Annotated in this window: 63 protein-coding genes and 2 pseudogenes; 27 read left to right on the top strand and 38 right to left on the bottom strand. The window is 58.1% G+C overall.

The features are described 5' to 3' along the window. Positions 1-138: 138 nt before the first annotated feature. Complete coding sequence (locus tag BMX75_RS16715) at positions 139-1,104, bottom strand: sugar-binding transcriptional regulator (RefSeq protein ID WP_092829867.1); 966 nt, start codon at positions 1,102-1,104, stop codon at positions 139-141. Between the two features lie 128 nt (positions 1,105-1,232). Here BMX75_RS16715 and BMX75_RS16710 point away from each other — a divergent pair, with 128 nt between their 5' ends. Then, on the top strand, positions 1,233-1,544 hold the full coding sequence (locus BMX75_RS16710) for a YqfO family protein (protein ID WP_066318688.1): 312 nt from the start codon (positions 1,233-1,235) through the stop codon (positions 1,542-1,544). Positions 1,545-1,550: 6 nt separating this feature from the next. On the opposite strand, the gene BMX75_RS16705 is transcribed toward BMX75_RS16710, so the two are convergent. Beyond that, the gene (locus BMX75_RS16705) at positions 1,551-2,108 is read right to left on the bottom strand and encodes an NUDIX hydrolase (RefSeq protein WP_066318689.1); all 558 of its coding nucleotides are present in this window, start codon (positions 2,106-2,108) and stop codon (positions 1,551-1,553) included. A 52-nt stretch (positions 2,109-2,160) separates the two neighbouring features. Here BMX75_RS16705 and BMX75_RS16700 point away from each other — a divergent pair, with 52 nt between their 5' ends. Continuing rightward, on the top strand, positions 2,161-2,829 hold the full coding sequence (locus BMX75_RS16700; RefSeq protein WP_092829865.1) for a CoA pyrophosphatase: 669 nt from the start codon (positions 2,161-2,163) through the stop codon (positions 2,827-2,829). After that, on the top strand, positions 2,826-3,494 hold the full coding sequence (locus BMX75_RS16695; protein WP_092829863.1) for a 2OG-Fe(II) oxygenase: 669 nt from the start codon (positions 2,826-2,828) through the stop codon (positions 3,492-3,494). The genes BMX75_RS16700 and BMX75_RS16695 overlap by 4 nt, the downstream gene beginning before the upstream one ends. Before the next feature lie 88 nt (positions 3,495-3,582). On the opposite strand, the gene BMX75_RS16690 is transcribed toward BMX75_RS16695, so the two are convergent. Beyond that, a complete protein-coding gene (locus tag BMX75_RS16690) occupies positions 3,583-4,005 on the bottom strand; it encodes an OsmC family protein (protein WP_092829861.1) in 423 nt (140 codons plus the stop codon). A 172-nt stretch (positions 4,006-4,177) separates the two neighbouring features. Here BMX75_RS16690 and BMX75_RS16685 point away from each other — a divergent pair, with 172 nt between their 5' ends. After that, entirely contained in the window at positions 4,178-5,083 is a 906-nt protein-coding gene (locus BMX75_RS16685; RefSeq protein ID WP_092829859.1) for a DMT family transporter, read from the top strand. Here the strand turns inward: BMX75_RS16685 and BMX75_RS16680 are convergent. The 6 genes from BMX75_RS16680 to BMX75_RS16655 form a co-directional block, all read right to left on the bottom strand. Then, positions 5,037-5,885: an MOSC domain-containing protein gene (locus tag BMX75_RS16680; protein WP_092829857.1), complete on the bottom strand. Its 849-nt coding sequence runs from the start codon at positions 5,883-5,885 to the stop codon at positions 5,037-5,039. The two genes, BMX75_RS16685 and BMX75_RS16680, sit on opposite strands and share 47 nt — an antisense overlap. A 67-nt stretch (positions 5,886-5,952) precedes the next feature. After that, positions 5,953-6,948 (bottom strand): gluconate operon transcriptional repressor GntR, encoded by a 996-nt coding sequence (gene gntR / locus BMX75_RS16675; protein ID WP_092829855.1) that lies wholly within the window; start codon positions 6,946-6,948, stop codon positions 5,953-5,955. Between the two features lie 70 nt (positions 6,949-7,018). Next, complete coding sequence (locus tag BMX75_RS16670) at positions 7,019-7,546, bottom strand: gluconokinase (RefSeq protein WP_092829853.1); 528 nt, start codon at positions 7,544-7,546, stop codon at positions 7,019-7,021. A 14-nt stretch (positions 7,547-7,560) separates the two neighbouring features. After that, the gene (locus tag BMX75_RS16665; RefSeq protein WP_092829851.1) at positions 7,561-8,841 is read right to left on the bottom strand and encodes a TRAP transporter large permease; all 1,281 of its coding nucleotides are present in this window, start codon (positions 8,839-8,841) and stop codon (positions 7,561-7,563) included. Between the two features lie 3 nt (positions 8,842-8,844). Continuing rightward, positions 8,845-9,438: a TRAP transporter small permease gene (locus BMX75_RS16660; protein WP_092829849.1), complete on the bottom strand. Its 594-nt coding sequence runs from the start codon at positions 9,436-9,438 to the stop codon at positions 8,845-8,847. Between the two features lie 69 nt (positions 9,439-9,507). Beyond that, complete coding sequence (locus BMX75_RS16655) at positions 9,508-10,581, bottom strand: TRAP transporter substrate-binding protein (RefSeq protein WP_092829847.1); 1,074 nt, start codon at positions 10,579-10,581, stop codon at positions 9,508-9,510. A 256-nt stretch (positions 10,582-10,837) separates the two neighbouring features. Between BMX75_RS16655 and BMX75_RS16650 the strand changes: the two genes are divergently transcribed. The 4 genes from BMX75_RS16650 to BMX75_RS16635 all read left to right on the top strand — a co-directional run bounded on the left by BMX75_RS16650 (position 10,838) and on the right by BMX75_RS16635 (position 13,104). Beyond that, positions 10,838-11,287 carry a MarR family winged helix-turn-helix transcriptional regulator gene (locus BMX75_RS16650; RefSeq protein WP_092829845.1) on the top strand — a complete coding sequence of 150 codons (450 nt, stop codon included), beginning with the start codon at positions 10,838-10,840 and terminating at the stop codon, positions 11,285-11,287. 141 nt (positions 11,288-11,428) lie between these two features. Then, positions 11,429-11,854, top strand: a complete 426-nt coding sequence (locus BMX75_RS16645; RefSeq protein WP_092829843.1) for an organic hydroperoxide resistance protein — start codon at positions 11,429-11,431, stop codon at positions 11,852-11,854. A 70-nt stretch (positions 11,855-11,924) separates the two neighbouring features. Continuing rightward, positions 11,925-12,785, top strand: a complete 861-nt coding sequence (gene yghU / locus BMX75_RS16640) for a glutathione-dependent disulfide-bond oxidoreductase (protein WP_092829841.1) — start codon at positions 11,925-11,927, stop codon at positions 12,783-12,785. An 85-nt stretch (positions 12,786-12,870) separates the two neighbouring features. Continuing rightward, positions 12,871-13,104, top strand: a complete 234-nt coding sequence (locus tag BMX75_RS16635) for a DUF2798 domain-containing protein (RefSeq protein ID WP_092829838.1) — start codon at positions 12,871-12,873, stop codon at positions 13,102-13,104. Positions 13,105-13,162: 58 nt separating this feature from the next. Here the strand turns inward: BMX75_RS16635 and BMX75_RS16630 are convergent, their stop codons facing one another. The 10 genes from BMX75_RS16630 to BMX75_RS16585 form a co-directional block, all read right to left on the bottom strand. Further along, positions 13,163-15,274, bottom strand: coding sequence for a TonB-dependent siderophore receptor (locus BMX75_RS16630; RefSeq protein ID WP_092829836.1), 2,112 nt, complete (start codon positions 15,272-15,274; stop codon positions 13,163-13,165). Positions 15,275-15,439: 165 nt separating this feature from the next. After that, on the bottom strand, positions 15,440-15,778 hold the full coding sequence (locus tag BMX75_RS16625) for a hypothetical protein (RefSeq protein ID WP_092829834.1): 339 nt from the start codon (positions 15,776-15,778) through the stop codon (positions 15,440-15,442). Between the two features lie 51 nt (positions 15,779-15,829). Then, positions 15,830-16,819, bottom strand: coding sequence for a lipid A deacylase LpxR family protein (locus tag BMX75_RS16620; RefSeq protein ID WP_092829832.1), 990 nt, complete (start codon positions 16,817-16,819; stop codon positions 15,830-15,832). Positions 16,820-16,946: 127 nt separating this feature from the next. Continuing rightward, positions 16,947-17,486 (bottom strand): YaeQ family protein, encoded by a 540-nt coding sequence (locus tag BMX75_RS16615; RefSeq protein WP_092829830.1) that lies wholly within the window; start codon positions 17,484-17,486, stop codon positions 16,947-16,949. 55 nt (positions 17,487-17,541) lie between these two features. Next, entirely contained in the window at positions 17,542-18,231 is a 690-nt protein-coding gene (locus BMX75_RS16610) for a glutathione S-transferase family protein (RefSeq protein WP_092829828.1), read from the bottom strand. Positions 18,232-18,362: 131 nt separating this feature from the next. Next, complete coding sequence (locus BMX75_RS16605; RefSeq protein ID WP_092829826.1) at positions 18,363-19,136, bottom strand: enoyl-CoA hydratase-related protein; 774 nt, start codon at positions 19,134-19,136, stop codon at positions 18,363-18,365. A 117-nt stretch (positions 19,137-19,253) separates the two neighbouring features. Then, positions 19,254-20,102 (bottom strand): 3-hydroxybutyryl-CoA dehydrogenase, encoded by an 849-nt coding sequence (locus BMX75_RS16600; RefSeq protein WP_092829824.1) that lies wholly within the window; start codon positions 20,100-20,102, stop codon positions 19,254-19,256. Between the two features lie 226 nt (positions 20,103-20,328). Continuing rightward, entirely contained in the window at positions 20,329-22,116 is a 1,788-nt protein-coding gene (locus BMX75_RS16595; protein WP_092829822.1) for an acyl-CoA dehydrogenase, read from the bottom strand. A 126-nt stretch (positions 22,117-22,242) separates the two neighbouring features. Continuing rightward, positions 22,243-23,616, bottom strand: coding sequence for an MFS transporter (locus BMX75_RS16590; RefSeq protein ID WP_092829820.1), 1,374 nt, complete (start codon positions 23,614-23,616; stop codon positions 22,243-22,245). Positions 23,617-23,783: 167 nt separating this feature from the next. Continuing rightward, a complete protein-coding gene (locus BMX75_RS16585) occupies positions 23,784-24,437 on the bottom strand; it encodes a class I SAM-dependent methyltransferase (RefSeq protein WP_245748618.1) in 654 nt (217 codons plus the stop codon). 31 nt (positions 24,438-24,468) lie between these two features. On the opposite strand from BMX75_RS16585, the gene BMX75_RS16580 reads away from it, so the two are divergent. From BMX75_RS16580 to BMX75_RS16570, 3 genes are all read left to right on the top strand, one after another. Then, entirely contained in the window at positions 24,469-24,852 is a 384-nt protein-coding gene (locus BMX75_RS16580) for a glyoxalase/bleomycin resistance/extradiol dioxygenase family protein (protein ID WP_066318751.1), read from the top strand. Between the two features lie 103 nt (positions 24,853-24,955). Beyond that, entirely contained in the window at positions 24,956-25,363 is a 408-nt protein-coding gene (locus tag BMX75_RS16575; RefSeq protein WP_092829816.1) for a DUF4870 family protein, read from the top strand. A gap of 2 nt (positions 25,364-25,365) precedes the next feature. Next, on the top strand, positions 25,366-26,301 hold the full coding sequence (locus BMX75_RS16570) for a lysophospholipid acyltransferase family protein (protein WP_092829814.1): 936 nt from the start codon (positions 25,366-25,368) through the stop codon (positions 26,299-26,301). Between the two features lie 35 nt (positions 26,302-26,336). Here the strand turns inward: BMX75_RS16570 and BMX75_RS16565 are convergent, their stop codons facing one another. Then, the gene (locus BMX75_RS16565) at positions 26,337-27,944 is read right to left on the bottom strand and encodes an alkaline phosphatase family protein (RefSeq protein WP_245748617.1); all 1,608 of its coding nucleotides are present in this window, start codon (positions 27,942-27,944) and stop codon (positions 26,337-26,339) included. Between the two features lie 188 nt (positions 27,945-28,132). On the opposite strand from BMX75_RS16565, the gene BMX75_RS16560 reads away from it, so the two are divergent. Genes BMX75_RS16560 through BMX75_RS16545 form a run of 4 tightly spaced genes read left to right on the top strand, consistent with a single transcriptional unit; the run spans position 28,133 to position 33,210 of the window. Then, positions 28,133-29,659, top strand: coding sequence for an OpgD/OpgG family glucan biosynthesis protein (locus tag BMX75_RS16560; protein WP_092829810.1), 1,527 nt, complete (start codon positions 28,133-28,135; stop codon positions 29,657-29,659). Continuing rightward, the gene (gene mdoH, locus BMX75_RS16555) at positions 29,652-31,637 is read left to right on the top strand and encodes a glucans biosynthesis glucosyltransferase MdoH (RefSeq protein ID WP_092829808.1); all 1,986 of its coding nucleotides are present in this window, start codon (positions 29,652-29,654) and stop codon (positions 31,635-31,637) included. Before BMX75_RS16560 ends, mdoH begins: the two co-directional genes overlap by 8 nt. Then, positions 31,637-32,419: an FkbM family methyltransferase gene (locus BMX75_RS16550; protein WP_092829806.1), complete on the top strand. Its 783-nt coding sequence runs from the start codon at positions 31,637-31,639 to the stop codon at positions 32,417-32,419. Before mdoH ends, BMX75_RS16550 begins: the two co-directional genes overlap by 1 nt. A 14-nt stretch (positions 32,420-32,433) precedes the next feature. Next, positions 32,434-33,210 carry a creatininase family protein gene (locus BMX75_RS16545; RefSeq protein ID WP_092829804.1) on the top strand — a complete coding sequence of 259 codons (777 nt, stop codon included), beginning with the start codon at positions 32,434-32,436 and terminating at the stop codon, positions 33,208-33,210. A gap of 65 nt (positions 33,211-33,275) precedes the next feature. Here the strand turns inward: BMX75_RS16545 and ribA are convergent, their stop codons facing one another. Further along, positions 33,276-34,376 (bottom strand): GTP cyclohydrolase II RibA, encoded by a 1,101-nt coding sequence (gene ribA / locus BMX75_RS16540; RefSeq protein WP_092829802.1) that lies wholly within the window; start codon positions 34,374-34,376, stop codon positions 33,276-33,278. 64 nt (positions 34,377-34,440) lie between these two features. Here ribA and BMX75_RS16535 point away from each other — a divergent pair, with 64 nt between their 5' ends. Next, a complete protein-coding gene (locus BMX75_RS16535; protein ID WP_340148053.1) occupies positions 34,441-35,289 on the top strand; it encodes a RibD family protein in 849 nt (282 codons plus the stop codon). A 51-nt stretch (positions 35,290-35,340) separates the two neighbouring features. Here the strand turns inward: BMX75_RS16535 and BMX75_RS18270 are convergent. From BMX75_RS18270 to BMX75_RS16515, 4 genes and pseudogenes are all read right to left on the bottom strand, one after another. Beyond that, positions 35,341-36,216 (bottom strand): annotated as a pseudogene (locus tag BMX75_RS18270) (lysylphosphatidylglycerol synthase transmembrane domain-containing protein); the annotation flags it as partial. 4 nt (positions 36,217-36,220) lie between these two features. Further along, a complete protein-coding gene (locus BMX75_RS16525) occupies positions 36,221-38,167 on the bottom strand; it encodes a glycosyltransferase (protein WP_092829800.1) in 1,947 nt (648 codons plus the stop codon). After that, positions 38,164-38,562: a 6-pyruvoyl trahydropterin synthase family protein gene (locus BMX75_RS16520; RefSeq protein ID WP_066318779.1), complete on the bottom strand. Its 399-nt coding sequence runs from the start codon at positions 38,560-38,562 to the stop codon at positions 38,164-38,166. The genes BMX75_RS16525 and BMX75_RS16520 overlap by 4 nt, the downstream gene beginning before the upstream one ends. Before the next feature lie 23 nt (positions 38,563-38,585). Beyond that, the gene (locus BMX75_RS16515) at positions 38,586-39,569 is read right to left on the bottom strand and encodes a zinc-dependent alcohol dehydrogenase (protein ID WP_092829798.1); all 984 of its coding nucleotides are present in this window, start codon (positions 39,567-39,569) and stop codon (positions 38,586-38,588) included. A gap of 243 nt (positions 39,570-39,812) precedes the next feature. On the opposite strand from BMX75_RS16515, the gene BMX75_RS16510 reads away from it, so the two are divergent. Both BMX75_RS16510 and BMX75_RS16505 read left to right on the top strand, forming a co-directional pair. Then, entirely contained in the window at positions 39,813-40,538 is a 726-nt protein-coding gene (locus BMX75_RS16510) for a CDP-alcohol phosphatidyltransferase family protein (RefSeq protein WP_092829796.1), read from the top strand. A 235-nt stretch (positions 40,539-40,773) separates the two neighbouring features. Then, positions 40,774-41,436, top strand: coding sequence for a phosphoribosyltransferase (locus tag BMX75_RS16505; protein WP_092829794.1), 663 nt, complete (start codon positions 40,774-40,776; stop codon positions 41,434-41,436). A gap of 1 nt (position 41,437) precedes the next feature. Here BMX75_RS16505 and BMX75_RS16500 read toward each other — a convergent pair whose 3' ends face one another. Continuing rightward, positions 41,438-42,400: a LysR family transcriptional regulator gene (locus BMX75_RS16500; protein WP_092829792.1), complete on the bottom strand. Its 963-nt coding sequence runs from the start codon at positions 42,398-42,400 to the stop codon at positions 41,438-41,440. Between the two features lie 119 nt (positions 42,401-42,519). Between BMX75_RS16500 and BMX75_RS16495 the strand changes: the two genes are divergently transcribed. Then, on the top strand, positions 42,520-43,464 hold the full coding sequence (locus BMX75_RS16495; RefSeq protein ID WP_092829790.1) for a sodium-dependent bicarbonate transport family permease: 945 nt from the start codon (positions 42,520-42,522) through the stop codon (positions 43,462-43,464). 44 nt (positions 43,465-43,508) lie between these two features. Here BMX75_RS16495 and BMX75_RS16490 read toward each other — a convergent pair whose 3' ends face one another. Beyond that, on the bottom strand, positions 43,509-44,183 hold the full coding sequence (locus tag BMX75_RS16490; RefSeq protein ID WP_092829788.1) for a VTT domain-containing protein: 675 nt from the start codon (positions 44,181-44,183) through the stop codon (positions 43,509-43,511). A gap of 55 nt (positions 44,184-44,238) precedes the next feature. Here BMX75_RS16490 and BMX75_RS16485 point away from each other — a divergent pair. Further along, positions 44,239-44,469: pseudogene (locus BMX75_RS16485) on the top strand (helix-turn-helix domain-containing protein); the annotation flags it as partial. Positions 44,470-44,538: 69 nt separating this feature from the next. On the opposite strand, the gene BMX75_RS16480 reads toward BMX75_RS16485, so the two are convergent. Beyond that, positions 44,539-44,961, bottom strand: coding sequence for an MAPEG family protein (locus BMX75_RS16480; RefSeq protein ID WP_092829786.1), 423 nt, complete (start codon positions 44,959-44,961; stop codon positions 44,539-44,541). Positions 44,962-45,058: 97 nt separating this feature from the next. Between BMX75_RS16480 and BMX75_RS16475 the strand changes: the two genes are divergently transcribed. The 4 genes from BMX75_RS16475 (at position 45,059) to BMX75_RS16460 (ending at position 47,898) form a co-directional block, all read left to right on the top strand. Then, on the top strand, positions 45,059-45,733 hold the full coding sequence (locus BMX75_RS16475) for an FAD-binding oxidoreductase (protein ID WP_092829784.1): 675 nt from the start codon (positions 45,059-45,061) through the stop codon (positions 45,731-45,733). A 139-nt stretch (positions 45,734-45,872) separates the two neighbouring features. Beyond that, positions 45,873-46,286 carry a hypothetical protein gene (locus BMX75_RS16470; RefSeq protein WP_092829782.1) on the top strand — a complete coding sequence of 138 codons (414 nt, stop codon included), beginning with the start codon at positions 45,873-45,875 and terminating at the stop codon, positions 46,284-46,286. Then, positions 46,283-47,230 carry an aldo/keto reductase gene (locus BMX75_RS16465; RefSeq protein ID WP_092829780.1) on the top strand — a complete coding sequence of 316 codons (948 nt, stop codon included), beginning with the start codon at positions 46,283-46,285 and terminating at the stop codon, positions 47,228-47,230. The genes BMX75_RS16470 and BMX75_RS16465 overlap by 4 nt, the downstream gene beginning before the upstream one ends. Further along, a complete protein-coding gene (locus BMX75_RS16460; protein WP_092829778.1) occupies positions 47,227-47,898 on the top strand; it encodes an MFS transporter permease in 672 nt (223 codons plus the stop codon). Before BMX75_RS16465 ends, BMX75_RS16460 begins: the two co-directional genes overlap by 4 nt. 90 nt (positions 47,899-47,988) lie before the next feature. On the opposite strand, the gene BMX75_RS17995 is transcribed toward BMX75_RS16460, so the two are convergent. The 5 genes from BMX75_RS17995 to BMX75_RS16440 form a co-directional block, all read right to left on the bottom strand. Next, positions 47,989-48,144 (bottom strand): YHYH domain-containing protein, encoded by a 156-nt coding sequence (locus tag BMX75_RS17995; RefSeq protein WP_245748615.1) that lies wholly within the window; start codon positions 48,142-48,144, stop codon positions 47,989-47,991. Between the two features lie 255 nt (positions 48,145-48,399). Further along, positions 48,400-48,738 carry a low molecular weight protein tyrosine phosphatase family protein gene (locus BMX75_RS16455; RefSeq protein ID WP_092829776.1) on the bottom strand — a complete coding sequence of 113 codons (339 nt, stop codon included), beginning with the start codon at positions 48,736-48,738 and terminating at the stop codon, positions 48,400-48,402. Positions 48,739-48,983: 245 nt separating this feature from the next. Then, entirely contained in the window at positions 48,984-49,181 is a 198-nt protein-coding gene (locus BMX75_RS16450; RefSeq protein ID WP_092829774.1) for a porin family protein, read from the bottom strand. A 190-nt stretch (positions 49,182-49,371) separates the two neighbouring features. Then, positions 49,372-50,139 (bottom strand): CPBP family intramembrane glutamic endopeptidase, encoded by a 768-nt coding sequence (locus BMX75_RS16445; protein ID WP_175474762.1) that lies wholly within the window; start codon positions 50,137-50,139, stop codon positions 49,372-49,374. Between the two features lie 43 nt (positions 50,140-50,182). Beyond that, positions 50,183-51,082 (bottom strand): LysR family transcriptional regulator, encoded by a 900-nt coding sequence (locus BMX75_RS16440; protein ID WP_092829772.1) that lies wholly within the window; start codon positions 51,080-51,082, stop codon positions 50,183-50,185. Positions 51,083-51,180: 98 nt separating this feature from the next. Between BMX75_RS16440 and BMX75_RS16435 the strand changes: the two genes are divergently transcribed. Beyond that, positions 51,181-52,002: an SDR family NAD(P)-dependent oxidoreductase gene (locus tag BMX75_RS16435; RefSeq protein ID WP_092829770.1), complete on the top strand. Its 822-nt coding sequence runs from the start codon at positions 51,181-51,183 to the stop codon at positions 52,000-52,002. Between the two features lie 131 nt (positions 52,003-52,133). Here the strand turns inward: BMX75_RS16435 and BMX75_RS16430 are convergent, their stop codons facing one another. The 4 genes from BMX75_RS16430 to BMX75_RS16415 form a co-directional block, all read right to left on the bottom strand. Then, positions 52,134-52,448, bottom strand: coding sequence for a HigA family addiction module antitoxin (locus BMX75_RS16430; protein WP_092829768.1), 315 nt, complete (start codon positions 52,446-52,448; stop codon positions 52,134-52,136). Positions 52,449-52,461: 13 nt separating this feature from the next. After that, positions 52,462-52,743, bottom strand: coding sequence for a type II toxin-antitoxin system RelE/ParE family toxin (locus BMX75_RS16425; protein WP_092829766.1), 282 nt, complete (start codon positions 52,741-52,743; stop codon positions 52,462-52,464). 133 nt (positions 52,744-52,876) lie between these two features. After that, a complete protein-coding gene (locus BMX75_RS16420; protein ID WP_092829764.1) occupies positions 52,877-53,140 on the bottom strand; it encodes a Txe/YoeB family addiction module toxin in 264 nt (87 codons plus the stop codon). Further along, positions 53,137-53,379 carry a type II toxin-antitoxin system Phd/YefM family antitoxin gene (locus tag BMX75_RS16415; RefSeq protein ID WP_092829762.1) on the bottom strand — a complete coding sequence of 81 codons (243 nt, stop codon included), beginning with the start codon at positions 53,377-53,379 and terminating at the stop codon, positions 53,137-53,139. Before BMX75_RS16415 ends, BMX75_RS16420 begins: the two co-directional genes overlap by 4 nt. 266 nt (positions 53,380-53,645) lie before the next feature. Between BMX75_RS16415 and BMX75_RS16410 the strand changes: the two genes are divergently transcribed. Together BMX75_RS16410 and BMX75_RS16405 are read left to right on the top strand one after the other, a co-directional pair. Continuing rightward, a complete protein-coding gene (locus BMX75_RS16410) occupies positions 53,646-53,882 on the top strand; it encodes an addiction module protein (protein ID WP_092829760.1) in 237 nt (78 codons plus the stop codon). A 5-nt stretch (positions 53,883-53,887) separates the two neighbouring features. Next, positions 53,888-54,199 (top strand): type II toxin-antitoxin system RelE/ParE family toxin, encoded by a 312-nt coding sequence (locus BMX75_RS16405; protein ID WP_281244592.1) that lies wholly within the window; start codon positions 53,888-53,890, stop codon positions 54,197-54,199. Between the two features lie 181 nt (positions 54,200-54,380). Here BMX75_RS16405 and BMX75_RS16400 read toward each other — a convergent pair. Further along, positions 54,381-54,535, bottom strand: a 155-nt coding sequence (locus tag BMX75_RS16400; protein WP_175474761.1) for a transposase, incomplete at its 5' end; no start/stop codon positions are given.

Genomic DNA, 54,535 nt, shown 5'->3' with positions numbered 1-54,535 from the left:
TGCATCTTTCAATTTGATCTTTTTGATCAACCATCGAGCAAATGATCGTACGAAAGCCCAAAAAAAGCAAAGCCAAGACACTTAGACTTTACGCTAATCGATCAGCAAAACAGCATGTTGCGCCGCCACATGCCTGCCTCAGAGCGCGCCCAGTTCTTCCGTATTGACTATGTGCCGGGCTGCCATCTCATCGGTAATCAAGCCTTTCAACCAACCACCTTTCAGAGCCGCATGAATGGCGGGGGCTTTGTCACGCCCACCCGCTATCGCCACCATCATGTGTTTGCCAAAGCGTTCAAGGGGCAGGCTGGTGACGCGGCGGGTAATCGAGCAGTCGATCACCTCTCCCTGTCGATTGAGCGGCCAGCCCAGCAGTTCGCCCACGGCCTCCAAGCCCAGCAGCTCATCGAGCTCTTCTTCGCTGATGAAATGATCCTGGAACAATGTCGCCTGACGATCGATACGGCCCACACCAATAAAGGCTGCCTCGGACTCTCTGGCCACATCGGCAATCGCCTTGAACAGGCGCTGCGAGAGCATGGCCTGTTTCTCATCAAGCGACTCGGCCACTACCGGGGCAGGCAGCAAGAAGCGCTCGCCACCGGTTTTATCCGCCAGCACCATCACCGCGTCGTAGCGGTTTGCCGAGCCATCCCGGGCCACATTGCCCACCAGCGAAACGAAACGGTGCTGAGGGCGCTCAACGCGGCTCAGCGCTTCTACCGCCGCGCGCACCGAGCGGCCTGTACCCAATGACAACGTCAGCGGTTCGCTACGCTCCACGAGCCGGGAAAGCCGTTCCGCCCCAGCCACGGCCAGATAATAAGCAGCACTTTCAGGGGCCTGGTTGTCAGCGGGTACCACATCGCAGTAAGCCAACCCAAAGCGCTCGCGCAATGCATTCCCCAGCGCCATGCAGGTGGAAATCGGGTGATCGATATGTACCTTTACCAGGCCTTCCTGCCGGGCCAGAGCCAGCAGCCGTTGTACCCCGGGCCTTGAGACACCCAGTTGAGCGGCAATGTCATCCTGCGTCATACCGCCGACGTAAGACATCCAGGCAGCCCTGGCCGCCTGATCTATTTTTACCTCAAATTTATCCATTCACCGGCTCGCTACCCAGGTGGTTAAATTGCATCATACAAAGTCAACGGGAAGACCAGAAGTCGCCTATTCGCTAATATGACGATAGCGCAACCCTACACCATGGTGGAACCTGGAGGCGTTAACCTATGTATAAGCTGGCATTTTTTGTCCCCGTTGAGGACGCGGAAACTGTCAAGGAAGCGGTATTTGAAACCGGCGCAGGGCGTATTGGCGACTACGAGGCCTGCTGTTTCCAAACGCCAGGGACGGGTCAGTTCCGCCCGCTTGACGGAGCAGACCCGCATATTGGCAAGGTAGGCGCGCTTGAGTTCGTGGACGAACTCAAGGTTGAGCTGGTTTGCGACGACGACCATATTCAAGCCGCTATTGCCGCGTTGAAACTGGCGCACCCCTATGAAGAAGTTGCCTATGATGTCTGGGCACTGGCCGATCTCTAGGGCCTCTCAGGCACTACCGGCGTAGCGCTCACGGTCTTCGGGGTTGATGGCGCTGATATGCAGCGGGTATTCATGACGGACGCGGTCGGCATAGAAGTGCCGGAGCGTTTGCTCAATGGTGGGAAACGCAAGCTCATCCCAGGGAATTTCGTCTTCCTCGAATAGCGCCACTTCGAGGCTTTCCGGCCCGGCGTTGAAGCCGCCGGTCAGCTCTGCCCGAAAAATCATATAAACTTGGTTGATATGCGGTAAATCGATCAGCGTGTAGAGATTGGCCAGCGCCACCTCAGCGCAGGCTTCTTCACGGGTTTCGCGAGTGGCGGCCTGCTCGGTGGTTTCGGCATTTTCCATATAGCCGGCCGGCAAGGTCCAGTACCCTCTACGCGGCGAAATGGCGCGCTTGCATAGCAAGATCTTGGTACCGCTGACGGGCAAGGTGCCCGCCACAATACGGGGATTCTGATAATGGATGGTGCCGCAGGCATCGCACAGATAGCGCGGGCGATCATCGCCTTCAGGAACGGCAAAACGGACGGTATTGCCACACTGGCTGCAAAAGTTCATCGCGATTTCTCTACGGCTGCTGGGAAAAGGTAACAATGCTTATGGATGCCACATGTTAGAGACACTTCGCAACCGGCTGCAACAACTCTCCCCTCAACGGCTAGACCACGCTGGGTTGCCCGAGGCGGCTGTCTTGCTGCCCATCGTCGAGCGCCCGGACCCGACCCTGCTGTTTACCCGGCGCGCCCGCCACCTCAGCACCCATAGTGGTCAGGTGGCCTTCCCCGGCGGCATGCGCGAGCCGTACGACCGCGATCTCTATGCCACGGCGCTGCGTGAGGCCCAGGAAGAGGTTGCCCTCGACCCGGGGCACGTCACGGCACTGGGTCGTTTATCCGATGTGATATCGCTGCACGGCATCCGGGTAACCCCCTGGGTGGGCATTATTCCGCCCGACCTGCCGCTGGTGGCCGACCCCGGTGAGCTGGACGCCATTTTTGAGGTGCCGTTAAGCCACTTTCTGGACGACCGGCGAACGCATACCGATGTGATTACCGTGGATGGCGTCGCCCACTACGTGCCCAGCTACCAGGTCGACGGCCATGTCATTTGGGGCCTGTCCGCCATGATGCTGGTGGAACTGCTGGCCGAGGGGTTTGCCATGCCGATAGACCTTTACCAGCGTCCGGCGGGTGCCCTGCGCCATTACCCAGAACGTAAAAGCGCCCCATCGTCGGCCAGCAACAGCGCGTCTTCCCGTTCCCTGAGACCCAACGAATGATTCCAAGCATGCGTTTATCGTCCTCCCTGCTGTCAGCCGCCACCCAGGTCGAGCTGGTGGATGCACTGGTTGAACAAGGCTGGTATGTCGGCCAAGGCGTCATCGACCTTGATCTGTGCCATTCCCTTCATCAGGAGCTGCATTATATGGCCGCTCATAATGCGCTGGATGAAGCGGGTATCGGCCGTGGTCAGCAACACCACCTGCGCAAAGACGTGCGTGGCGACGCCATCCATTGGCTCGACCGCGAAAGCGAAGCCCAGCGGCGCTATTTAATGGCAATGGAAGCGTTACAGCAGGTGCTCAACCAGGCGCTGTTCCTTGGGCTATTCGAGTACGAAGCCCATTTTGCCCACTACCCGCCGGGGGCATTTTATCAACGCCATTTGGACAGCTTTCGCGGTCGGGCCAACCGCGTGATCTCAACGGTGGGCTACCTGAACCCTGACTGGCCCGCCGATGGCGGCGGCGAAATGGTGCTTTACAATCCCGACGCACCGAATCAGGAAACCGCCCGCGTGATACCGGAAGCGGGTACCTTTGCCTGCTTCATGTCGGAAAGCATCCCCCACGAAGTGCTCCCCACCCGACATGCACGGGCCAGTATCGCCGGCTGGTTCCGGCGCAATGCCTCGCTGGGCGGCATATTGGACCCGGCACGCTAGGCAATGTACGAATCCAAAAACGCCCTGGCAAATGCCAAGGCGTCAACAACCTAGACAAGCTCGTTGTTCGAGCTTGGTCAGCGAAGGCTTAGTGCTTGAGCTTGGCCGTCATGCTGATATCGGCATTAAGCACCTTGGAGACGGGGCAATTGGCCTTGGCCGTTTCTGCCGCTTCCTTGAAGGTTGCCTCATCGGCACCGTCCACCTGCGCTTCAACGTCCAGATGAATTTTCGAGATATCGAACCCGGCGTCGCTCTGGGAGAGCGTTACATTGGCACTGGTCTCGATAGAGGTGGCGGTTAGATCTTTTTCACCCAGCACCATCGACAGGGCCATGGAAAAACAGCTGGCGTGGGCGGCGCCGATCAGTTCTTCAGGGTTGGTGCCTTTCTCGTCTTCAAAGCGCTTCTTGAATGAATAGCTGGCGTCGAGGACACCGCTTTCCGTGGCAACATGGCCACGGCCATCTTTCAGTCCACCTTCCCAACGTGCGCTTGCTTTACGATCCATGGATAGCTCCTTTCGCGTCAAATGTCAGGTTACTGATGGAGCCGTCGATAACGACAGCTACCTCACCAGCGTAGCTGATTTTTATCGCCCTGCCGACAGCCCAGGTTCCATTGATGCCCAGACGGTCGTAAGCTAATGACTCAATGCCCACCTTTTTGTGCAAGGATTCGCCATGTCGTCGGCAGATGCGCTGAAATTAATGCTGCTTTCCTCCCTCTGGGGATTATCGTTTATTTTTATGCGCGTCGCCGTGCCCGAGTTTGGTCCGATTCCGCTGATATTGGTACGTATGGGGATAGGCGCATTACTGTTACTGCCGTTTCTGCTCAGCGCCCGCTACTTGCATCTGATATGGCAGCACAAGGGACCGCTCCTGCTGCTTGGCATTATCAACCACGTCCTGCCCTTCTCGCTGCTGGCCCTGGCGACAACGCGCCTGGAAGCGGGGTTCACCTCGCTGATCAATGCCACCACGCCGATTTTTACCGCGCTTATCGGGGCATTATTTTTCGCCACGCCGATCATTCGCCAGCAATACCTGGGACTGGCACTCGCACTGGTGGGCGTTTATGTGCTGTCGGCCAATCGCCTCGACTTTGCATTAGGCGGTGACGGCTGGTTTATCCTGGCGGTACTGGGGGCGACATTCTGCTATGGCATTGCCGGTAACTATTCAAAAACCCGCTTGAGCCATCTACCCAGCCGTGTACTGGCGGCCGGCAGCTGTGCAATGTCGGCCACCGTGCTGTTGATACCCGGTATTGTACTGTGGCCTGGCGAGCCTATTTCACCGCTGGCATGGGGTAACGCGCTGGCCCTGGCGGTACTCAGCACCACGCTGGCGTTTTTGCTTTACTTCGGTTTGCTTGCCAGCGCAGGCGCCACGGCGACGTCCACCGTCACCTTTCTGGTACCGGTCAGCGCCTTGCTTTGGGGCTACCTGCTACTTGGCGAGACGCTCAGCCTGCAAATTATCGCAGGCATGTTGATCACGCTACTCGGCACCGCGATTGCCACGCGCCTATTGCGTTTCAGGCGTCGCGTTCGCTTGCCTCAAGCGCCGCCCCCACCCGGATAATCGCACCGTCGCCGCTGGTCAAGGTGGCATTCTGTCCAAAGTGGGCGCCTTTCAAGGCAGGCTGGGTATTCAGCGCCAGCAGCGTTTTCAGCGGCTCGCCCGGCTCAGGAACCGACGCTGTCTGCTGGTCAATGGTGGTGATCTTGCAGCGCTGGCAGGGTTTACGCAGCGTAAACTGAAACGTCCCCGTGGAATCACTTAACGTGGCCCAGCGGTCTTCCGCCCAGGGGGTATCACACTCGATCACCACGTTGGGGCGAAAGCGGCTCATGGGCACCGGCGCATGGCCACCCGCTGTCAAGGCATCGTTCAAGGCGTCGAGCGAGCCGGTGGTGGTCAATAAAAAGGGGTAGCCGTCGGAAAAATAGGTATGTGCCGCCCCGCCGTCGAGAAAATCATCCTCAACGGCACGGGTAAACTCGGTGGCAAAGCGCACCAGGCTCATCCCCCGGGCCTGCTCGCCCAGCGCGGCTTCGAGCCAGTGTGTGACCTCAGGGCCTTCCGGAAGCGCTTTGCAGTGGTCACCCCAGACGCTAACCAGGCGTAGATTACCTTCCGGCTCTGCCAGCGGTACGCTCAGTGGCTCGACGTCGGGATGTGAGAGCACCAAGTGGTCGTCGGTCAGTGCAACGCCAATCGTCGCCAGGGCGGGCAACTGGCGCTGGGTCACAAACCGCTGCCGGTCGTCGACCAGCATCCAGCGGCGATCCCAGGCAAGCCCATGCGCATGTAACCGGGTTTGCTCCAGGGGGATTCCCTGCAGTGATTTAACCGGGTAAACGTTCAGCTCGACAATCTTCATGGCGGCCCCCTTCAAAGAAAAGGCCTACTTTAGCCAGTTGCCTGCCGCTTCGCCAGACGTGCAAGGTTCACAGGGTGCTACCTGCTTCAATGGCGTAGCCCAGATCGACCACCTTGTGCGTTACCGGGGCGCCTTCGATACGTGCTAGCAGCGCCTGGGCGGCCGCCTTGCCGATCGCTTGGCGGGGTGTGATCACACTGGCGAGCCGAGGGGTCATTGCCTGGCCAACGTCGTGGCCGTGAAAACCGGCAATCGCCATTTGTTCAGGGACCTTGATGCCACGCCGCTGGCATTCAAAAAAGGCCCCTACTGCCACGTCATCATTGGTACAGAAGACCCCGTCGGCGCCGGGATACTCGAACATGATCTGTTCGAGCAGCGCCGCCCCCACGGTATACGAAGAGCGCAGGGTGCTGTACAGCGTCACGGGTGGCAGGCCATGGGCCTCCATGGCATCGCGATAGCCCTGCTCGCGCTGCCGGGTACGCTCGTCAAGCCGCACCGCCAGGTAAATGACCTGCCGCCGACCGCGGCGAATCATCTCGCTGACCATGTCGAAAGCCGCTCGGACGTTGTCATAGCCCACCGCCTGCTGAAGTGGCGCACGGTGAGTGTCCATGATTTCAACAATCGGAATGCCTGCGGTTTCCAGCATCCGCAGGCTGCGGTCGGTATGATCCCGGTCGGAGAGAATCACACCATCGACATTGTAGGAAAGAAACGACGCCAGGCTGCGCTCTTCAAGCTCGGGGCTATAGCCATAGTGGGACAGCATCAGATGGTAGCCGGCGGGTTCCGTCAGGGTTTCAATGCCGACGATAACGTCGGCAAACACCTGGTTGGTGAGCGAGGGCACCAGCACGCCTATCGAGTGGCTGGTGGCCCTGGAGAGCAAGTCGGGCGCACGGTTGGGGATATAGCCGATGTCTTCCGCCGTCGAAAAGATTCGCTCGCGCAAGCCTTCAGACACCGTTTCAGGGTCGCGCAGGCAGCGGCTCACCGTCATCTTGGTGGCGCCAACGCGATCCGCGATATCCTGCAAGGTGGGTCGCTTTTTTTTCAATCGAAGGCCTTCTACAACAGATGTCAGGGGCCTTAGCCTAACGAAACCTTGGCCCGAAGACGATGCCCGCTTAGTAGGGGGGCCTGACCGATGCAGGCAGTGTCGCGATAAATTCGTGCACAATCTGATGAGGGTTTAACGCAATCGAGAGGCTAACCGCCTCTGACGGATCCGGAGGTTCCAGGTCGGCCAACTGGCTTGCCAGCATTGTATCGCCCTTGAAAAAGTGACCCGCCCGTGTGGTGAGCCGCTCACGCAGAAGATCACGGCTGCCTTCCAGGTAGAGTATACGCAGCCCCGGATCTCCCACACGCAGGCGGTCACGGTAGCGTTTTTTAAGGCCCGAACAGGCAATCACTACCGAGCGGTCCGCTCGGTAGTACTCGGCAAACAGGCCAGCAAGCGTGTCCAGCCATTCCCGGCGATCATCATCGTCAAGCGGGGTCCCGCTGGCCATCTTGGCCACATTGGTGGGTGAATGATGATCATCGCCGTCTATGAAGGTCGCCCCCAGGGAGGCCGCCAACGCCTGTCCAATATGAGACTTACCCGAACCGGACACGCCCATCACCAAAATGCGCTGAGAAGCACTTTCCATACTGACGCTCCTGTTTAATTGCCGCGCACAGCGGTGAGATCCGGTAACCAGGTAACCACGCCCGGGAAAGCGATTAATATTACCAGCACCACCAGTAGCGCAGCATAATACGGCAGCATCGCACGCACTAATGACTCCATGGATACCTTACCAACCCCGCACCCTACATACAGGCAGGTGCCAACCGGCGGTGTCAGCAGGCCCACCCCGAGAATAAAGGCCATCAGCACGCCGAAGTAGACCTCATCCACCCCTACGGAGGTGACAATGGGTGCCAGCATCGGCGCCATGATCACCATGGCGGGCGTCAGATCCATCACAAATCCCACCACCAACAGCAAAGCAGCCACAATCAACAATAGCAAGAAAGGATCCTGGGTGATCGACTGCACTTGAGACACCAGGGTTTGCGGGACCATGTTGATGGTCAGGAACCAGGCAATCACGGTGGCAAACGCCAGCAGCATCATCACCATGCCGGTAAGACGAGCCGTGCGGATCAACATGCCGCCCAATGCCTTGATGCTGAACTCACGATACACCAGCAGGGAAATCGCCAGCGCGTAGAGTAATGCGGCAACGGCTGCTTCAGTGGCCGTAAAGATACCGCCAATAATACCGCCAATCACAATGACCGGAAGTACCAGCGCCAGCCAGGCATCTTTAAAGGCCTTCCAGAGGGCATCCCAACGGAACTTGCGCACCCCACCGCCCTGCTTACTCGCCAGAATGAAAGTGGTCACCATGAGTGCAAAGCCGATCATCATCCCCGGGACAATGCCGGCAATGAACAGGCGGCTGATCGAGGTTTCGGTCACAATACCGTAGAGAATCAACGGAATGGAGGGTGGGATGATAATGCCGATTACCGAAGACACGGTGTTAATCGCCGTGGCGTTAGCAGCAGTGTAGCCCTGCTGTTTCATCGACGGGATCATCATGGCCCCTGTGGCGGCCGTATCGGCCACAGCCGAACCGCTGATACCGCCAAAGAACATCGAGCCGGTGATCGCGACCTGGCCCAGGCCACCGCGCATAAAGCCGACCAGCGCCCCGGCCAACTCCATCAGACGACGTGCGATACCCCCCTGGCTCATCACCTCCCCTACCAGAATAAAGAAGGGAATCGCCAGCAGCGGAAAGCTGTTCACCCCCCTCACCGACTGCTCGATCATGATCGACAGGGGAATATCCGAGAGCACCGCCATTACCACCGCGGCTACCCCTAGGCCAAAGGCAATCGGCAGGCCCAGCACGATAGACATCAATAAGATACCTAAAAAAATCCACAACATGGCTCAGGCCCCCTTTTCTGGCTGGCGAATGATGCAAAGACTCACCCACATCCGCCATAGCGACACCACGGCGATAAATAAAACGCACAGCACCAGTGACAAACTCAACAGACTCAATGGCACCTTCAAAATCGCCGAGCGGCCACTGGAGTTCGCGATGACTTGGTATCCGCCAGCCAACATCACGCCCATCAAGATGGTAATGATCAAATGCTGAATAAAATAAAGCAGATGGGCAAAACGCATGGGTAGACGGCGCACCAAGGCGTCTACCGCAATATGTTCATAGCGCGCAAAGGCGGCTGCGGCCCCGATGAACACCAACCAGATAAAGAGCATACGCGCCAGTTCATCCGCCCAGGGCAGCGAATGATTAAACACCGCGCGACCCACTACGTTGCAGGAAACAGACGCAATCAGCGCGACCAGAATAGCGCCGATCAGATACTCCATGCCCAGGGTTAGCCAGCGAAACACAGCGGGGCCTTGAGCGGTGTCAGTGTGAAGTTCTAACTGTTTGCGATTGGGATCATCCAGATACACCGAAGGGTCTTCGATCACGGGGTCGTTAAGCGCGGTTGTCTGGGAAGTGGTCATGATAACTCCGGAGATACTGACAATTCGGGCAGGCCAATGGGCCTGCCCGATCACCGACAAAGGCAGGGGTTATTCGGAACTGCCGTCGACAATCGCTTGAATGTCTTGAATCAGCTCTTCGCCAATGCGCGGCGCCCATTTTTCGTACACCGGCTGTACCGCTTCCTGGAAAGCTTCCAGTTGCTCGTCATTGAGGCGAGTGATTTGCATACCACGCTCTTCAAGCTGCTCCCGCGACCACGTATCGTACTCCGCCGACAGCTGCATTTCGTACTCGGCCGATTGACGCGCCGCTTCCATCACCAGTTCCTGGTACTCAGGTGCCATCCTGTCCCAGGTACGTTCGGAAAGCATCATGATAAACGGCGTGTAAACGTGACGGGTTTCGGTGCCGTAATCCTGCACTTCGTGAAAGTTGGACGTCAGGATGGTGCTCCAGGGGTTTTCCTGGCCATCGACAACGCCTTGCTCCATCGCCGAGAAAAGCTCGCCAAAGGCCATGGGCGTAGGGTTGGCACCCAGCGTTTCCCAGATGTCCAGATGCACCGGGTTTTCCATGGTGCGGACACTCAGGCCACGCACATCAAGGCCAGCAACATCTTCCGGCGTTTCAATCGGGCGAGCGCTGTTGGAAAGCTGGCGATAGCCATTCTCAGAAAAAGCCAGCGGCTTCAGGCCGGAACCTTCAAAGCCTTCCAGCAGTTCCAGTGCCACATCGCTTTGCAGGACCTCAATCGCCGCTTCACGGCTGGGCAGCAAAAACGGCAGGTCAAACACGGCGAGCTCTTCAACATAGCCAGTGGCCGCCGAGCTGGATGGGTAGGTCATGTCCAGCGTGCCGGTTTGCAGCATTTCCATCATTTGCACGTCATCGCCCAACTGGCTGTTGGGGAAGACATTGACGGTGATACGCCCATCTGTGCGCTTTTCGAGAATCTCTCCAAAATACTGGCTGGAAATGTACTGCGGCGAGTTTTCAGAGAGGCCGATACCCATACGCAGCGTGTGGGTACCGTGGTCACCAACGATATCGCCATCGATTTCAGGCGGATCGGAAAGTTCGGGGCTTTGGGCATGGGCCATGCCCAGCGTCAGGGTTGTCGCGCCAACCAGAGTCAGTGTGTTGCGCCAAATTGCAGTCATGACGTATCTCCATACAGATCGTTGTTGTTGATAATGATGATTGATAGCGGATGAATGGCATCGCCACCGAGTGAACGTTGCCGGCCACGACGATTATCGACGCCTTGTTACCGGTAACATTGATTAAGCGAAGGCTAGCCATCTGCCATCACGGTGTCAAAGCGAAACAGATAAATTGCGACCAAGGTATAGAGCGCTAGCCACTTCACGGTGGATCACGCTACATTAAAGTCACGCATTTTGTTACGGAGCCTTCATGGCCGACGACCCGACCTGTAGCGAACTGGAACTCGATAACCAGCTTTGTTTCGCGCTTTACTCCACGTCCTTGATGATGACCAAGGTCTATAAGCCGCTGCTTAAAGAACTGGGGCTTACCTACCCCCAATACCTTGCAATGCTGGTGCTCTGGCAGGAAGACGGCATTACCGTCAGCACATTGAGCAAGCGCTTGCTCACTGACCCTGGCTCGGTCACGCCGCTGCTTAAACGGCTGGAAGCCGATCAGCTGCTGATCAGGCAGCGTAGCTGCCAGGATGAGCGGGTCGTGGAGCTTTTTCTAACTGATCGAGGACGCGCAATGCGCGAGCAGGCGCGCCATATCCCCAGCTGCGTGGTCAATGCTAGCGAGCAGTCCATTGAGGCACTCACCCAGCTCAAAGACGACCTGGTCAAACTCCGAGATAAACTGCAGCAGTCCCAGTAATCAGCCTATCGCCAGTCCGGCTACACAGCGCCCTCATTTACCTTGCGCACAAACTAAAGCTGCACTAACCTGTTGATCACGTCCATGATGTGTACAAGCTGGGTAAACCCTACTTATCGAATTATTCAGGGAGTATTGACGATGTCGATTGAAACCATTGCCTACCGTGCCCACGCCACCGCCACCGGCGGTCGCGAGGGTCATGCCAAATCGTCGGACGGCGCGTTGAGCGTCAAGCTAAGCACGCCCAAAGAACTGGGCGGCCCCGGCGGCGACGGCACCAATCCCGAACAGCTTTTTGCAGCAGGTTACTCAGCCTGTTTTTTAGGCGCCCTTAAACACGTTGCCAGCCAAGAAAAAGTTAAGCTGCCAGACGATGCCCAAATTAACGGCCACGTTGGCATTGGGGCCATTCCGACCGGTTTTGGCATTGAAGTTGAACTCGAAATCAGCCTGCCCGGCCTTGAAAAAGACGTGGCGCAAATGCTGGTCGATAAGGCCCACGTTGTCTGCCCCTACTCCAATGCAACGCGCGGTAATATCGACGTCACACTGACAGTGGTATAAGGTCGATAGTCAGCGAACCATCAGCCACCGCATCATTGGGTGCGGTGGCTTCCTTTAACAGGAGGGAACGATGAGCGAAGACACCTACACCCCACCACGCGTCTGGCAATGGGAACCCGGCAACGGCGGCAAATTTGCCAACATTAACCGCCCTGTTGCGGGCGCAACGCATGACAAACCGTTGCCGGTTGGTAAACATCCCCTACAGCTTTATTCACTGGCAACCCCCAACGGGGTAAAAGTCACCGTGATGCTCGAAGAGCTGCTGGAGAAAGGCATTGAGGGCGTTGAGTACGATGCCCACCTGATCCAGATTGGTGAAGGCGACCAATTCAGCAGCGGTTTTGTCGAAGTGAATCCCAACTCGAAAATTCCCGCGTTAATGGATCACAGCGTTAACCCGCCCCAGCGCGTATTTGAATCCGGCGCCATCCTGCTTTACCTGGCCGAGAAGTTTAACGCCTTCCTGCCCACTGACCCGGCAAAACGCACCGAGTGCTTGTCCTGGTTATTCTGGCAAATGGGCAGCGCGCCGCTACTCGGTGGCGGCTTCGGCCACTTTTATGCGTACGCGCCGGAGAGCTATCAGTATCCGATCGATCGCTACACCATGGAAGTAAAGCGCCAGCTTGATGTACTCGACCGCCACCTGGCCGAAAACCGCTTCATGGCAGGCGATGAGTACACCATTGCCGACATGGCGATATACCCCTGGTACGGCGCACTGGTCAAAAACCGGGTTTACGAGGCGGCTGAGTTCCTTGAAGCCCACACCTACAAAAATGTCATTCGCTGGACCGAAGAGATCGATGAGCGCCCGGCCGTCAAACGGGGCCGCATGGTCAACCGCACCTGGGGCGAACCCCATGAGCAGTTACATGAGCGCCACGACGCCAGCGACTTTGAACTGCGTACCCAAGACAAGCAATAATAGTACTCCAACTTAATCACGAACGGCCCACGCGGGCCGTTTTGAGTTGAGTCCTTGCAGGATACGCAGTGTGAAGGGGCGCACGATGATTGACCCAAAATATAGCCAGTTGCTGTTTACCTTTTTGATGGCGCTGTTCATGTCATGTGTGATGTCGCTGGTGATTACGCTATACAACATCGGCTTTATTGGCGGGATTGTGATGATCTGGCTCAAAGCGTGGCTGTTTGCCTTTGCCGTCGCGCTGCCGGTCATTAACCTGGTGTTACCCATTGTGCGCAGGTTGGTGGTCATTCTGGTTAAAAAGCCTCATGGCTAACGCAAAAGGGACGGCTACGCCGTCCCTTTTGTCCTTTCAATGCGCTGAACGTCAGGAATTAAAATTGGTAACGTACGTTGGCTGTCACGTTGCGTCTCTCGCCATAGCCACAGTCGCCGCCTTCATAACGGCACCAGGAGATAAACTCTTCGTCAGTCAGGTTTTTGGCATCCAGGCTTAGATCCCACTGTCCGACGGTATACCCGATCATGGCGTCAACCAGGGTCTCGGACGGCACCTTGGGCGCACCACCCGAGCCTACGTTGTCACCGATGTAGCGAACCCCGGCACCAAATCGCCAGTTATTCCCCAGATAAAGCTTGTTCCACCAGGAGGCCTGTTTTTCCGCAACGTAGGGTAGCCGCTCGCCAGAGCTTGCATCATTGGCATTCATGTGGGTATAGCCCAGCTGGGTTTCAAAGTCCTGCCAACGCTTGTTGAACTGCAATTCCCAGCCATCGATGACCGCACCAGTTTGCTCAACACCGCCTGGCGTAGATCCATCATTAACCCGGTTTTCCTGGGTAATATCAAAATACGCCGCGCTAATCGCCAGCGATTTATCCGGCGACAGATACTTGATTCCTGCCTCTTCCTGCTCGCCGGTAGTGGGCTTTAGTGTACTTTGACTTGCGGTGCCGTCGGTGCCTAAGTTCATGCTGAAGGCTTCTGAATAGCTGATATAAGGCGAGATGCCGTTATCAAACCGATACATTAGCCCCAAACGACCCGTCGTCGCTTCTTCATCACTGACCGTATCAGCCCCATTAACGGCTAACTCTCGATTTTCTGCCCAGTCATGGCGCAACCCAGCGGAAACTACCACTGGGCCAACTTCAATGTGATCAGCGAGGTAAATACCCACCTGCTCGATTTCATTATCGGGCCGGTCTGTAGGGTTCAGCGAGTCGAGTTGTAGATTACCGTATTCAGGGTTGTAGACATCAATCGTGCCACCCTCCCCATACCCGTAGTAGTAATTATCCTGCTCCCAATGGGCATCCTGACGGTCGATACCGGCAATCAGGGAATGTTGGGTATTGCCCAGTGCAAACTCCCCTTCCAAACGGGCGTCAACATTAAATATTTGCGTGGCGGCATCGGCGGTAAAGATCGTCCGTGGCACCTCGCCGTTGGCATCCGGCTGGCTGGGAATAGTGACCCAGTGCTCGCGGGTTTCGGTGCTTGAGTCGGTGTAGCGCGCCGTGGCAGAAAACGCCCAGTCGTGATTGATCTGATGGTCGAAAAACACGGTCGTTTCGGTTTTCTCGCGGTCGTAACGATCCCAGCCCGGCTCGCCGACAAAGCGCTCCGAACCGATAAAGCCCTGGGAACCCGGTTCTAATGTACCCGCCTGGGGCAGGAACTGCGCGGATACCTGGCCTTTATTCTCTTGGCGGTTAACCAGGAGGGTTATCTCGGTGTCATTACTGGGCCGCCATGTCAGCGAGGGCGATACCACATAGCCATCGTCCTCGACGTGGTCCACCTGGGTATCGCTATCGCGCTTCAGGGCTACCAGACGGTAGAGTAGCTCACCGTCCTCGTCAGCAGCCCCCGTTACATCCACGGCCAGTTGCTTGCGGTTATGGGAACCATATTGCGCCCAAACCTCGCCGCTACGCTCCTCCTCTGGCAGCTTGGAAAGGCCATTGATAATGCCACCTAAATCTGCCTGGCCGTACAACATGGAAGACGGCCCTTTCAGCACTTCCAGGCTTTCTAACGCATAGGGGTTGGTGCGCACTGAATTGTAAGAGCCGTATAGCTGGCGCAGGCCATCCAGATATCGGCCCGCCGAAATACCACGTACCGAGGCACCGTCTATACGCGTATCGAAGCCGAAGTTACCGGCGTAAACGCCGGGGGTGTACAACAGCGCATCCTGAATCGTTTTACTGCCGGTATCCTGCATAAACTGCTCATCGACCACCGACATGGAGAATGGCTGCTCGTTTAGCGGCACGTCCAGCTTGCCCACATCGGGCTGCCTTTCGGCTTCGATATAGCCCATCGTGTCCATGGCGGTGCCCACAACCTGCATGGCCTCCAGCTCGACGTCACTGGTGGCGTCGGTTTGCTGAGCAAAGGCAATTGTGGGTGAACCGAAAACAGACGCAAGCGCAACTGCGCTGGATAGCTTGCGCAGGTGAAATGCTGAGTAATGCATGAGAAATTGATCCTGGAGCTAATATTAATAACAATGATAGTGATTTTTATTTGTTATTAAACATAACGACCAGCACATGACCTGTCAATACGGCTAAGGTGAGGGGCAAAACAAAAAAGCCAGCAGCGTCTGGGTAGACGACTACTGGCTGGGAACTCAAAAAAGCTATTCTTGCAATGAAGGGTCGTGACGCTCCCACCACTTGGCATAAGAGCTATTGCGGGGTGCTAAGCCGCTTTCATCAGGTGCATCGTCATCCCACCACACAGGACCGCGCTCCCCCAGCGCTTCCTTGGCAGCTTGCACCGCGTCGCGGGCCTTGCGCAGCGCGTTTTCATCTTCTTGCTGCTGAGAGGTTCTTACCGCACGGCGCGCTTTCATCAGTGCTTTGATATGCTTGCGCTTTTCATCCTCACTCAAGCGTGGATCGGTGCAGCGCCAAAGTCGGTCTTTAGCCACGAAATAGCGGCCATCAGGCGTGCGGGGATACGCTTTCCTGACCATGAACGCCCTCCTCGGCTATCCGTCGCTCAACAAGCCTAGCGCGTTTTGCCATCAAAAACGTTTCGAGAGCGTCAACGCGCCGAATTTATCCTGCTCTTCCTGGCCATCAAATTCCCGCGAGCGCGCCACGGCAGCGTAGGTCAGCTGCCAATCTTCCCAGGCCAGCGCCAGGCCACCCGAGATATCGCCCACCCACTCCTTGCGGTCGACCGAATGGCTATTACGGAAACTATTGCCGTCCAGGGTCAGGTTTTGGGCCATGTAATAGCCGTCTACGCTGGCAAACAGGTACCACTGCCAGCCCTCCTTGCCGGTTAGGTGATGACGGCTGCCCGGACTAGGCGTCAGCGTGGGAGTGCCTGAGGCTTGATCGCCCCAGCGCACGCTGTAACCCGCGCTGGCGTAGGTATAGAGGTTACCCAGGGCACCGCTTACGCTGGGGCCATGGGCAAACTGCTTGCCACCCAACGGCGTGCTGTGCCACCACTGGCGTCGCATGGCAGCATTCAAAATTGCCTCATCACCTAGCTGGCTGTCCCAGCCATTAGGGCGGTCACTCTCGGTGAAGCGATGTACTTCACGCTGGATGCTATCGGCAAGCGAGGACGGCCCTACCAGGCCAACGTCCAGATGCAGGTCCGTCGACTGCTGCCAGCTGCCCATCGGCACATCTTCGTAAAGCGATATGCCGCCGTAGACAAGCCCCGCATAGGGGCGATCGTCTTCAATCAGTTCGCTTCTTGCGATGTTATTTGGCGTATATATCTGATGCACCAATCGATAGGCGGCTTTATCAGCCCTACCGATCAGACTATCGGGCAGTGCAGTGGCCAGGCGCTGGGGCCAGCTGTCCGCGTCGGGTTCATATGCCCAGTCAAGCTGAAAACCGCTGGTGAAGTGTCCATCGTCACTGCTGGCCAGACTGTCGTTTTCAAACTTGACTGATAATGCATCATCGGCGGCAATGGCCAACCCCGGCAACAGGCTGATACAGGCCAACAAGCTGGCAAGTGACCAGCGCAAAGAGAAATATCCTTTCATCGCTCATTCCTTGAGTTGAGGAGGGGAGAGCAGGTCATCAAGTATCAATCACCAACAAACATTGTTGATTGTATGTAATTGTACAGAATGATAGCAAGCCTGGGGATTGGCCTAAGACAGAAAAAGGTTACCGGTCGCGCAGTAGCCATTGCGGGGTAATCTCGTGCTGGCCGTTTTCATCGGTAATGAACATCGATCCTTCGCTGATCATCACGGCCCAGTTAATCGCCCTTGGCAGATCCTTGGCAATGGTCGCGAGTGCTTCCTGCGGCAGCCCCGCCACATGCACATTTTTCAACGATGCCACATTCGGCAGCACCTTGCTCTCCCACATATCTACGCGACCGTAGGCAAGCAGCGATACGCGCTCAGCCCGCCTGGAACACCAGGTAAGGCGCTCAGCATCCGGCAGGCCGACTTCAATCCAGTGCAGCACACGGCCATCCAGGCTCTTTTCCCACAAAGCGGGCTCATCGACGTCGGAAAGGCCACGCCCGAAGGCAAGGGCTTCGTCATACCAAAGCACAAAGGCAAGCAAGCGCGCGGTCATGCGCTCTTCGGTCTCTGACGGATGACGTGCCACGGTAAAACGCAGCGTCTCATACACCCCGCGATCCAGATCGGTCAGATTGATATCCACTTTGTAGGGCGTTGCACTAAGGGCCATTGCAGTTTCCAAACGAAAATTTACGCCAGTGTACCTGATACAGGGTATAGACAGGTCATGACAGGCGGAGATCCGCTTTAAGGGTGCCGTTCTTTAGCGTTTCGGCCTCGTGCATCGGCTCGCGCCACGGCTCTTCGAGGGCGGCTTGATACCAGGCCTGCATGGCAGGCAGCGCCAGCAGGCGCTCCACATAAGCCTGAGACGGTGCACTGAGCGGTAGGTTGAACGTCTGCGCACGGAACGCCACGGGCGCATAAAACGCATCGACAGCGCTGAAGTGCTTGCCTGCCAGGAAGGGCCCGCCGAATCGCTCAAGTCCCTGCTGCCATAGGGCATCCAGACGGTACACATCAGCCTTCAACTTATCCGACAAGCCGTTTAACTCAACCCGCACACCGCAGTTCATGGAGCACTCGTCGCGTAAGGCGCCAAAGCCACTGTGCATTTCGGCAGCGGCTGAGCGTGCCCAGGCACGGGCTACCTTATCTGCAGGCCATACGTTGGTGTTTTGCTCGGCCAGGTACTCGACAATCGCCAGAGAATCCCAAACGGCCAGCTCGCCATCCACCAAGCAAGGAACCAACCCCGAAGGGGAAAAACGCCTGAACGCCTCATGACTAGCACCAAAGCCACCCTCGAACGGCATGAGATGTTCGTTAAACGGAATTTCCAACGCTTTCATCAACATCCAAGGACGCAGCGACCAGGAAGAGTAATTCTTGTTGGCGATATACAAATCAAACATGCAGCGCTCCTTGCAGTGCTGGTAACACAGACGTTAATCGAACGAAATGCTTCACCATGTTGCTCCGAGCATAAAACGGGGGTGACGCAAGCGCCACCCCCTAAATCAGCAAATATTGAATGAGCAAACGCTTAAAAGTTCGGTTTGCGCTTCTCGACAAAGGCGGACATACCCTCTTTCTGCTCACTACCGGCAAAGCAGAAGGCGAACAGACTGGTTTCCAGCGCCAGCGCGCTGTCCAGATCTTGATCCAAACCGTCGTGGACCGCCTGCTTGGCACCGCGCACCGCCTGTGCGCCATTACCTTTAAGCTGTTTGGTGAGCTCTTCAACGTAGCCCTCAAGCTCGGCTTGCGGCATGACCCGGTTCACCAGGCCGATACGCAGCGCCTCCTGGGCGTCGATCTTGCGTCCAGTGGTGACCAGGTCAATCGCCATGGCGGGGCCAACGCGGCGTGGCAGCCGCTGGGTACCGCCAAAGCCGGGGATGACCCCCAGCAGCACTTCCGGTTGGCCGAACACGGCGTTGTCGCTGGCTACCGCCCAGTCGCAGGCCAGTGCCAGTTCGCAGCCGCCGCCAAGGCAAAACCCGTTCACCAGCGCGACCACCGGCACGGGTAACGTCTCCAGGCGTTTAATGGTACGCAGCGCTTGACTGGCAAAGTCCCGCGCTTCCTCAGGTGTTTTATCACGCATTTCGGTGATATCGGCACCGGCCACGAAGGCTTTCTCCCCGGCACCGGTAAGCAGTACGCCGCGCAAATTCGGGTGGGCTTCAAGCTCCACCAAATGCGTTTCCAACGCTAGGAGTACATCGCTATTCAACGCATTCAGCGCTTTGGGACGATTGATGGTGAGGCGCACCATCCCATCGTTATCAATCTTTTCGATCACTGCTTCGCTCATGATGGGCTCCTTATTTGATTTGTTATGGAATTTTAAAATGAATACCCATCAACCCTAGCGAACGCTTGGTTGAGTGGCAATCACTTATTTATGCCGCGCTCTGCAAGTCAGTGCAAGCTAATCGTAATGATAAAAACCGCGACCGCTCTTACGGCCTAGATAGCCCGCCGCGACCATGCGCTTGAGCAGCGGACAGGGACGGTATTTGGGGTCGCCAAAGCCCTCCTGGAGCACATCCATAATCGCCAGACAAACATCCAGGCCAATCAGGTCCGCCAGCGCTAGCGGCCCCATGGGATGAGCCGCCCCTAGCTTCATGGCGTCGTCCACTGCTTCTGGCGTTGCAGTGCCTTCCTGGACGATAAAGGCTGCTTCGTTGATCATCGGTACGAGTAAGCGATTGACCGCAAAACCAGGTGCGTCACCCACCGGCACGGCGGTTTTGCCAAGGGCCTTGGCGAGTTTTTCAATCTCGGCCACGGTGGCATCGGCGGTCTGCTCGGCGCGAATCACTTCCACCAGCTTGAGTACCGGCACCGGGTTGAAGAAGTGCATGCCCACCACGCGCTCGGGCCGTTCGCACACCGCTGCCAGACGGGTGAGCGATAGCGACGAGGTGTTGGAGGCCAGTATCGCGGTGCTGCTCAGCTGACTCAGGTCACGGAGCAGCTTCTCTTTTAGTTCAGGCTGTTCAGGAGCGGCTTCGATAATCACCGCGCAGCTGCTTAGCGCGTCCAGTGTAGTCGTGGTAGCAAGGCGCGCCAGCGCGGCGTCTTTATCCGCCTCGCTGATTTTTTCTTTCGTGACCAGCTTGCCCAAACCTTTATTGATATTCGCCTTGGCACGGCCGAGCGGCTCCTCGGCCACATCGTAAAGGTGCACATTAAAACCACTGGCAACCGCCACCTGGGCGATCCCCTGCCCCATGGTGCCTGCGCCGACGACACCGATATTCTGATTACTCATACACTCTCTCCCCTGTCGATGACTAACGCCATTGGCGATTATTGATGCTGTTTGGCACCTTCGCGCAATACGATTTTCTGAATCTTGCCCTTCAAGGTTTTTGGCAGTTCGCTGAAACTGCTGAGCGAATTGCTGTTCAAAAGCGCCCGTTTTAAATAACTGTATTGATCGCGTAGAAACAGCACCGCCGCCTCTGAGGGCGGCGGTGCCTAACTAACTGCTAGCGTCAGTGAACCTCAAAGTCGCTTAAACACTGTACACCAGCCTCGATCACCGCCCGCTGGGCCCTGCCTACCGGCAGCCACTGGGTGATGGCAAATTCAGCGCTGCGCATCTTGGCAGTATAGAAGGGATCATTGCTGCCATTATCAATGGCGGCTTTGGCACTCAACGCCGACTGGCCCATCTGCCACGCGCACAACACATGCCCGGCCAGATTCAGAAACGGAGTCGCGTAAGCCTGAACGGCATCTGCGCCGCTATCGGGGTCTTGACCTTCTGCCAGCACAATGGCCTGGGCGGTCTTTAAATCGTCAAGCCCGGCGGCCAAGCCGCGGCCCAATGCTGCCAAGGCGGGGTCGGCGTTGAGCTGCTCCACCGTCGCGGCGACCTCTTTCAAGAGCGCGGTGAGCGCTTCGCCGTTGTCACGCTGGAGCTTCCGCCCCGCCAGATCGAGCGCCTGGATACCGTTGGTGCCTTCGTAAATCGGTGCAATGCGGGCATCGCGCAGCAGCTGGGCGGCGCCAGTCTCTTCCACATAGCCCATGCCGCCGTGTACCTGAATGCCCATGGAGGCAATATCCACGGCCTGATCCGTGGAGAAGCTCTTGATGACGGGAATCAAAATATCGGCGCGGGCCTGGGCGGTTTGGCGGGCATCGCTGTTTTCCGCATGGCGAGCGGTGTCCAGTTCGGCGGCGCAGTACAGCGCCAGGGCGCGCAGCGCATCGGTACGTGAACGCATGGAGAGCAGCATACGGCGCACATCAAGGTGGTCGCTGATGGTGCAGTCCTTACCCCCCCGGGCTTTAGTGGAACGCCCCTGAGTGCGCTCCAGGGCGTAGGCAAAGGCATGCTGGCAGGCGCGCTCGGCCACGCCAATGCCCTGAATGCCGACCTTGTGGCGCGCCTCGTTCATCATGGTGAACATATGGTTGAGGCCACGCCCCTCCTCGCCGACCAGATAACCAACTGCACCGCCGTTTTCGCCAAAGCTCAGGGTGCAGGTGGGCGAACCATGAATACCCAGCTTGTGCTCAATGGAGGCGCAGGTGACGTCGTTGCGCTCCCCCAGGGAACCGTCGTCGTTGACCAGAAATTTGGGCACCAGAAACAGCGAAATGCCTTTGTTGCCTTCCGGGGCGTCGGGTTTGCGGGCCAGCACCAGGTGAATAATGTTCTCGGCGGCGTCGTGCTCGCCCCAGGTAATGTAGATTTTCTGGCCGCTGATGCGGTAATGACCGCCTTCGGGAATGGCTTTGGTTCGGACTTTCGAAAGATCCGAGCCCGCCTGGGGCTCGGTCAGGTTCATGGTGCCAGTCCAGGTACCTTCTACCAGCTTGGGGAGATAGACCGCTTTTTGGTCGTCGTTACCATGGTGGGCCAAGGCCTCGATGGCACCGGCCGTCAGCATGGGGCACAGGCCCAACGCCATATTGGCACCGTGAAGCATTTCCTGAACGGCGCTGGCCACCACTTCCGGCAGATTTTGTCCGCCCAGGGATTCAGAGACGCCAATGCCGTTCCAGCCCCCTTCCACATATGCCTGGTAAGCCGCCGCGAAGCCATCAGGCGTCGTTACACTGCCATCCGCTTGGCGCATCGCCCCCTGCTTATCGCCAACATCGTTCAGCGGCCCCCAGACATCACCGGCCAGCTTGGCTGCTTCTTCAAGCACGGCCTCGACCAGGTCAGGGGTGGCTTCTTCAAAGCCCGGCAGGTTCAGCGAGCGATGCGCCAGCAGTTCCTCAAGTACAAAGCGCAAATCGCGTACCGGCGCGGCGTAATAGTTCATAACGAGACCTCGGGCTGAGATTTTAAACAATTGTTTGAAAGTCTGCAGTGGATACTAGTAATCCTCGCCACTACACACCATTAGCCCAAGGTCTCAACAAGGCGTCATCCAGGCAATGAAGGCCCTTCAATGCCGCTCACCAGTCTGTTTGATATCATCGTAATAAACGATGTGGCTTTCGTCTTCAGGCGGTGGCCCGACAATAGGTTCCGCCACGTCCACATCGGGCACCAGGTCGGATAGATCCTCCAGATGCTCGTGCTCCAGCGCTCCCTGCATCAACTCCTCGGTGACCACCAGCTCGGCACCCGCAGAACTCATCGGCGCCGTGGCGGTAAACGGCGCCACCGGTACAGGCGCGGGGCGGACACGTCGACGCCAGCTGAAGAACACCACAAAGAACAGACTCAACGCCCCGAAAGCCCAGAACAGCCCGGCATCCCCCATGGCGGTCATGACCGGGGAGATCATCAAGGGGCTGATCGTCGCCCCGATGGAGTTGATCAACAGCAGCCCCTGGCTCATACGCACCAGGGCACCGGCCGGGGCACGGTCAGCCGCATGGCTGACTGCTACCGGATAAAGCGCAAATACCCCGCCCCCCAGCAGGAAGAGCAGCACCGCCAGCATTGGCGTGGAGAGCGGCAACCACAGCATGGCCGCCGAGATCAGCACGCAGAAAGCGCTGATCGCGATCAATACCATCTGGCGGTCGTGGCGGTCCGACCAGCGACCAATGGGATACTGCAGCAGCATGGCGCCCATAATCACCACGGCCATCATCTGGCCGACCTGGCTGACCGTCATGCCAATTCGCTGTAAATAGAGCGGCAGCAGCGTATATGCCGCCGCAACCACCATGCCCGACCCCAGACTGCCCATGACACCGGTCGGCGTCATGGTAATCAGGCGCAGAGGAGGAAGCGGTTCGGCATGCTCGATAAGCGGTGATACGCGGGGAATCATGGCCATCGGCAATACCGAGAGTGACGCCAGAAGCCCGATTACCATGAACGGTGCCGTCATGCCCATGGCATCGGTCACGCCCAGCAGCAATTGGCCCAACACGCCGGCGGCATACAACGAGATCATATACAGCGCGAGCAGACGACCGCGCACCTTCTGGTCGCCAGAGGTCAACAGCCAGCTTTCAATGACCAGATACACGCCCACCGTGGCCCAGCCACCGATCAAGCGCAGCACGAACCAGGCCCAGGGATCAAAGAATAGCCCCTGTAGGAGTACCGTCACGGCCACCAGCGAGGCAAAGCTACCATAGGCACGGATATGACCGATACGCAGCAACAGGCGATCATTCACCATGGCACCCAGTGCCAGGCCAATGAAGTAGGCGGACGAGACAATACCGATTAACGTGGCCGACTCCCCCGCTGCATCCAGGCGGATGGTGATCAAGGTAGCGAGAAAGCCGTTACCGATCCCGAGAATGAACAGCCCTAACAGGGGGGCCAGCGCCATGGCCAGCAGTTGCCGCGACATGAAAACCTCGTCTTGCCTAAAGGGGTGAAAAACAGGTGTGAAAACGCGAATACATGGGTTCACAGAAACCGTTATCTCACCTGGCGCATCGAGTCAGGCCGGGATAGCGGCGCGCAATTATTACCCTCAAGGGAGCAAAGTCAATGCTTTTCTAACGTTACAATTATTCACGTTAGCGTTTTATATAGAAGAACCACGTCTGGCCCAGGAAATTCCACTACTAAATTATTCTTTTGCGCCCACCAGCGAAAGGTCTCCTCACTAAAAAAACTGATATGCGTAGGGTCGCTAATATAGTGCCAGCAGGCAAATGCTTCCGGGGAAGTGACCCGCTTGGTCATCAACCCGAGGTAGCCTCCGGGCGTGAGCAGTCCAGCCAATTGAGCCAGCACCGGGCCGGGCCGCGCCAGGTGCTCGACCACTTCTGTCGCGGTGATAAAATCGTACTCATGCGTAAGCACCCGCTGTTCTGGCGCATAAAAGGGGTCATAAATTGACATGGGGTAGCCCTGCTCTGCGAACATCACCGACAGCGTGGGCCCTGGGCCAGAGCCAAAATCAAGCCCACGGGCCCCGGGGGTCAGTTTAGCGGCCAGCGGGGTAAATAAACGCCCTAAAAAGCGTCGATATCCCGTATCATACTGCGAGTTCCGGTGCTTGTCGTATTCTGCCTTTTCGGCGGCTGCGCTCAAATGCTGCTCTGGTGGCACGAAGACCAGTGCACAGGTAGCACACTGGAAATAGTCTCGGCGACGATCGTGATGGTAGAAGGTGGCATCGTCCTCATCACATAGCGGGCAACGCCGCGTCGTCGTCTTCATTGGCTCACTGTTTTGTATTAAGGAAAGTGGCATGCTCTCAGGTCTGGACCATCTGGTTGTGACCGTGACCGACATGGGTCGCGCGGTGGATTTTTACTCACGTGTTCTGGGACTGGAGGTACGCTACCGAGACGCTCAACGGGTGGATTTGCTGCTCGGCGATACCGCATTGCGTCTGCACCAGACCGACACCGATATCGCCCCCATTTCCGCGACGCCCACCCCTGGCAGTCTGGACCTCTGCCTGCGCTGCCAGCTACCGTTGGACGAGTTCAAACAGCACCTGGACGTCCTGGGCATTGATATCGAACTGGGCCCGGTGGCCCGCCAGGGCGCCAATGGGCCCATCGAGTCGATTTACTTACGCGACCCGGACGGCAACCTGCTCGAGATTTGCCGCCCGGCGGCACGTTAATGCCAAGGCTGACCAGGCACGCTATAATAGCGGTCGCTGAAGTAAGATAGAAAAATCTTTTATTGTTACAGTATCACTCCGAAAACACGTAAAGGGAAACGTTATGCAAGACAGCAGCCAGGACAAGCCGACTGAAGGAACGGTTGTCAACGGAGAGCCCGAGCGCGCGGCTGAAAACCAGCGCAAACCTGATACCACCATGGCGATGGTGGTCTATGCGCTCTATCTCGCAAGCTTTATCCTCGGCTTCACGTCGATTGTCGGTGTCGTCATCGCTTACGTCTACAAAGGCAAAGGCCCTGAATGGCTGGACGAACACTACCGCTACCAGATTCGTACTTTCTGGATGGGCATGGTTTACGGGCTCCTTTGCCTGGTCCTGGCCGTCATCGGCATTGGGTTCCTGCTCATGCTGGCACTGGCCGTGTGGCTCATCGTGCGCTGTGTCAAAGGCTTTAAAGGGCTTCAGGAGCAACGTGCACCCTCTAATGTAGACACCTGGCTGTTTTAAGCATGGCTCAACACCGGGGTGGAGCCAGCGTGCGGCGCTTGAAAGCCAGTGCGATCAGTTGGTTATGGCGTACGTTATCAAGCTGGCCGCTCGCGCGACTGTGGCGACTCTCTTCACGACTGGGTCCACTGGTTTACCGCTTTAACAAGCGAGAGCGCGAGGTGACGGAGCGCAACCTGGACGTTGTGTATCCCCGCCTGTCTGCTTTAAAACGTAAAACACTTGCCCAACACAGTTTGCGTCACTCGACCGCCACCATGCTGGAACTGGGCCATGCATGGATGGCGGAACCTCATAAAGTGGATGCCAGCATTTTAGCGGTGCATGGCCGCGACAAACTGGACAACGCCAGGGCGGAAGGACGCGGCGCGATTGTACTGGCGCCGCATTTCGGCAACTGGGAAGTGCTGAATTTCTGGCTGTCGAGCCATTTTCCATTCACTGCCATGTACGAGCCCCCCAAGATGGCCGCACTTGACCCGATTATCCGCCAGGGCCGCGAGCGCATGGGCGCGCAGTTGGTGCCTACCAACCCCCGCGGGGTGGCGGCACTGCTCAAGGCGCTCAAACGCAGCGAAGCCATCGGTATCCTGCCCGACCAGGAGCCTGACTGGGGCAGTGGCGTATTCGCACCGTTCTTCGGCCGCGATGCCTACACGGCCACGCTGTTGCCTAAACTGGTAGCACGCACCCAGGCCCGCGTGGTGACAGGAGTCGCCCTGCGCGTGCCCGGGAAAGGGTTTGAGATTCACTTCCTCGACGCCGACGAGCGCGTCTACGACCCAGACGACCTGCAGTCAGCCACCGGCGTCAATGCCAGCGTCGAGGCCGCCATTGCCCTTGCTCCGGCCCAGTATCAGTGGGAATACAAGCGCTACCGCAAAACCATCCAAGAACAGCAGAAGCTGGCCAATTTCCACGATTACCGGATTTACTAGCGGGCGTAGGCCGCAACATCGGCTGGTTCGTGGTGTCAGCGGGTAGCGTCCGCGGTAAAATCAGCGTGCAGCCAGCGTCGCAACTGGCGCAGCTCAGCCGCGGGCGCCTGGCTTTCCGGCGTCGGCCACATGCCGGGTACAAAGCCCCGGGCCTGAAACGGCACCAGCAAGTCGGGGTCGCCGCTGATAATATGGACGGGGACGGCACCGCTGGCGTCGTCGCCGGTAATCAACGGGGCCGGCTGATGGTCGCCCAGCACAATCAGCAATGTATTGTCGTCCGCCACGCGCTCGGCCCAGCGGCCAACCGTCCTGACCGAGTAGTCCACCGACCAGGCATAGTGCTCGCGAATACGCTCGATGTCCTGCCACAGGACTTCCGGTGGATCCCCCGCGTCTTCCCAAGGCGCAAAAATCCTGCCATCACCAATGCTGTACCAGTCATCCAGTACCGGCAAAATCGGCGTCCATGGTGCGTGACTCGAAATCAGCGCCAACTGCGCAAAGACAGGTGACTCATCCAGCAATTCGCGCTGGGTATAGGCCAGGGTAAACTGGTCCGGCATCGTCACCCAGTTCAGCGCTGGTCCCCGATAGTCAATATCTTTCTCCGCCACCAATTCATCAAAACCGTAGGCCGCGCCTTCCGGCCAGGGCTGGGTAATCGCTGGCATCACGACCAGCGTGCGCTGCCCGGTAGCCCGAAAGTCATCCACCAGCGTAGTCGCATCGCTGTCTAGCAATAGCTGATACCACAGCTGGTTATCGATGGTGTAACCGCTCAACGCCGTGGCGTGGGCCAGCCAGGATTGACCACCACGGATCGGCGATTCGAGCAGGCCCGATACCACACTGATCTCCCGCTCGGCGAGCCGCCGTTCGATCTCGTCCAAGGTAGGTGCCAGGACAGGGCGATAGCGATCGTCCTCCAGCGCCGTAACACCATAGGATTCGATAAACGTCAGCAGCACCCGGCGACCCGCCAAACCATTGAGCGAGCGCTGCTCGATCGGCGCTGCCTCAAGCGTTCGTGCAAACGCCTGTTTGGCCTGATGGGTCGTGACCAGTTGCCACCACTGAACATGGGTCGCGTTAACCACCGGCAGGCTGGTACGCTCAATGATCGACATGCCACCCAGGGTCAGTCCCGCCCCCAGGCTTGAGAACGCCAGCAATGCCAGTGCCCATCCTCTCGAACTTCCCCTTAGCGGGTAACTCTTACCCGGTAATAGCAGCCTGAAAACGCCAAAGGCCAATAGCAGAAGCAATGAAGCCGCCACGACTATTGTGCAAACTGCCCAGACCTGGCCTACATTACCCACTAGCAAGTCGACAATGGAGCCCAGCAGCGGCATGTCGAGATACAGGTTTAACGGTCGACCAAAGGCGGTGTAAGTCGCCGCATCCCCAAGGTTGATCAACGTGGCCAGGATGAGCCAGCTTGCTAGTACAATGCCAAGCCCCAAGCGCAAGTTCCCCCGGGGCATGAGCAGCATGAGAGGCATGACCAGCCAAGCCTCCCAGGCGACCAGGCTCCCTGAAATATCGCCAAAGCGCCACCAAAGTGGGGCCACCAAACCTATATTGAGCGCTACCGCTCCTATCCATAATCGCCGCATTGCAGGCTTGCCATCCGTTGCCATTGAAGTGGTCGAGCGCCCTATCGTCGCACGATCACGACAATGCTGGTAAACGAACTCGACATGTACTTTACTGACTAAATGTATAACTATTGTTTAAAAATTGCACGAAGTGGTAGAAGATAGACCGAGTAGAAGATAGGCCGAGGTAGAGGGCAGATAGCACACGCCGCTGAAAGGACATCACCGTTATGCGCTACACAAAAGGAAGGTTGCTCGTCACGATCATCTCGCTGGCCACTGTGCCAGCCATGGCGGATCAACACTCCCACTATCCAGCCGTGGTCGAACAGGCACGAGAACTGGCCGACGCGCCTTACCAATCGTCAGAGGCCGAGCTCCCCGCACCGCTGCGCAATATCGACTATGACACCTACCGGCAAATTCGCTTCGATCCTGCAAACGCCTACTGGCGTGATGAAAGCCCCTTCAGCGTGCAACTGTTTCACAGCGGTTTTTTGTTCGGGACGCCTGTTCGTATCAATGTCATTGAAAACGGCAACGTTGCCCCTTTGCCCTTTTCGACAGATGACTTCTCCTATGATAACGAGGCGAGTAAGTTACTCGACCACGACCTGACCGGCAGCGGCCACGCAGGGTTTCGCCTGCATTACCCCCTTAATAGCGATGACTATGCCGATGAATTTGCCGTGTTTCTAGGTGCCAGCTATTTCCGGCTGGTCGGCCGCGACCAGGTTTACGGCTTATCGTCTCGGGGATTAGCCATTGATACCGCGTCAAGCGATGGCGAAGAGTTTCCAGCGTTTCGCGAGTTCTGGCTACACAAACCCGACGCGGACGCCCGCCAGGTCGAGGTACTTGCCCTGATGAATAGCCCTTCGCTTAGCGGCGCCTACCGGTTTGTGATCCAGCCCGGTGACAGGACGCAAGTAGAGGTCGAAGCGGCTCTGTTTGCGCGTGACGACATCGCCAAGCTGGGGGTTGCCCCGCTGACCAGCATGTTTACCTTTGGTGAAGCCAGTCGCGAACGCCCGGATGACTATCGCCCACAGGTTCACGACTCCGATGGGCTACTGATACAGACCGGCACCGACGAGTGGATCTGGCGGCCGCTGAGCAACCCAGACAGCGTGCGCATTTCATCCTTCTTCGATGATAACCCCCAAGGGTTTGGACTGATGCAGCGCGAGCGTGATTTCAACCGCTATCTGGATACGGAAGCGCAATATCACCGACGCCCCAGCCAGTGGGTCGCCCCCCTCGAAGACTGGGGTGAGGGCCACGTTGAGCTGGTGGAAATCCCCACGCCGGACGAAACCCACGACAATATCGTTGCCTACTGGGTCGCCGAGGAACCACTCCAAGCTGGCGATTCCCGCCGCCTGCACTACCAGACCTATACGCTCAACTCGCCGCCCGAACACCACACATTAGGGCACGTGGTGCGCACTCGTAACGGCCGCGCCGAAGTGCCAGGACAAACCGGGGAGATCACTGAAGGCGAACGCCAGTTCATTGTCGATTTCCAGGGCGGTGCGCTTGACGACATCGCTGCCGACCAGCCCGTCCAACTGGACATCAGCCTTCAACAAGGCGAAGTGACACTGCCCCAGGTCACTGCGCTGCCCAATGGCGGCTGGCGGGCGAGCTTCCGGCTACCCGCAAGCGACCAACCCAGCGATATTCGCCTACGGCTAACTCATGAAGGCAAGCCCGTCAGCGAGACCTGGAACTATGTGTGGTATCCCGATGATTGATACAGATCCGCTGGCCCCCGCAATTCCCTGGCTGAAAACGCGCCGTGCGCTGTTGGCCATCGCGGTACTGGCATCGAGTGTTGCTGGGTGTGTTGCCATGTACCAGGTCACATCGAGCCTTGCATTGGGCTGGCAGGTATCGATGCTTGTGTTGTTCGCACTGACGTTCACCTGGGTCGCGCTGGCATTCTGGAACGCCCTATGCGGCTTTGTGGTATGCGCACTAAGACTTGACCCACTAAGCCTGCGCAGGCTCAATCACGAAGTCCCCAACGCACGGTTACTGGTCAGTCGGACGGCCGTGGTCATGCCGATTTACGCCGAGCCGCCAGTGCCCACCTTTGCTGGCCTGGAAGCCACCTGCCGTTCGCTTATGCAGCACTCGCTTGACGATAAAGACGCCAGCGAGGCGGCACGCCCACTCGGCGAGCATTTTGATATTTTTGTTCTAAGCGACACCCAGGACGCTGATCAGGCCCAGATAGAGGAGGCTCACGTCGCGGCTTTGCAGCACCGTTTTGCGGGTGAGCTTGCCATCCATTACCGGCGGCGGCTCAACAACCAAGGCCGCAAAGCGGGCAACATTGCCGAATTCTGCCGCCGCTGGGGGCGGCATTATGATTTTATGGTCGTGCTGGATGCCGATAGCCTGATGAGTGGCGCGACACTGTTACGCATGGTTCAGCGCATGCAGCGCCAGCCCGGCATTGGCCTGATCCAGACGGTGCCAATGCCGGTGGGCCAGAAGACGCTGTTCGGCCGCTTCACCCAGTTTGCCTCAGCGCTGTACAGCCCCATGCTCGCGGCCGGTCAGAGCTTCTGGCAGGGCGATACGGCCAACTACTGGGGCCATAACGCCATTATTCGCACCCGAGCGTTCATGAACCATGCAGGCCTGCCCACGCTGCCCGGCAAGCCGCCGCTGGGCGGTGAGATACTCAGCCATGACTTTGTCGAGGCTGCCCTGCTTAAACGCGGTGGCTGGCAGGTGTTGCTGGACACCACCGTGACCACGGCCGTTTCGCGGCACGACCCTTACGTCAGCGCCTCCCACAATAGCTTTGAAGCCATGCCGAGTAACTTGCTGGACTTTGCCAAACGCGACCGACGCTGGCTGCAAGGGAATCTCCAACACCTTCGCTTACTCGGCGGGTCAGGTCTGCACCCGCTTAGCCGACTGCATTTTTTCTACGGTGCCTTTGCCTTTTTATCCTCGCTGGTATGGCTGGGCTTGTTGATCTGCACCAGCGTATTAGTGACCTACCAGGTATTTGGCGATGTCACCGCCAGGACGCTTCCCCAGCCGCTCTCGCTCGGGCTGCTGTCGATTACCCTGGGCATGCTGCTGGCCCCCAAGCTGCTGGGTTGCCTGTTGGCCTTGGGTCAAACCCCCCATGCCTTCGGCGGTCGGCTACGTTTGCTGGTGAGTACCTGTCTGGAAATGCTGTTCGCCGCCTTGATCGCGCCACTGATGATGGCCTGGCATAGCCTGTTCATTATCAGCGTCCTGCTGGGCCGTGCCATCGAGTGGCAAACCCAAACACGCGGCGAACGCTCGCTCAGTTGGCGGGAAACCTGGCAGCACACCGGCTGGATGACCCTGAGCGGACTGCTCTGGGCAGGCATCATGGCCGCCTTCTCACCCACGGCATTCGGCTGGCTGACGCCTGCCTGGCTTGGGCTGGTAGGCGCTGCCCCCTTGGTCAAATATTCCAGCAGTGCCACCTGGGGCGGTTTTATCAGTCAACTGGGACTGCTCAACACCCCCAGCTGCACGTTCAAGCCACCGTTACTGGATGCCTTTGAAAGCCTGGTCGCCAATAGCGATCCTTGTCCGCTGGACCCGGCCTCCCAACAGCCGTTGCCGCTGGCACCATTACCCGCGGAGCGCAGTGGAGAGATGCCTGACCAGTCCTTCAGTCACTTTGCTCAAAAGGCGCTCACTGCTTCGTCAGCCACCTTCAAGGAGCCCCACTAATGCCGTTCGGGTATGGACAACGGCTGCGTCAAGCGAGCGGACTTGCCCGCTCGCTGTTCATCTACTGGCGTCCAGGACGCCAGCGGGGGCTTAAGCAGCTTTACCGGCCGTTCATTGTGCCGGGCAAACCCGCATTTGATATTGGTGCCCACCTGGGTGACCGAAGCGCCGCCTTTTACGCGCTGGGCGCCCGGGTGATCGCCCTGGAGCCGCAGCCCGTTCTCGCGCTGTGGTTCAAGCGCATCGTAAAAACGCCCTCCGTCACCCTGCTGCCGGTGGCGGCAGGCTCCACCGAGGGCGTTGCCGAAATTGCCATCAGCAGCGCCAACCCCACGCTCTCGACCCTCGCCAGCGAATGGCGCGAGCAGATCGGCCAACACAACGCGGGCTTTAGCCAGGTGCGCTGGGAGCAACGCCTGAGCGTTCCCGTCATCACGCTCGATCGACTCATTACCGACTACGGCGAGCCCAGTTTCATCAAGATCGATGTGGAAGGCTTTGAAGCCGAGGTATTGGCCGGGCTAAGCTATCCCGTGGCAGCACTATCGGTGGAATTCGTAACCGGCGCTCTCAAGGTCAGCCATGAATGCATCGACCGGTTAAGCCACCTGGGCGATTATCGCTACAATGTCGTCGTCGGCGAGCAGCGCCATTTTCGCTGGAAAGAATGGCAGACACCGGAGGCGACTCGCCAATGGCTTAACGAGGGGGCAGACGCCCTGCCCTCTGGCGACCTTTATGCCTGCCGCTCGGACCACCCGCACCTCCTGAACACCCCATAGGCACGTTTAACCCCATGATCCACCACTGGCAGCAACTTACCGCCCCCCAGCTAGCCGAAGTCGCCGAACGCGACCCGGTAGCCGTATTGGTCCTCGGCGCCGTTGAACAGCACGGCACCCACCTCCCGTTAGCCACAGATATTATGATTGGCGAAGGCCTGCAAAGCGCGATGCTCGAGCAGCTATCGCCATCGCTGGAAGTCATCTGTCTGCCGCCGATCAGCGTTGGCGCAAGCGATGAACATGCCAGCTATCCCGGCACGCTCAGTCTGCCCGCCCCCGTAGCCATTGCCACCCTCGAAGCCTACGGCGATAGCCTGGCCCGCACGGGGATAGAGCGCCTGGTATTGATCAACAGCCACGGCGGCAACAAGGCGGTGATGGATCTGGCCTCGCTGACGCTGCGCCGCCGCCACGGAATGCGTGTGGTCAAGGCGACTTACACCCGCCTGCCGCCCCTTGAAGGGGCCATTGACGCCGATGAATTGCGCAAAGGCTTGCACGGTGGCGCGCTGGAAACCGCCATGATGCTGCATTTGGCACCTACGCTGGTGCAGTTGCAGGGCTATCAAGCGCCCTCTCTGGCTGCTGCTCAAGACGATGCCCTAATTGGGCCAGAGGGTGCTGCGGCCTTCGCCTGGCTGGCGGAAGATCTAAGCCACCAGGGTGTAGCGGGCGATGCCCGCCTGGCGACGGCCGAACTGGGCGCACGTTTGGTTCATCATTACGCCCGTCTACTCGCCAAGGTCGTGGCGGAAACCGCCAACCTGCCACCACTTGAAAAGGCTTAGCGATAGCGACTTACCTCTTACAACTTATTACAACTTACCTCTTATCTCTCACTACTTATCTCTTACTACTTACTACTTAACACCTCTTCCAAAAAGTGCCCGGCTCGGGTGGCCTTGGCATTGAGGTAACGATGGTTCTGATCGGTCAAGCGGCCGTACAGTGCCTGACGAGCGACCACTTCAATCCCGCCTTCACTGAGTGCCTGCATTTTCAACGGGTTATTGGTGAGCAGCTGCACGCGGGAAATATCCAGCGCATGCAGCATATCCACCGCCACGGCGTAATCGCGTTCATCATCGCCAAAGCCCAGCATCTGGTCGGCATCGACAGTGTCCAGACCATCATCCTGCAGGGTATAGGCGCGAAGCTTGTTGGCCAGGCCGATTCCCCGGCCTTCCTGAGCCAGATACAGCAGCACCCCGCCCCCCATCGCCTCGATATCGGCGACGGCGTTACGCAATTGCTCGCCACAGTCACACCGCAGGCTACCAAACAGGTCACCGGTCAGGCACGCCGAGTGCATGCGCAGCGGCACGGCCTCGGTGTGCGCCTCGGGTCGGCCGATGACCACGGCCACATGCTCACGCAGGCCATCCGGCTCACGAAACAGCACAAACCGACTCTCGGCGGCATCTTCTAACGGAATGCGAGCTTCGCTGACCCGCTTGAGCATGCCCGGTGCCCCATTCAGGCAGGACTCAGCATCGCTGGCATCAACGGCCAGCAGCTCCCCCTTCGCCAACTGTTGCGCGATTCCTTCAGCGGCCTTGTCGCCCACCACGGCAATCAGGGCGGCAGGGATCAGCAGGGCTCGACGCATCAGCGCCAGGGCAGCCCGCTCGGCAGTACCCGCTGGCTGCAAGCCGCTCAGCAGGGTCGGCGCATCACCTGGCGCCACCTGGGCGACGGCCAGCGTATGCAGGGCACCCTCGTCCATCTGGGCTGCCAGGGGCAGGTAGGCAGCATCGGAGGTGATCGACACCCCCATGGCTTCCAGACGGTGGCGCGTCAAAACCAGCGAAGGCCGCGAGCCTGAGAGCCGGGTCAGCTCATTCACCGACTCGCCGCCCTCCAGGGCCTGAACCAGCAGTTGCTGATCGCCCGACTTCACCACCACGGGGAGCCCTCGTCGAATATCAAAGATGGCGCGTTCAATGTGATACATAGAAGCCTCCTGGCTGACTGGCGTGACGGGCGAGTGGCGCTTGCGCCGGGTCGCCGTGCACCGCATGATGCAACGATTGATCCCGAACGGAGGCGTCATGCCCGACTCCATGGAACGTACGAATCGATTGAGCCCCGACACTGACGTCATCCCGGACGCCACCTGGCAGCGCCTGCTGGCAGGCCAACTCCCGGATGATGGGAACCCGATGGCCACTGAAGCCAGCGAGCTGGCGAGCTGCCTGGCCCCCCTGGCAACGACGGCGTCGTGGGTGGTGGCGCAGTTGGGACAAAGCCTGGACGGACGCATTGCCACCCAGAGCGGTCATTCCCACTACATCAACGGGCGGGCGAGCCTTGTGCATCTGCACCGACTGAGGGGGCTTGCCGATGCCGTGGTTATCGGTGCCGGTACCGCCGATGCGGATGATCCGCAGTTGACCGTGCGCCACGTTAGCGGCGTTAACCCCACTCGCGTTGTACTCGACCCGCGTGGCCGCGTGTCGATGGACCGGCAACTGTTTCAGACCCGCGTGGCGCCCACCCTGCATGTGATCGGGCCGGATGCCACGCCTCCCGCCCCGTCTGCCAACGTGACGCGCTGCGTGCTGCCGCTGAATGACCGAGGCCAATTCGAACCCCGTGATGTCATTGAACTGCTCGACGCGCACCAATTGCGCCGGATCCTGGTCGAGGGCGGCGGGATTACCGTCTCTCAGTTTATCGAGGCAGGCGTGGTCGACCGGCTGCACTTGCTTGTTGCGCCGCTGCTGATTGGCTCGGGGCGCCCTGGGTTGCAGATGACACCGATTGAAACGCTGGACACTGCGCTGCGCCCCGCGCTGCGAACCTTCCGTTGTGGCGAAGACACCCTGTTCGACGTCCTGCTGCGCCCGGCCACTTTCGGGGGGTAGTGCCGCATGGCGGCGGCCGATGGCCACCCAAAGGCCCGGCAAACTGGCGAGCAGCACGACGACACCGTAGGCCAGCGACACCGCCACGCCCTGGGCGACGGGCAAGCCCACCCACATCCAGACGCCTGCTGCGGCGCCTTCACGCACGCCCCAACCGGCCACCGACAAAGGCACCAGCATGGCAAGTAGCACCACCGGTGCCAGAGCCAACAGGCTCGACACCGGCAGCTCAACGCCGATCGCCCGCGCCGCACAAACCATGACCAGGCCATAACTGAGTACAATGGTCAGCGAGGACAGCAACTGAAGAGGCCAGACACCCGCCGTTAACAGGCCGCGCTGGATATCCCGGCCAACGGACAGACACCAGCCAGGCACGTTGATCGACCCTTTACGTGCCAGACCGACGAGCGCCGAGATACCTCCCACACACAGCGCCCCGGCAACACCGATGGATAACCACACCGACCAGCCAAGCGCTGCATGCCACAGCGGCGACAGCGCAAGCGCCACGAGCGTCAGCAACCCCATGGCCACCTGGCCGGAGACCCGCTCGATAATCACCGCGCGCCACGCCCGCCCCCTTGAGGCGGATTGGCTGGCATGCCGGTGAGCACGCCCCGCATCACCCAAGACGCCGCCCGGCAATAGCTGGTTCACCAGCAAGGCCAGGTAATACTCGCGCAGCGCATAACCGAAACGCATGGGCACCTGGATCAACCTGGCGGTTAGCTGCCACCGCCAGGCGCTAAGAGCGACCTGACCGACGCTGATCAGTAGTGCCAACAGCACCCAGCCAAGGGAGAATCGCTGCACTTGCGCGACAATCGCCCGAGGATCGACCCACAGTGCAACGGCCCCCAGCAGCAAGCCGCTGACGACCACGCGGCGCAGCCACGGGGAGTGCCACCACTGCGCATTGACCATGGTGTTACGCCTCCCCCTGGGGTTGTGCTTCCTGGGGCAAGGCCAGCAGATCACGGTGGCCTACCCAGATGCCAAGCTCACCGCTGGCGACGGCCTGGCGGCGCTGGGCGGCCCAGTCGGCAATGCGGCCGGTGGCGTGGGGCGCGTGTTCATTGGCCGCCGACGCCCAGCCCTCGATCAATGACGCCATCAGTGGCTGATGGACAGGATTACCCGCCGATAACTGCCACGGCGTATCCGCTTCTTCAACGCGGTAATTCACCACCTTAAAAGCAGCCGCAAGGGTGGCATGCGCGCGACCACCAAGGGCACCGCCAAGGCCTTTATCGCGCTGCTGATGGGCACGAAAAAGATCGAGCACCCATTGATCGTCGTCATCGGCAATCGGTCGTTGATGGCGGTCGGTAAACCACCAGTCACCGGTAACGCTGAGCGCCATGAGCACTCCCTGACGATGCGCAGTGCAGTGGGCAACCAGTTGGTCAATCCAGGACTTCGAAACCAGATCGAGCAGTGCCGAGGCGGTGATAAGGTGCGCGCCGTTCAACACCGGGGTGTCGAGACGGGCGAAAGAGGCCGTCTCGGTGTCGGCAGCGATGGTCTGTCCGTTTGCATCCCGCAACGTCATCACCCGCGCCCGGGCGTCGCCAAGCAAGGTGGCGTCGTGGTCGATCAGGGTCCAGGTTTGCGGGCCAGCTAGACGAGGTGCCAGGTAATGCACATTGCTGCCCCGGCCACAGCCCAGGTCCACCAGCCGATGAGGCGTGGGACAGGCAGACAGCCAGTCATTGGCAAGCGTGACAAGGCGTTGGGAGCGTGAGTCGTGGTCCACCGGCTCGCGCAGCGCCAACCAAGAGGCAGGAAATTCGCTACCCGACACCAGGGGCGCCGGTGTTGCCGCCAGCGCATGGGCAAATGCCTCGGCCGCGGCGGGCCAGTCCTTGAGTGTCTGGCGGGCCTCAATGGCTCCCTGGCGCAGTGAGGCACGCAGGTCGGCATCGTCACAGAACCGCTCGATAGCGCTTTGCAAGGCCTCGACATCGCCGGGTTCAACGCTTAAACCGGCACCGGCGGGCAAGGTATCGCGTAGTGCCCCTCCGGTCGTGGTGATGACGGGCAGGCCGTGGGCCAGCGCCTCGGTCACCACCATGCCATAACCTTCGTACCAGGAAGGCAGCACCAGGGCATGAGCGTTATGGTAGGCGGCTTCGAGGGTGTCGCTGTCGCACTCGCCATGCAGGGTGGCCTGCCTCTCCAGGCCATGAAATTCAATCAGATACTGCAAGCGGAGGGTGAACTCAGCATCCCGTGCGCCACCGAAGCAGTCGCAGCGCCAGCGGCTCGCCTTGAGCCCGGCCAAGGCTTCAATCAGCACGTCCTGCCCTTTGCGGGGCGTCAAGGTCGCCACGCACAACAAGTTCAGTGGCTCACCCGGCGCGCAGGCAGGGCTCACCGGCGCCTGCTCAACGCCGGGTTCGACAACGCTGACAGCGGCGACCAGCGGTAGGCTGTATTCGTCCGCCAGCGCCGATAATCGGCGGGCGGTAAAGTGGCTGGTCACGATAATCCGCGGGACAGCCGCCAGGGCGCGCAACTCGCTTTGGTGAAGCCGCTGCTGGTCATCCGCGTCCAGGCCCAGTTCATCGCCCAGCGGGTGATGCACCAGTGCCGTAATGGCCAGGCGGTCCACGTGGCGGTTCACCACCTCGGGCAATGCGCCCATGGCCAGACCGTCGATGACGACCGTCGCGCCATCGGGCTGGGCCGCCAATGCGCCCGCCAATGCCTGGTTCGCGGCGGCGTCGGCATCCGGAAACGCTCCGTCCAGCCCGATCACCTCGATTACCCAACCCTGTGCCCGCAGCGCCGAAACGATGTGGGCATCGTAAAGGTAGCCGCCGGTGCGTTGGCCTGGGTCGCCAGCCACTATCAGGCTAAAGCGCTGGTTCATAGTGCGCCTTCGTAGCTCGCCCACGCCACGTGCGACTCATGCAGTTTGACCTCGAGATGGGTCAGTCCTCGGGCCGTCTTGCCCATCTCGCCTGCATTGATCGCGGCAGCAAGCTGGTCATAGATCACCTTGGCCATGAATTCAGTGGTGGTATTGTGACCCTGCAGTTCATTCACCTCATCCAGGTTCTGGTAGTTGTAGCCTGCCAGGACCGCTTTAAGCGTCTCACCCGCCAAGCCGATATCAATGACCAGACCGTCATCATCCAGCTCGGGTCGCTGGAAGATGACATCCACCACGTAGGTCGCGCCGTGGGTGCGCTGGGCTGGGCCAAAGACGTCACCCTTGAAGCTATGGGCAATCATAAAATGATCACGGACACATAAGCGGTACATAGACACTCCTGTCATATTTAGCGTTAGTGGGAATAGCGCAGACGATGGCACAGCTCGGTGCTGCTGGATGCAAACAGCGCGGGAGCCAGGTCAGGCATGCGGGTAAAGTCGCTTTCCCCGCTGATCAGGGCATCCAGGCGATCATCCACCAGCAGGTTCAGTGCCAGGCGGAGCCGCCGTTGATAATCCCAGCGTGGCTGCAAGCGAGGCGGCAATTGACCCACTTGACTCGCACGCAGGGTAAGCCGCCGGGAATGAAAAGCACCACCAAGTGGCACCGCTACCTCGCCTTCACCAAACCAGCTCATTTCGATGATGCGCCCCTCATTACCCACCAGGCTCAGCGCTTGACGCAGGCCGTCTGCGTGGCCGCTGGCGTGAATCACGCAGTCCCGTTCGGCACTGGCCGCTTCAGGCAGGCTGAACGGCACGCCAAGCGCCGCTGCCAGCGATTCGCGGTCGGGGTTGATATCGATCAACTGCACCTCGACGCCGGGTATCCGGGCGCATAGATAGGCTACCAGCGCGCCAACGACGCCCGCACCAATGACACTGATCCGTTCGCCCAGTACAGGTTCGGCATCCCAGACACCGTTGATCGCGGTTTCCATGTTGGCGGCCAGCACGGCGCGCTCGGCCGGTAAGGCATCTGGAAGCGGTAGCACCGCCGACGCGGGCACCACGAAGTGGTCTTGATGGGGATACAAACAAAATACGCGCTGGTTCAGTAGCTTGGGCGGACCCTGCAGAACATGGCCCACATTGGCGTAACCGTATTTGACCGGCGCGGGAAAATCACCCGCCTGGAAGGGGGCTCGCATGCGGGCAAACTCGCTTTCCGGCACGCGGGCATTGAATACCAGCGATTCGGTACCACGGCTGATCCCGGTATAGAGGGTACGCACAAGAACGTCATCCTCACCCGCCGCTGGCAATGTCTCATGCCTGAGTTCACCACGGCCTGGGTGGGTCACCCAGAACGCCGTCGCGTTATTGCTGTTGCTCATCAGCACTCCTTCCTTGTGCCGCTCGCTTCTCCTGGGGTATGCCGATGTGCAATGACGAACCAGTTAGATCAAGCTGGTGTCGAATTGTGTTCACTGACAGCACCTTTCTAGCGTAGCGTTAAACAATCGGATATTCGATGTTGCAGACTAGACAACCCTACCTTCTTCTACAAGAATGGTACATATAAAAATATTTGCATCGAATTATTTTATCGATGCAACGATCGTGATGGCAGGAGTGCCATGTATTTGTTCACCAACACACCGACTGTTACAACCACCAGGCGCTGGCAAACGGCCACGGAAGTCTTTCTGGGCGTCATCGCACTGGTTCTTTCAGGATGGTTATTGCCTGGTTTGTTAGCCGGACCGCTTAACTGGGGCGTTGCCCTTTTTTGTTATGCGCTAATCGGTGGGTTAGTGACGACTTACTGGCCTCATGGCCTGCTGGGCTGGGCGAACCGGGTGACACTGGCCCGGGCGGTGCTGGTCGCGCTGGTGGCGGGGGCACTGGCCAACCAGGCGTTCATGGCTGCCATATGGCTCTGGCTGGCCATTGCCATACTCGCTCTGTTGCTGGACGGCGTTGACGGCTGGTTGGCACGCCGCACGCAAAGCGCTTCACCGTTCGGCGCGCGTTTTGATATGGAGCTGGATGCCCTGCTGATCATGCTGCTCTGCGTGGGCTTGTGGCTTGAATCGATCAGCGGGTGGGTAGTGCTGATTGGTGGGATGCGCTACCTGTTTGTGGCCGCTGGCTGGCGGTTCACCTGGCTGACCCAACCGCTGTTTGCCAGCATGCGCCGCAAAACCGTATGCGTCTGGCAGGTGGTGGCGCTGCTGCTGGCGTTGACGCCGCTGACCTCCTCCGACGTTGCGGAAATGCTGGCATTAAGCGCCCTACTGTCTTTAGCCTATTCGTTTGGGGTAGATACGTGGTGGCTATACCGGCAGGCACACGCCCGGTAGCGCCTACCTGCCTGCATCACTGCTCCAGCCCGAGGCGTTGATGCCATTCGGCCAGACGCTCGTCTGGCCTCCTTCACAAGGGTTACCGCACTAGTGGTCGATGAAGAACCGACCCGGCTTGGATAAGCCACTACCTCTTACTATAGTCTAAGGAGCGTTAATCCATCGTGTGATGACACCCAGCCCCGTCTATAGCGTGGCGGGCGCCCACCGATAGGGTATTCAGGAGTTACTCATGCCTAACCGTCAAGAGCGCTTCGAAAATCGACATGACGCAGGACGTCAACTCGCCAACGCACTGACCGGCCAACACCACGACGTCGTTCTCTCCCTACCGCGCGGCGGTGTGCCCGTGGCCTACGAAGTGGCCATGCATCTTCAACTGCCGCTGGATATCCTGGTGGTACGCAAGCTGGGTGCACCGGGGCATGCCGAGTTCGGCATCGGCGCGGTGGTGGATGGCGATCCATCTCAGGTGGTGATGAATTCGCAGACGGTGGAGATGCTGCAGGTACCCGAGCGCTATATTGAAGAGGAAATACAACGACAAAAGCGCGAGATTATCCGCCGTCGCCACGTCTACAGAGGCGACCGAGCGCCGGTGAACGTGAGCGGACGCCGGGTACTACTGATAGATGACGGTATCGCCACCGGTGGCACGGCAAAGGCAGCCGTCAGGGCACTGCAGCAGGCGGGGGCTGCCACTGTCACTTTGGCCGTGCCCGTTGCCCCGGCCTCGACACTGGATGAACTGGCTGGCGATGTCGACGATGTAATTTGCCTGGCAACCCCCGAGCCCTTCAACGCCGTGGGCGAGCACTACCGGGACTTTACCCAGACCAGCGATGACGATGTCCTTGAGTTGTTGCAGGCAGCCCGTGACGCGTCGAATAAGTAAGCTAACGCCTCTCGGTGTCCAGGGTTCGCAACAGTTCAGCGACGGCAAGTTCTCCCTCGGGCTCATTAAACTCGAGCGCCAGCCACGCCTGTACAAAGCTTAAAAAGCGATAGGCGGCAGGCGGTAGACGGCGCTCTCGACGCACCACGAAGTGCCAGCGGCTTTTCAGCGGAAACCCCTGCAAGGGCAGCTCCTGAACGCCTTTGGGCGAATCCGCCACCACATGGCGCGACAACACCGCCAGCCCCATGCCAGAGGCCACCGCCAGGCGGATCGCCTCGTTACTGGCAATCTGTTGGGTAGCGCGCAGCTCAATGCCTGCGCTGTATAGCCAGGCATCAAAGGTATGCCGGGTCGCCGAGCCCGGTTCACGCAGCAGGAAACGCTCGTCTTTCAACGACTCCATGGTGAGGTCTTTTACATTAGCCCAGCGGCTATTTTCAGGCCCTACCACCACCAGCGGATTGCTCAGAAAAGGCGCGGCCATCACATTAGCCTCTGAAGGCGGGTGGCTAAATACGTAGAGGTCGTCTTCGTGGCGCTCGAAGCGATTGAGCATCTGCTGACGGTTACCGATCTCCACCGTGACATCTACCTGGGGGTTAGCCTGACTGAAGGGCCCCAACAGCCGCGGCAGTACGTACTGGGCGGTATTCACTAAACCAATACTGAAATGGCCGCGGCCGCCGCGGTTGTATTCGTCCAGATACTGGCTGAACACATCGGTGCGGCTGAGCAAGTCCTGACTTAGCTGATAGAGCGCCTGACCAACCTCGGTGGGGACTACGCGCCCCTCTACTTGGCGCACGATGGGTTCGCCGACAATTTCCCGCAGCCGTTTCAGCTGCTGAGACACCGTCGGCTGGGTCAGATGCAGCCGATTGGCAGTGGCGGTAATCGAGCCTGTGCGCACCACATCGGCATAGACCTGCAGCAGGCGGAAGGTCAGTTGTCGTACTTTCATCGCTTACACCATAGATAATCCTCTATGACTATATAAAGCTTATTTGCTTTCATCAATCCGTTAGGATCGCTAAGGTAGTCTCACTGTTCATTCACCCCAGCTTTTCAAGGAGATTTGCCGTGCCGGATATTGTGGTCATGTTCTTTATATTAGGTGTTGTCGCCGGTGTGGTGCGCTCCGATCTCAGCATTCCCAAAGCCGCTTACGACATCTTGAGCCTGCTGCTGATGCTGACCATTGGCCTCAAGGGGGGCATGGCACTGCATGGGAGCCTGAATATTGCCCTGCTCATCGAGCTTGCCGGGGTTACCCTGCTGGGCATTTTAATCCCGTTGATCATCTTCCCCGTTGTTCGCTATCTGGTGCGGCTATCTTTGGCAGACAGCGCCAGCCTTGCTGCCCACTACGGTTCGGTTAGCGCCGGCACCTTCGCCGTCGCTCTGGCGTATACCGAAGCGCACAGCCTGATAACCGGCGGGCAGGTAACGCTTTATCTGGTGCTGCTTGAACTGCCGGCGATTATGCTCGGGATTTTGCTCTATCGTCGCTTTAGCCAGGCAGGTTCTGCCACTAGCATGTCGAGCCTGTGGCACGAGACGCTGACCAATCGCGGCGTCATCCTGCTGGTCGGCGGCGTTTTGATCGGCTGGCTATACGGGCCGAATGCCGGCGAATCGGTGACCAGCCTTTACACCAATGCTTTCCAGGGCATACTGGCGCTGTTCCTGCTGGAAATGGGCCTGGTGGCAGCAGAGACGCTGCGCAGCCTGCGCTGGGGACACAGCCGCCTGATCATCTTTGCCCTGGCAGCGCCCGTTGCGCTCTCCTGCCTGGGTTTGATGATGGCGTACTGGCTTGGGCTGCCCGCTGGCTCCGCGGTGATTCTGGCGAGTCTTACCGCCAGCGCCTCCTACATTGCCGCCCCCGTCGCCATTCGCGCCGCAATTCCAGACGCCAACATTGGCCTTGCCATGCTGGCGTCGTTAGGACTCACCTTCCCCTTCAATGTGCTGATAGGTATTCCGCTCTATCATCAGCTTTGGGAATGGATGGCAGGGTTTTAATGACTCTGACACATAGATCATTGTCCCGAATAGCCTGATGAAGTTCAGCCAGAATCATGACGTACATAACTTTTGCGTCTGAACCATGCCCCGGCGAGGAGCAGCAACGTTAGTGCAATTAATGGCAGGACCACGCTGGGGCCGATAGCCTTGTCCTTTTCTACCGTTTCCAATGTCCCGTAAATAGCACTGGCGTAAACAGCCCACTTCATCCCCAGGCCGATGAGAGCCGCCATCACAAAAGTCATCAGCGGCAAGCGCAACAGGCCACCAGCAAAATTGATGATCGCGTGAGGAAAACCAGGCAAAACACGCAAGGCGCACTGTGTTAAAAAATCGCTACGTGTCTCTAATTGCTTCAAGACACCATAAGCCCGCCCAGAGAGCGTCCAGCGGTCACCGAAGCGAGTCGATAAGTAGTACGCGCCAAGCGCCCCCGCTACGCTGCCGACAATCAGCATCGGTGTCGCCGCCAATGGCGCGTAAAAGGGGGCAATCAGCCACAGTCCGATACCGCCCGGCAGGCCAATACCCAACGTCACCGCCATGATCAAAATCACCGAGCCAATCACTAAGGGATGGTTCGGGGCCTCACCCACCCAGCGCCGCAGGTTGAGCACTTCAGGCGGATGCCACATCCACACATAGCTGACCATCAGTAGCATGGCCCCAATCGCCACCCAGCGCCATGTACGGCTTAGTAAACGGTTTTTAAACATTGCGGGGTCTCGGTTATCTATTTATTTCTTGCCATCATAATGGCCCATGAACAGGCTATTTCATAGATTTGAACGGATCATGCTTGTTATCCGACAGAGGCTGCGCCTCCACGAAGCCCGACGACTCATGCTGGCCGAAGGGCTGGAAGCAGCCACCACCAGCTACCGGGTTGGCTATGAAAGCCCCTCCCAGTTCAGCCGCGAATATAGCCGCATGTTCGGCTCGCCGCCACGGGCTGACGTCAGCTACTTGCGAGGGGCCAGAGCAGCGCCCGAGCCTGCCTGAGGTATTGCATACCCCTTATCGGTTACAACAGGGCGCTGGGAAAGCGTGGGTGCTCTGTTTTGGGTCGTTTCAATGAAGTGCCGACATAATCAGGCCACACATCACAAACATGCACCCCACGCCGACGAAATAAGCGACCGTTCGCCATGGCTGAAGGCCTGCCAGCAGGCACAAGGTGTGCACGTAACGGGCGCCGGTAAACGTCAAAAAAAGCCAGGCCGCCAAGCCTGGCGCAGCGCCCACCCACACATAGGCAACCCCAAGCGCCAGAAAGATGGGGATATTTTCGACATCGTTTGACCAGGCACGAGCGGCCCTTTGCACCTGGGGCAATTCCTCTTTCGCAGCGTCTCTGCCGACAAAGGCGGCATCTTCGGGGGTCTTGAAAGTCATCTTGGTGATGCGATGAAACCCTTGATACACGGCAATCGCGAACATCTTCAAAAAAAGCAGCACTGACACAACCGCGTACCAATACACTGCGTTATCCATGGTGTCTCCTTGCGTTTAATGCCCGGCTTTGCAACCCGACGCTCCCACGGCCAACATGACGTATTGCAACCTAACGATGAGAGGCATAAGGCGAAGTATGGACCATACACTCGAAATCCAGGAAATCCGCAATCTCACTCATGATGTCAAACAGATACGGCTTGCCAAGCCTGAGGGATACACCTTTACGCCTGGCCAGGCGACCGAGGTCGCCGTCAATCGTGAAGGGTGGACCGACGAGAAACGGCCGTTCACGTTCTCTTCGCTGGTGTCTGATCCGTGGCTGGAGTTCGTCATCAAGATCTATCCGGACCACGAGGGCGTCACCCAGCAGATCGGCCAGCTCAAGGAGGGGGACTCGCTGATCGTTGGCGAGCCCTGGGGCACCATCGAATACAAGGACGAAGGTGTGTTCCTGGCAGGCGGTGCGGGCGTAACGCCGTTTATCGCCATTCTGCGCGACCTGCATCGCAAGGGCGAGATCGGCAACAACCAGTTGATCTTCTCCAACAAGACCGAGCGCGATATCATCCTCAAGGAAGAATTCGAGACGATGCTGGGAGACCAGTTCATCAACGTCATCACCGACGAAAAGCCGTCCGGCGACCATGTCGTCACCGATGGCGTCATCGACAAGGCCTTTCTGACATCGCATATCAAGGACATGAGCCAAGCCTTCTACGTGTGCGGCCCGGACCCGTTCAACGAGAGCATCATGGCAGCCTTGAAAGAGCTGGGCGCCAACCCGGACGCGCTGATCTTTGAAAAGTGAGATGTTGTGCAATGCACTCTGATATGAGTACCACGTTGCCAAGGGTCGCCTGGGGTTTCCGGGCGACCCGTTGATACTCGCTAGGCGGCTTTACAGCCGCGCATTCAACATCAGGCTCCCCCTTTAATGGAGCGATGTCATGCCACTGCCCGCCCCACAACCCAATGCCTGGATACGCTTTCTCGCCCACCTGCTGTTTATCCTCGCGGCGTGGACGCTGTTCATCAAATACCTGTTTCCCGTTGGCTATGCGCTGGCATACGGCGAGCCCTGGGCGCGGTATATCTATTGGGATCTCTGGCCAGTGGCCCATGTCTGGCTAGGCTGGGCGCTGCTCAAACAGCCCCGCTACACGCGCGCATTGGCGGTGGGCATGTCCATCATTGAAATCCTCATCATTGGCACCCTGTTCGTGCGCTTTCTCAATGACCCCGAGTGGTCGATATGGCGTACCAACTGGTTTGTGAATAAGGTGTTTGTGCTGACCTGCTTTGTGCTGGTGTTGGCGGCCACGGTGCCGATCCCCAAAAAATGGAAGGAGCGACCGCTATGAGCTATCTCATCAAGCATCGCATCACGCGCCGAGAAAGCCTTACGCTCATCGGCGCCACGCTGGCCGCCACGATGTTGCCAAGCGTGCCGCTGTTTGCCAACACGGGTGGGATGCATCAGAAGGCGTTTGCAGGTACTGATAAAACGCTGCCCGTGATCGGCATGGGCACCTGGCGAACATTCAACGTTGGCAGTGACCCGACGTTGCTTGATGCGCGCACCGAGGTGGTGAAGGCCTTTTTCGAGCATGGCGGCGGCCTGATCGACTCTTCACCCATGTACGGCTCGGCGCCGGATGTGATGGGCTATGCCCTGCAACAACTTGGCACGCCCGAGAGCCTATTTTCCGCCGAGAAAGTCTGGAGCCCTGCCGGTGGCTCGGCCCGCGAGCAGGTGGCGGAGTTGAAAGACCGCTGGACGGTGCATCACTTCGACTTGGTGCAGGTGCACAACCTGACCGACTGGCGCGAGCACCTGGCCGCGCTGCAGGAAATGAAGGCCGAAGGCGTTATCGGCCATGTCGGCATTACCACCTCCCACGGGCGCCGCCACGACAAGGTGGAGCAGATCATGTCGTCAGAGGATATCGACTTCGTTCAGCTCACCTACAACATCACCCACCGCGAGGCCGAAAACCGGCTACTGCCCCTGGCGGAAGAACGCGGCATCGGCGTGATCGCCAACCGTCCTTACGATGGCGGCAACCTGATCAAGCATCTCAAGCAGCGTAACGCGGCATTGCCCGAGTGGGCCAACGAGGAATGCGGCTGCACAACCTGGGCGGACTTCCTGCTGAAATTCATCGTCAGCCACCCGGCGATCACCTGCGCGATACCCGCCACCACCCAGGTCGAACACATGCGCGAGAACATGTGCGCCGGCCACTCTCTTATGCCCTCGGCCGATGCCCGGCAGCGGATGGCTGATTATATCGAGTCGCTATGAACGCCTGGACCAGTTACCGGCTACAGGACTTTATTCCCTTCACGGCGGAGGTGTACTTCCGCCTGCTGGAGCGCATGGGCGAAACCTTCTGGCCGCTGCACCTGCTGACCCTCACCCTCGGCGGCGCCACCCTGGCACTGGCGCTAAGACACCGCACGCGACTCGCCTGCCTGCTGCCCGCCCCGCTCTGGGCCTTTGTCGCCGTGGCGTTTTTCTTTCAGCGCTATGCAGAACTCAACTGGGCCGGGGGCTATGTTGGCTATGCCTTCATCGCCCAGGCCATGCTGCTGATACTGATGGCGCTAACGGGATGGAGCATGGATAACGCACCACGCGCAACAAACCCACCGGTTGCGATAGGCATCGCCATCGCCCTCTACGGCCTGATCATTATGCCGCTGATGGCACCGCTGAGCGGCGGTCCCTGGTACCAGGCGGAAGTATTCGGCATCCACGCCGACCCCACGGCGGTGACCACGCTGGGGCTGGTGCTAATCATGTTGCGGGGTGTCGCCCTCTGGATCGCCGTCATCATCCCCGCGCTCTGGCTGCTCATTTCTGGCCTGACCCTGCAGGTGTTGGGTTCGGCGGGCGCAACAACGCTGTTCGCCGTGTTGGTGATTGCGCTGTTAGGGATAGTTTGGAAGAGCATAGCGTCTAAGCCATAGTCTTTCAGCGTCGTCCGCATGACCAACCATGACCAACGGGGTAACACTGAACCGAGGAGAAACCTTGTCCACAGTGCAGCTAACTACTGGTTAATGGCAGTGATAAGGCTTAGAACCGGCGTGACAACCGTTTTTATCAGTACCGCCAGAGTGGCCATGAGCGACGCCAACAATCATCATTGAAGCGAACAGGACAGCAATTATCTTTTTCATAATAGACCTCTTTTTATTGGAGATATTTTCCATATTGCCTTCCATTGCATTGGAAAACCCACGAGCCTTGTGAGTGTTAATAATGATTATGCAGTGTTTCCCAGTGCGCCGATAGCAATCAGTTCAAGCGCTCCGAACGAGCATGGAGTTCAACGGCTTCAAAACTATGAAAGTGGGCTTTCTCCGCAGCCCTAAGCGATGCAGCATGCTCTAGCTCAATTTCAGGCCAAACCAGATTCGACATCATCGATGCCAAAGTGGTGATAGCCGCGCCCAGCCTAGCCCCAGCTATGTTTCGACGGAAGATAATCGCACATACTCTGGCACCCTTTCCTTGAGCAATTTGATGAGTTCGGGCTGCATTAATTCATAGTGATCAGGAATATCCAGACAGACTAACCTCTTCCCCTTCAAAGCGTCCTTGTACCTCCTGGCGACCTCATCCTGGTGGTGCTTTTCCATCACCAGGATGATATCAGCCCACTCTATCAAGCCCCGGGAAACGGGCGTTTGCGCATGTGCCCCTGTGCCAGCGCCGATTGCCCGGATACCGGGATAAGCTGAAAAGACATTTTCCGCCGTTGGGCTGCGTAGCCTATTTTCGCTGCAGATGAATAGAAGGTTCATAGGCGCTCCCTTGTTTACTGTATGTGCCAGCGACAATTTGCCAGAGACGTTGGCATTCATAACAGCACGATCAGTGCAAGTTGCATCGTAACGCGGCCGATATTGGTTATGAGCCTGAGCTAGACCAGCGCCTTAACGCGCTGACAGCGTACCGCCTGGAAGTATAGGAGGGTTGCGTGAGATAAAACGGAAGCGCCGGGGCGAACCCCGGCGCTGATATCGTTCATGGCAAAACAAATTGACGGTTAGAAGCGGAAACCGGCTGACGCGGTAAAGGTATCGATCTTGTAGTCGCTGTCAAAGTCGTAGCGCTCGTATTCGGCACGGACCAGGAAGGGGTCGAAGTTGAGCTGCGCACCGACACCATAGACCGGATCGGTACCGTCCTGATTTTCAAGATCAACGCTAGCATCGCCTAGGTTACCGTCGACGTTCGATAACAAGGAAGATTCGGTTACGGCAGGTAAGTTTTTGTTGTAAAAAAAGTGCTTCTATCTGGAGATAGAAGCGCTTCGGTCATCGACTCAGAGCGGACAACGGTTCGTCTTTAACATCGGCGTTCAGCGGTGCCGGATAGCGGTGCACCTTTTGTGAAAACGAAAGGTGTGACGCTTTCTGGCGCCCCCTGCATTCTCATGCCACTACAATGCTAACGACATGGCTCACCATATGCGCAAAGGCGTGAGCGACAATCGCCGCCTCCAAGCCGTATCGCCAGAACAGGTAGCCGAAAAGTACCCCAAAGACAGCGTTCGCGCCGACGACGAACACTGCCAGGTCAGCCGTCAACTCGCCGACCTGGGCTGCAGCAGCGGGCAGGTGGCCTGCGCCAAATAAGAGTGCGCTTACGACAATGGCGAACCAGATATAGACGATCTGTGGTGTCCCTTTTCGACGTTGCAAGAGTCGCCACGCCATCCAAACCAGCACCGTCATTAGCCCCCACCGTAAAAGCAGTTCCTCCGTGATACCGCCATAGAGAACCCGGGCGACGAGTGGCACGGTAAACGGCTGCTCCACGTCAGCAAGCTCCGCAGGGGCGTAGCCGCCAATCGCAAAGAGCCCAAGCCCTCCCAGCAACCCGCAAAGAAGCCCGGGGAACAGTTGGGGTCGGAGTGCTGCGGCTACCGGCTGACGGGTTACCGCTGCCTCAAACGCGGGCGCACTGAGGCCGACCTTCGGTGCCAGCAACACGCCCAACCACACGACAAGCGCGACAAGGAGCCCGCTCTGCGCGATGCTCGCCGCCAACACCAACCACAAGGGTAAAGGGAGTGACGCGTCGCCCAACACCTGGGGAAGCACCGTAACGGTTAAGGCAACTACACCGAGTATGCCTGCAAGGAACAGGAGCAAGCCGAGCTTGAGTCGCGGAAATCTGATGGTATCAATCGTCGTCATAGGCACATCCTGTGGCTCATCATCCCGCGCTAACCTTACCCTATTAACTCAACGAAACCACGTCCCGCAGTGCATTCTTGAAGTGTGTGAAGGCGGACGTTTGCTGTCGGCGACTCGGGTAGTAGAGGTAGTAACCAGCGAACGGCTCACACCACTCTTCCAGCACACGCACCAGCGCACCAGACGCTATTTGCCTGCTAACGATGTCCTCAAGGATGTAAGCAACGCCGTACCCCTCGGCTGCCGCGGCAACCATCAAATCGCTGTCGTTGAAAATGGGGCCTCGGCCAGGCTTGACCGTGAGGCTGCGGCCATCCTTTTCGAAATCCCAGGGTGATAACTCCCCGCTGCGATTTCTGAAGCTGATGCAGGCATGCTGGGACAGTTCGGAAGGTTGTTTGGGTGTACCGTGTTGCGAGAGATAAGAGGGCGCAGCGACAACAGCGACCCGCATTTGAAGGCCAATTGGCAGTGCCACCATATCGTTCTCAAGCCGTTCGCCCAGTCGGATGCCAGCGTCAAACCTGCCCGCGATGAGGTCCACGAAATCGTTTTCGACGGAGACCTCAACGTCAATACCCGGATGCTGTCGAATCAAAGAACTCAGCGCTGGCCAGAGAATCGTGTCGGCCGCGTGTTTCCCGGCACTCACCCTGACCGTACCGATCGGTTCATCGCGCAGGCTGGCGAGCAACTCGATTTCGTTGGTCAGTTCATCAAGCGCCGGCGACAGTTTTGTCAGCAGACGGGCGCCGGCATGGGTCGGCGAAACACTGCGCGTCGTGCGCGCCAGCAGCCTGATCCCAATGTCTTCCTCCAACCGCTTGAGCGTTTGGCTGAGCGCCGACTGAGTAACGCCCAACCGCTTAGCGGCGCGCGTAAAACTGCCTTCAGCAGCGATGATGCGGAAAATTTCCAGATCGCCGAGCAGGCTTGGGCGCATTCGTTAGCTCTCCTTATAGACCCTATAACTAATAAGCAGATTATCATGATTTATTAGAGGGCCTACTATGTAACAACATTATAGATAGGGAGCACCTCATGGCTAGAAACTGGCTCATCACGGGCGCAAGTCGTGGGTTAGGTCTGGAGATCGCCCGGGCGGCGCTTGCTGCTGGTGAAACCGTCGTCGCTACGGCTCGGTCTGCCAACGACGTTACGGAAGCACTTGGACCCAACAGCAGACTTCACGCGCTAGCACTCGATATTACGGACGAAGATGCGGCCGTCGCCGTGGTACAGGAGGCAGCGGATCGGGTTGGCACGATCGACGTGTTGGTCAACAATGCTGGCCAAGCACAGCTCGGCTGGTTCGAGACGATCAGCAGCGCACAAGTGCGGCGTCAGTTCGAGGTGAATGTCTTCGGCACGATGAACGTAACCCGTGCTGTGGTGCTACACATGCGTGCGCGCCAATCAGGCCTCCTCATCACCATCTCCTCCGTTAACGGGCTGCTCGCCAACCCAGGAGGATCCATCTACGCATCGTCAAAATTTGCAGTTGAGGGCTGGATCGAGGGATTTGCACAGGAACTGGCACCCCTCAATATCACATCGATGGTGGTTGAGCCGGGCATGCTGCGAACCGATTTCCTTGACGACAAATCAGCCGAGCACGGTGATATCGACGTTCCCGATTATGCAGAAGCGACCCGACAGTTCCGCTCGTTTATCGCCGCCGCCAATCATAACCAGCCTGGTGATCCGGTCATGCTCGCAGAACAAATCGTCTCCCTCGGCATGTCGAACGAGCCACCCGCCCGTTTCGTCTTTGGTGACGATGCACAGGAGTGGGCCACCGACAAGGTCGGTCGTCTCAAAATGGAGATCGAAGAGTCGGTTAATATCGCAAACGGAAATTAAATCAATGGAATCAGAGTCATTGATTTTGTGACCATCTCCATTTTGTGAGGCAATGAGTGGTGAGTGGCCCGCCATCACCGGTGACAAAACCGCGGCGGAGCGGAGGGTCTGACATCCGGTGCATGGCATGGTTATGCAACGTTTAATGGCTTAATCCGATCAACTTCTTCCTTCACCGACTGGGCTGCCGTCCATAGATCAATAGCGCGCTGTGCATTCAGCCAAAACTCCGGAGAGTTACCAAACAAACGCGCAAGCCGGAGCGCCATTTCAGGGCTGACAGCACGACGTTCTCGCAATAGCTCATTAACTGACTGGCGCGAGACACCCAGAGACTCAGCCAGTCTTGCAACTGTCAGGTCATAGTCCGGCAAGAAATCCTCTCTCAGCATCTCACCAGGATGGGTGGGCTTGCGCTGCATACCGGTAGTGTTAAGAATCGCCATATCATCACCTCACTCAGTGGTAGTCACACACTTCGACTTCGTACGCATCACCATCTTCAAAACGAAAACAGATACGCCACTGATCATTGATTGAAATTGCGTGCTGCCCCTGCCTGTTTCCGGACAATAGGGGAAGTCGATTGCTGGGCGGCACTTTCAAATCCTCCAGCTGTACGACCAGATCCACGTATTCAAGTTTTCCAGCTGCTCTCGGCGCAACATCCGCAGGAAATTTCTTTGACTTGCCTTTGGAGTAAAGTTCTTGGGTTCTTTTGTCAGCAAAGGATTTGATCATGAAACAAAGCGTATTGCGTCACGTGACGCTTGTTAATGAGGTATGGGAATGACTGCATAACGCGGAGCTTTGCGGCAATTTTGGAACCGCGCAGCGGTGGAAAAATTGTCCGGCAACAGCGGCTGGTTATGCATTATTCGTAGTGGCTCCAAAGCCTGAGAACTTTCACCACCCGTTCGTCGTCGAGCACTTGGTAAACCAGACGATGCTGAATATTGATGCGGCGTGAATAGGCCCCCGCAAGATCACCAATGAGCTTCTCAAACGGAGGCGGCTTGCGGTATGGATCTTCTTCTATCAGTGCCAACAATTCCTGGGCTTTTGGCTTGAGACCGCTGAAGGCCAGTTTCTTTGCATCTTTCTGAGCTTGCTTGGTGTAAACCAACTTCCATGTCACCAGTCCAGCTCCTCATCGCATTTATCCACGGGGGTATCCATCCCCTCACGAATAGACTCACGCATGCCCGGTACGGCGAGCAGGTAAAGTGTTTCCTGAATGGCCGACCAGTCTTCCTCGGATACCAAGACAGCTTTGTTCCGCTTTCCCATGATGACGATTGGCTGGTGGGACTCGGCAGTTTCATCAATCAACCGATAAAGGTTGCTGCGCGCCTCTGTTGCTGTGATTCCGGTCATGACGCACCTCTTGCGTGTTCAACTTTTCACCAAGTGTACGCCTTAGGGAACGTACGTCAAGACGAACGTTCTGCATAACGAGGCTGTAGAAAAACCCGATTTCGAGCACTTCTATCGCCTGGCGTCCTAATTTTTTGACTCAACCCGACGTCACACGTGCCGGTTTGGAGCCGCAGCGCGGCGGAAAAGCGGTCACAGTGCTGCCACTTGTTATGGGTTGAAACATCCTGCATCATTTACTCGTGTCTATCTCCGCGGGGTATCAAATGACTGCGCTCGAACTCGAAACCCTCAGAAATGCTGCCATGACGCTCTCCGAACAGGAGCGTGCCGCTTTGGCCAAAGATCTGGTGGCAAGCTTGGACGGCCCTGCAGATGAAGGTGTTGCAGAAGCGTGGGACCGTGAAATTCGCCGAAGAATCCAAAAGATTGATTCGGGAGAAGCAGAGCTGCTTGATGCAGAGGAAGTCCTGTCCCGCGCCAGAGATCGAATCAGAGGCTGATAATTTTGAGAGTAAGTGTCAGCAGGGAAGCTGCTGCGGAATTGGAAGAAGCCGCTGCCTGGTATGAGCAGGAGGAAGTTGGGCTCGGAGAACGCCTGATTGATGCATTTGAGCAAGCAATAAGGCTGCTTGAGGAACCAAATCCCCCGCTGGTTCCAGTCCCCCACAAAGCGGCAGAATCCGGAGCAAAACAGCTCATTCTTTATAGATTCCCTTTCTCGCTCATAACCATCGAAAGAAACCAAACTTTCATCGTCGTTGCTTTTGCCCACCACTCAAGAAAACCAGGCTTTTGGCGGAAACGGATTACCCCATAACGAGGCTGTAGAAAAACCCGATTTCGAGCACTTCTATCGCCTGGCGTCCTAATTTTTTGGCTCAACCAGCCACCTGGCTGAGTCATACTAATATTGGCATTCAGCCACTTGAGCGCCCAGCCAAAGCGCGTTAAATACTGTATTTTGCGCTCACAAAGCAACATCACCCGCTCAAAGCCCCTCATGAAGCGGCCAAGTGACCATAATTCGCTAACTTCTCAATATTGTGCACCATACAGTAGAGCTTCCACTGACCTTGCACCTTCTTCTTGCCCCGTAGGCTGAAGCGGCTCAGCCTCTTCGTCGTGCCAATATTACCGAACACCGGTTCTACTA

Origin of the sequence: Vreelandella subterranea, assembly GCF_900111305.1 — a bacterium.
GTDB classification, from domain to species: domain Bacteria; phylum Pseudomonadota; class Gammaproteobacteria; order Pseudomonadales; family Halomonadaceae; genus Vreelandella; species Vreelandella subterranea.
This window is presented reverse-complemented; position numbering and strand designations above follow the sequence as displayed.

Coding starts and splice junctions, on each gene's coding strand:
- BMX75_RS16480 (WP_092829786.1), bottom strand. CDS start 44,961: ATGGATAACGCAGTGTATTGGTACGCGGTTGTGTCAGTGCTGCTTTTT.
- BMX75_RS16570 (WP_092829814.1), top strand. CDS start 25,366: ATGGCTCAACACCGGGGTGGAGCCAGCGTGCGGCGCTTGAAAGCCAGT.
- BMX75_RS16625 (WP_092829834.1), bottom strand. CDS start 15,778: ATGGTCAGGAAAGCGTATCCCCGCACGCCTGATGGCCGCTATTTCGTG.
- BMX75_RS16515 (WP_092829798.1), bottom strand. CDS start 39,569: ATGAGCAACAGCAATAACGCGACGGCGTTCTGGGTGACCCACCCAGGC.
- BMX75_RS17995 (WP_245748615.1), bottom strand. CDS start 48,144: ATGGAAAATATCTCCAATAAAAAGAGGTCTATTATGAAAAAGATAATT.
- BMX75_RS16455 (WP_092829776.1), bottom strand. CDS start 48,738: ATGAACCTTCTATTCATCTGCAGCGAAAATAGGCTACGCAGCCCAACG.
- BMX75_RS16600 (WP_092829824.1), bottom strand. CDS start 20,102: ATGAGTAATCAGAATATCGGTGTCGTCGGCGCAGGCACCATGGGGCAG.
- BMX75_RS16475 (WP_092829784.1), top strand. CDS start 45,059: ATGGACCATACACTCGAAATCCAGGAAATCCGCAATCTCACTCATGAT.
- BMX75_RS16520 (WP_066318779.1), bottom strand. CDS start 38,562: ATGTACCGCTTATGTGTCCGTGATCATTTTATGATTGCCCATAGCTTC.
- BMX75_RS16525 (WP_092829800.1), bottom strand. CDS start 38,167: ATGAACCAGCGCTTTAGCCTGATAGTGGCTGGCGACCCAGGCCAACGC.
- BMX75_RS16695 (WP_092829863.1), top strand. CDS start 2,826: ATGATTCCAAGCATGCGTTTATCGTCCTCCCTGCTGTCAGCCGCCACC.
- BMX75_RS16580 (WP_066318751.1), top strand. CDS start 24,469: ATGCTCTCAGGTCTGGACCATCTGGTTGTGACCGTGACCGACATGGGT.
- BMX75_RS16630 (WP_092829836.1), bottom strand. CDS start 15,274: ATGCATTACTCAGCATTTCACCTGCGCAAGCTATCCAGCGCAGTTGCG.
- yghU (WP_092829841.1), top strand. CDS start 11,925: ATGAGCGAAGACACCTACACCCCACCACGCGTCTGGCAATGGGAACCC.
- BMX75_RS16550 (WP_092829806.1), top strand. CDS start 31,637: ATGCCGTTCGGGTATGGACAACGGCTGCGTCAAGCGAGCGGACTTGCC.
- BMX75_RS16470 (WP_092829782.1), top strand. CDS start 45,873: ATGCCACTGCCCGCCCCACAACCCAATGCCTGGATACGCTTTCTCGCC.
- BMX75_RS16645 (WP_092829843.1), top strand. CDS start 11,429: ATGTCGATTGAAACCATTGCCTACCGTGCCCACGCCACCGCCACCGGC.
- mdoH (WP_092829808.1), top strand. CDS start 29,652: ATGATTGATACAGATCCGCTGGCCCCCGCAATTCCCTGGCTGAAAACG.
- BMX75_RS16665 (WP_092829851.1), bottom strand. CDS start 8,841: ATGTTGTGGATTTTTTTAGGTATCTTATTGATGTCTATCGTGCTGGGC.
- BMX75_RS16565 (WP_245748617.1), bottom strand. CDS start 27,944: ATGGCAACGGATGGCAAGCCTGCAATGCGGCGATTATGGATAGGAGCG.
- BMX75_RS16685 (WP_092829859.1), top strand. CDS start 4,178: ATGTCGTCGGCAGATGCGCTGAAATTAATGCTGCTTTCCTCCCTCTGG.
- BMX75_RS16545 (WP_092829804.1), top strand. CDS start 32,434: ATGATCCACCACTGGCAGCAACTTACCGCCCCCCAGCTAGCCGAAGTC.
- ribA (WP_092829802.1), bottom strand. CDS start 34,376: ATGTATCACATTGAACGCGCCATCTTTGATATTCGACGAGGGCTCCCC.
- BMX75_RS16430 (WP_092829768.1), bottom strand. CDS start 52,448: ATGGCGATTCTTAACACTACCGGTATGCAGCGCAAGCCCACCCATCCT.
- BMX75_RS16635 (WP_092829838.1), top strand. CDS start 12,871: ATGATTGACCCAAAATATAGCCAGTTGCTGTTTACCTTTTTGATGGCG.
- BMX75_RS16465 (WP_092829780.1), top strand. CDS start 46,283: ATGAGCTATCTCATCAAGCATCGCATCACGCGCCGAGAAAGCCTTACG.
- BMX75_RS16620 (WP_092829832.1), bottom strand. CDS start 16,819: ATGAAAGGATATTTCTCTTTGCGCTGGTCACTTGCCAGCTTGTTGGCC.
- BMX75_RS16715 (WP_092829867.1), bottom strand. CDS start 1,104: ATGGATAAATTTGAGGTAAAAATAGATCAGGCGGCCAGGGCTGCCTGG.
- BMX75_RS16705 (WP_066318689.1), bottom strand. CDS start 2,108: ATGAACTTTTGCAGCCAGTGTGGCAATACCGTCCGTTTTGCCGTTCCT.
- BMX75_RS16660 (WP_092829849.1), bottom strand. CDS start 9,438: ATGACCACTTCCCAGACAACCGCGCTTAACGACCCCGTGATCGAAGAC.
- BMX75_RS16590 (WP_092829820.1), bottom strand. CDS start 23,616: ATGTCGCGGCAACTGCTGGCCATGGCGCTGGCCCCCCTGTTAGGGCTG.
- BMX75_RS16560 (WP_092829810.1), top strand. CDS start 28,133: ATGCGCTACACAAAAGGAAGGTTGCTCGTCACGATCATCTCGCTGGCC.
- BMX75_RS16575 (WP_092829816.1), top strand. CDS start 24,956: ATGCAAGACAGCAGCCAGGACAAGCCGACTGAAGGAACGGTTGTCAAC.
- BMX75_RS16510 (WP_092829796.1), top strand. CDS start 39,813: ATGTATTTGTTCACCAACACACCGACTGTTACAACCACCAGGCGCTGG.
- BMX75_RS16410 (WP_092829760.1), top strand. CDS start 53,646: ATGACTGCGCTCGAACTCGAAACCCTCAGAAATGCTGCCATGACGCTC.
- BMX75_RS16585 (WP_245748618.1), bottom strand. CDS start 24,437: ATGAAGACGACGACGCGGCGTTGCCCGCTATGTGATGAGGACGATGCC.
- BMX75_RS16425 (WP_092829766.1), bottom strand. CDS start 52,743: ATGATCAAATCCTTTGCTGACAAAAGAACCCAAGAACTTTACTCCAAA.
- BMX75_RS16490 (WP_092829788.1), bottom strand. CDS start 44,183: ATGTTTAAAAACCGTTTACTAAGCCGTACATGGCGCTGGGTGGCGATT.
- BMX75_RS16710 (WP_066318688.1), top strand. CDS start 1,233: ATGTATAAGCTGGCATTTTTTGTCCCCGTTGAGGACGCGGAAACTGTC.
- BMX75_RS16610 (WP_092829828.1), bottom strand. CDS start 18,231: ATGTTTGATTTGTATATCGCCAACAAGAATTACTCTTCCTGGTCGCTG.
- BMX75_RS16670 (WP_092829853.1), bottom strand. CDS start 7,546: ATGGAAAGTGCTTCTCAGCGCATTTTGGTGATGGGCGTGTCCGGTTCG.
- BMX75_RS16680 (WP_092829857.1), bottom strand. CDS start 5,885: ATGAAGATTGTCGAGCTGAACGTTTACCCGGTTAAATCACTGCAGGGA.
- BMX75_RS16445 (WP_175474762.1), bottom strand. CDS start 50,139: ATGACGACGATTGATACCATCAGATTTCCGCGACTCAAGCTCGGCTTG.
- BMX75_RS16690 (WP_092829861.1), bottom strand. CDS start 4,005: ATGGATCGTAAAGCAAGCGCACGTTGGGAAGGTGGACTGAAAGATGGC.
- BMX75_RS16650 (WP_092829845.1), top strand. CDS start 10,838: ATGGCCGACGACCCGACCTGTAGCGAACTGGAACTCGATAACCAGCTT.
- BMX75_RS16500 (WP_092829792.1), bottom strand. CDS start 42,400: ATGAAAGTACGACAACTGACCTTCCGCCTGCTGCAGGTCTATGCCGAT.
- BMX75_RS16700 (WP_092829865.1), top strand. CDS start 2,161: ATGTTAGAGACACTTCGCAACCGGCTGCAACAACTCTCCCCTCAACGG.
- BMX75_RS16505 (WP_092829794.1), top strand. CDS start 40,774: ATGCCTAACCGTCAAGAGCGCTTCGAAAATCGACATGACGCAGGACGT.
- BMX75_RS16535 (WP_340148053.1), top strand. CDS start 34,441: ATGATGCAACGATTGATCCCGAACGGAGGCGTCATGCCCGACTCCATG.
- BMX75_RS16615 (WP_092829830.1), bottom strand. CDS start 17,486: ATGGCCCTTAGTGCAACGCCCTACAAAGTGGATATCAATCTGACCGAT.
- BMX75_RS16605 (WP_092829826.1), bottom strand. CDS start 19,136: ATGAGCGAAGCAGTGATCGAAAAGATTGATAACGATGGGATGGTGCGC.
- BMX75_RS16440 (WP_092829772.1), bottom strand. CDS start 51,082: ATGCGCCCAAGCCTGCTCGGCGATCTGGAAATTTTCCGCATCATCGCT.
- BMX75_RS16460 (WP_092829778.1), top strand. CDS start 47,227: ATGAACGCCTGGACCAGTTACCGGCTACAGGACTTTATTCCCTTCACG.
- BMX75_RS16655 (WP_092829847.1), bottom strand. CDS start 10,581: ATGACTGCAATTTGGCGCAACACACTGACTCTGGTTGGCGCGACAACC.
- BMX75_RS16595 (WP_092829822.1), bottom strand. CDS start 22,116: ATGAACTATTACGCCGCGCCGGTACGCGATTTGCGCTTTGTACTTGAG.
- BMX75_RS16415 (WP_092829762.1), bottom strand. CDS start 53,379: ATGACCGGAATCACAGCAACAGAGGCGCGCAGCAACCTTTATCGGTTG.
- BMX75_RS16435 (WP_092829770.1), top strand. CDS start 51,181: ATGGCTAGAAACTGGCTCATCACGGGCGCAAGTCGTGGGTTAGGTCTG.